This is a genomic window from Actinomadura sp. 21ATH (assembly GCF_041951345.1).
GTDB lineage: Bacteria > Actinomycetota > Actinomycetes > Streptosporangiales > Streptosporangiaceae > Spirillospora.
This window is the reverse complement of the sequence record NZ_JBGNUR010000005.1, coordinates 1-57,116: the sequence shown is the minus strand read 5'-3', so window position 1 is coordinate 57,116 and position 57,116 is coordinate 1. Positions and strand designations below refer to the sequence as shown.

Here is a 57,116-nt window from a genome sequence, read left to right as displayed (position 1 = left end):
ACTCGCTGGGCGCGGACCTGGCCGTGCACTTCGCCTCCGAGCATCCGGGCGCCGTGGCCGGGCTCGTCCTCATCGACGGGGCGAACCCGGTGCCCGAACCGTTCATCACCGAGGCCCTCCTGCCGGAGTTCCGTGCCATGTGGGACGACATGGTGAAGCGGCAGGAGGCCCGGCGGGGCACCCCGCGTCAGGTGCTGCTCACCTCCCAGGAGATCCTCGATCTGAACGTCGAGATCGACGCGGTCCGGTCCGGGATCCTCGGCCGGTACGGGAAGGTCGACCGGCCCATCAGCATGATCATGTCGACCTCGATGGCCGGTGACGGCGGTGACGGGCACGCGCCGCGGCTCAACCGGAACTGGCGGGCGGGCGTCGAGCGGCTCCGCCGCGAGCGGCCGGACATCGCCGTGTCCTGGATCGACGCCGACCACGGGCTGGTCTTCACGCACGCGCGGGAGATCGCCGAGATCGTCCGGGGCGCGCGGCGCGCGTCCGCCCGGACCCAGGACACCCCGTAGGAGACTGGTGCGATGCTGACCATCGGGGAGTTGGCGTCGTACGCCGGCGTGACGGTGCGCGCGGTGCGGCACTACCACGCCAAGGGGCTGCTGCCGGAGCCGGAGCGGGACCGCTCCGGCTACCGCAGGTACGACGCCGGCGCCGTGATCGACCTGATCAGGATCCGGACCCTCGCCCGGGCCGGGGTCCCGCTGGCCCGGGTGCGGGAGCTGCTGCGGGCCGACGAGGAGGAGTTCGCCGCGGCGGTCGCGGACATCGACGGGCGGCTGCGGGAGGAGATCCGGCAGCGTCAGCGCCACCGGGAGCAGATCGCCAGGCTCGCCGGCGGGGACCGGCTGGCGCTGCCGCCGGAGGTGGTCGGGCATCTCGACCGGCTGCGGGCGCTCGGGATCGACGAGCGGATCGTCCAGGTCGAGCGCGACGGCTGGATCCTGCTGGCCGCGCACTCGCCCGGACGGGTCGCCGAGTGGATGGCGCGCAAGCGCGAGCAGATCGCCGACCGGCGGCTCATCGGCTTCTACCGCACCCTGAGCGAGGCCCTCGACCAGGCCGCCGACGACGCGCGGCTGGCCGAGCTGGCCGACGAACTGGCCGCCTGCTTCACCCGGATGGCCGACGAGCGGGGCGAGGGCTACGTGGACGACACCGACATCGCGGCACCGCTGGTCGAAGCGATGGACGCCCTGGCGTTCGACACCGTGCCGCCGGCCCGCCGGCTGATCGAGCTGCTGGAGGAGCGCGGCTGGACCGGCTGGACCAGGCTGGAGCGCGTGGCTGCCCAACGGCCGCGGAACGGTCAGCCGCGCTGCGGGGTGACCAGGCCGGACTCGTAGGCGAAGACCACCAGCTGGGCGCGGTCCCGCGCGTGCAGCTTGGTCATCGCCCTGCTGACGTGCGTCTTCGCCGTGGTCGGGCTGATCACCATGCGGGCCGCGATCTCGTCGTTCGACAGCCCCCGCGCCACCAGCGCCGTGACCTCGCGCTCGCGGTTGGTCAGCGCCGACAGCCGCTCGGGCGCGGGCTCGGCGCGGCGGCGGGCGACGTACTCGCCGATCAGCCGGCGGGTGATCGCGGGGGACAGCAGCGCATCGCCGCGGGCCGCGACCCGCACCCCCTGCAGCAGGTCGGCGGGCTCGGTGTCCTTCACCATGAAGCCGCAGGCGCCGGCGCGCAGCGCGTTGAAGACGTACTCGTCGAGGCCGTAGTTGGTCAGGATCACGACATGGATGCCGCTCAGCCGCTCGTCGCCGGCGATGAGCCGGGTCGCCTCGATGCCGTCCATCACCGGCATCTGGACGTCCACGAGGGCGACGTCGGGGCGGTGCTCGCGGGCCAGCGCGACGCCCTGCTCGCCGTTCGCGGCCTCGGCCACCACCTCGATGTCGGGCTCGTTGTCCAGCAGCGCACGGAACCCGCCGCGGATGAGGGCCTGGTCGTCCACGAGCAGTACCCGGATCATGCCGGCTCCTTCGCGGGAAGCTCGGCGCGCACGGTGAAGCCGCCTTCCGGGCGGGGCTCGGCCCGCAGCCGGCCGCCCAGCGCCGCGACGCGCTCGCGCATGCCGAGCAGGCCCGTTCCGGGTACGGGCGGCGCCGCCGGATCGGCCGCCCCGTCGTCGTCCACTTGCACGACCAGCTCCCCGTCCACGTAGTCGACGCGCACCGCGGCGGCCGCCCCGCCGGCGTGCCTGGAGACGTTGGTGAGCGCCTCCTGGACGATCCGGTACGCGGCCCGGTCCACCTCGGCGGGCAGCTCCCGCCGCGTGCCCGACACCGTCACCGTGGCCGGCAGCCCGGCCGCGCGGGCCCGTTCCACCAGGTCGTCCAGCCGGTCCAGGCCGCTGGCCGGGGGCTCGCCGCCGGGCGGGTCGGTGTCGCGCAGCACCTCCAGGGTGGCGCGCAGCTCCCGCATGGCGTCGCCGCCGGCCTCCTGGATGGCCAGCAGCGCCGGGGGGACGTCCTCGCCGCGCGAGCGCGCCAGGTGGACGGCCACTCCGGCCTGCACCTTGATGATCGAGATGCTGTGGGTGAGGGAGTCGTGCAGTTCCCGGGCGATGCGCAGCCGCTCCTCGCCCGCGCGGCGCAGCGCCGCCTCCTCGCGGGTGCGCTCGGCCTCGGCGGCGCGCCGCTCGGCCTCCGCCACGTACGCCTGCCGGTGCCGGGTCACCGTCCCCGCGACGCCGGCCGCGACGAACCAGCCGATCAGCAGCGTGCTGCCCTGGAGCCCCTGCACCGACTCGGTGATCTCCGGCAGGTTGACCGCCAGGTCCGCGCCCAGGAAGACCGCGCTCGCCGCCGCCGCGGCCACCGGGCGGCCGGCCCTGACCGCGGCGAACACCGCCACCATCACGGGATAGGCGGCCACCGGCCCCGGTTCGAGGTGCAGCGCCAGCGCCAGCATGAAGGCCGTGCCGGCGAGCAGCGCGACCAGGGGCGCCCGCCGCCAGGCGGCCAGGGCGAGCGACCCGGCCACGGCGGCGGCGACGTCCAGCGCGTCGGCGCCCGGCGTGATGACCACGATGGCCGTCACCAGGACGGCGAGTCCCGCGGCGAGCAGGCCGTCCTCGGCGTGCGGCCGCCACCGGCCCATGAATCCCATCTGCGTGACATTACGGTCTTCCGCGACCGAAAACCTCCACCGCGCGTCGTAATCGCCGGCTACTCCCCGCGTAGTAGCCGGCCGTTCCCTACTCCCCGGACCGCAGCCGGAGATGTCTTCCTGTGCACGATGCCCGCCGGCAGGCCCGGACATCACGATGTCGGGCATGCAGAAGACGCAAGTCAGGGAAGGCCCGCCTGCCGAGGGCCCGGCGGTTCCCCGGCCGGGGCTGACGCTCGCGGCGGTCGCCGTCGTGCAGTTCATGGTGTCGCTGGACCTGTCGGTGGTGAACGTCGGGCTCCCGGAGATCGCCGCCGGGCTCGGTTTCGGTCCGGCGGACCTGACCTGGGTGATCCACGCCTACGCCCTCACGTTCGGCGGGCTGCTCCTCGTCGGCGGCAAGGCCGCCGACCGGTACGGCCGCAAGCGCGTCCTGCTGGCCGGCCTGGGACTGTTCGGGCTGGCCTCGCTGGCGGGCGGGTTCGCCCAGGAACCCGGCCACCTCGTCGCGGCGCGGGCCGCGCAGGGGATCGGGGCCGCCGCGCTGGCGCCGGCCGCGCTGGCGCTGCTGACCTCGGCGTTCCCCGGCGGCCGGGCCCGGGTGCGGGCGTTCGGGATCTGGAGCGCGGTGAACGCCGCCGGAGGAGCCCTCGGGGTGCTGATCGGCGGCCTGCTCACCGAGTACGCCGGCTGGCGCTGGGTGATGTTCGTGAACGTGCCGATGGCCGCCGCCGCGCTGGCCCTGGCCTGGCGCGGTGTCGCCGGCGGCCCGCCGGCGGCGCGCGGCGGCCGGCCGGACGTGCTCGGCGGCGTGCTGGCCACGGCGGGCATGACGCTGCTGGTGTTCGGCGTCGTCCGTACCGATCGGTACGCGTGGACCTCGCCGGTCACGCTCGCCACCCTGGCGGCCGCCGCCGCGCTGCTCGCCGCGTTCGTCCTGGTCGAGCGCCGCAGGCAGCACGACGGCACCCGGGAGCCGCTGGTCCGGCTCGGCCTGCTCGCCAACCGCTCGGTCGCCGGCGCGAACGCCTTCAACCTGCTGACCGGCGCCGCCATGGCCTCGGCGTTCTACTTCATGTCCCTCTACGTCCAGCAGGTCCTCGGGAACGGCCCGGCCCGCACCGGGCTCATGTTCCTGCCGCTGGCCCTCGCGGTGATCGCCGGCTCGGTGCTCGCCGTCAAGCTCGGCTACCGGGCCGCCCCCCGCACCCTCCTGGCCTCCGGCGGGCTCGTGACCGCGGCCGGGTTCGCCTGGTTCGGGCTGATCAGCCCGGACGGCTCGTTCACCGCGGACGTCCTCGGGCCCTCGGCCGTCGTCGGGATCGGCTTCGGCCTCTGCCTCGGCCCGCTCGTCAACATCGCGACCCTCGGCGTCGCGCCCGGCGATTCCGGCACCGCCTCGGCGCTGCTCAACAGCTCGCGCCAGATCGGCGCCTCGCTCGGCCTCGCCGCCCTCGGCACCGCCGCCCAGCACCGCACCGGGGAGGGCACCGCGCCCGCCGCCCTCAACGACGGGTACGCGCTCGGCCTGGCACTCGGCGCCGCGCTCCTGCTCACCGCCGCCGCCGTGGCGCTGCTCGTCCTGCGGTCCGCGCCGGGCCGTCCGGCGGGGCTGCTGCGGCCGTACCTCGGCGGCTTCGCCGCGATCGTGGTCTTCCAGGCCATCGGTGCCGTCGCGGGGCTGGCGCCGCTGCTGGCGGTCGTCGAGCTGGGCCGCACGCTGCTGGCGCCCGGCCCCGTCGACCACGGCCACGTCCGGCTCGTCGTGATCGCGGGCGCGGCGGGGCTGCTCGCCCGGCTGCTGCTGGAGGGCGCGGCGTCCGCGACCGGGCACCTGCTCGACGGGCACGTGCAGCTGGCGTTCCGGCGGCGGCTGGCCGCGCGGCTGGGCAGCGTCCCGATCGGCTGGCTGTCCCGGCGCCGGACCGGCGAGCTGGCCAAGGTCGTGGGCGACGACGTGAGCGCCGTGCACCCGTTCATCGCCCACATCCCCGCCACGGCCGTCTCCGCGTTCGTGGTGCCGCTGACCGCGCTCGCCTACCTCTTCACCGTCGACTGGCGGCTCACCCTGATCACGCTGTCGCCGCTGGCGCTGGCGCTGGCGCTGGTCCCGCTGATGATGACGCCCGCCCGGCTGCGCGAGGAGAAGGAGTTCGACGCGGCCATGGGGCGGATCGCGGACGCGGCCGTCGAGTTCGTCCAGGGCATCGCGGTCGTCAAGACGTTCGGGGGCGGCGACCGCGCCCACCACAGGTTCCGTACGGCCGTGGACGAGTTCGTCGTCCGCTTCTACCGGATGGTGCGCGGCATCGCGGGGATCGCCGCCGGGATGCAGCTGGCGCTGTCGCCGCCGTTCATGCTGCTGACCGTGCTGGCCGGCGGCGCGGTGCTCATCGCCGGCGGCGGCCTGGCCCCGGCCGACCTGCTGCCCTTCCTGCTGCTGGGGCTCGGCCTGACCGCTCCGGTGGACGCGCTCATCGGCCACGGCTTCGACGACCTGCAGACCGCCCGGCGCGCGGTCGGCCGGATCCGGGAGGTGCTCGCCGTGCCGCCGCTGCCGGAGCCCGCCCGCCCGGTCGAGCCGCGCGGGCACCGGGTGGAACTGCGGGGCGTCCGGTTCGGGTACGAGCCCGGCCACGAGGTGCTCCGCGGGGTCGACCTGACGCTCGAACCCGGGACGGTCACCGCGATCGTCGGCCCGTCCGGGAGCGGGAAGTCCACGCTGGTGCGGCTGCTGCCGCGGTTCTTCGACCCGGACGCCGGCTCGATCACCCTCGGCGGCGCCGACCTGCGGGAGATCGCCGCCCGCGACCTCTACCGGACGGTCTCGTTCGTCTTCCAGGACGTCCGCCTGCTGCGCGCGTCGGTCGCCGACAACATCGCGCTGGCCGTCCCGGACGCCGGCCGCGACGCCGTGGTCCGCGCCGCCCGGCTGGCGAACGTCCACGACCGGATCCTGGAGCTGCCGCACGGCTACGACACCGTGGTCGGCGACGGCACCGGGCTGTCGGGCGGCGAGGCGCAGCGGATCTCGATCGCCCGCGCGCTGCTCGCCGAGGCGCCCGTCCTGGTGCTGGACGAGGCGACGGCGTTCGCCGATCCGCAGACCGAGCTGGCGGTCCGCCAGGCGCTGGCGGCCCCGGCGGGCGACCGGACCACCCTGGTCATCGCCCACCGCCTGGAGACGATCATCGACGCCGACACCGTCGTGATGCTGGAGGACGGGGTGGTCGCCGAGCACGGCACGCCCGCCGAACTGCTGGCGCGGGACGGGAGGTTCGCCGAGTTCTGGCGGACCCACCGCTCCGCGATCTCCGCCGAGCCCGAGCCCGAGCCCGAAGCCCACGGCCGCGTACCGCTAGGAGACGAGACCCGATGATCCGGATGCTGCTGCGCGTGCTCGGACCCGAGTACGCACAGCCGGTGCGCCGCACCGTTGCCCTGATGACGGCGGCCGCGGTGGCCGAGGGCCTGTCGTACGCGCTGCTGGTCCCCGTGCTGCGGGAACTGCTCGGCGGCGGCCCCGCCGGCGCGCGCCCCTGGCTGATCGCGTTCGGGGCGGCGGTCGCGGCCTTCGCCGTGCTGCGCTACGTCGCCGACCTGTCCGGGTTCCGGGCGGGCACCACGCTGCTGGACGGCATGTACCACCGGCTCGGCGACCACCTGGCCCGGCTGCCCGTCGGCTGGTACGGCCCGGGCCGCGTCGGGGAGGTGTCGGCCCTGGCCGGCCAGGGCGTGCTCCAGGCGATGAGCGTGATCGCGCACCTGCTGGCGCCGTACCTGTCCGCCTGCGCCACCCCGCTGACGATCATCGGCGTGATGCTCGCGTTCGACTGGCGGCTGGGGCTGGCCGCGCTGGCCGCCGTACCGGTCGTGGCGGCGATGCAGGTCTGGACGGGGCGCGCGCTGGACGCCACCGACGCCGAGCGCGCCGCACGGGACCACGAGGCCGCCGGCCGGGTCATCGAGTTCCTGCAGGCCCAGCCGGTGCTGCGCGCCGGCGGCCGGACCACCGAACGCTTCGGGCTGCTGGACGACTCGCTGCGCGACCTCCAGCGCGCGTCCCGCCGGACCGCGCTGGCGGTGGTGCCCGGCGCCCTCGGGCTGACGCTCACGGTGCAGGCGGCGTTCACCGCGCTGCTGGCGCTCGGCGCCTACCTCGCGCTCGGCGGGAACGCCGGCACCGCCGAGGTCATCGCCGTCCTGGTGCTGGCCGCGCGCTGCGCGGACCCGCTGCTGGCGCTGGCGGACATGGGCGGCCGGCTGCGCGCCGCGCGGTCGGAGCTGGAACGGCTCGACGGCGTGCTGCGCGCCGAGCCGCTGCCGGAGCCCGCCGAACCGGTCCGTCCGGTACGCCACGACCTGGAGTTCGAGTCCGTCACCTTCCGGCACGGCGACCGCACGGTGATCGACGGAGTGTCGCTGTCGGTGCCGGAGGGGTCGCGGCTGGCCGTGGTCGGGCCGTCGGGAGCGGGCAAGAGCACCCTGCTGCAGCTGGTCGCGCGGTTCTACGACGTGGACGCGGGCGCGGTCCGCGTGGGCGGCGTGGACGTGTGCGACATCGACACCGCGGGGCTGATGAGCAGGATCGCCGTCGTCTTCCAGGACGTCTACCTGTTCGACGGCACGATCGAGGAGAACGTGCGCCTCGGCCGTCCGGACGCCTCCGCGGCCGAGGTGCGGGCGGCGGCGGCCGCGGCCCGGCTGGACGAGGTGGTCGAGCGGCTGCCCGGCGGCTGGGAGACGCGCGTCGGCGAGGGCGGCGCGCTGCTGTCGGGCGGCGAGCGGCAGCGCGTCTCGATCGCGCGGGCGCTGCTGAAGGACGCGCCGATCGTGCTGCTGGACGAGGTGACCTCGGCGCTGGACCCGGTGAACGAGGCGGCCGTGCACGCGGGCGTCGAGCGCCTGATGGCGGGCCGGACGGTGGTGATGGTGGCGCACCGGATGCGGACGGTCCGCCGCGCCGACCGCGTCGCCTTCCTGGACGGCGGCCGGATCGTGGAGGCGGGCGACCATGACGCGCTGCTGCGCCACGGCGGCCGTTACGCCGATTTCTGGCAGATCGCCATGGCCCATCCAAGCTCTGATGATTGATCCGCCAATCATCGGAAATGGGTGCATACGTTCGGATGCGCGTGAGGCTCACGCGTGCCATGAACATCGACCGATGAGGACGTGATGGACCAAGACAGGCGGCCGGCCGAGGCACGGCGGACCGGCCAGGGCGACGGCATCGTCCGCCCCTCTTCCGTCGAGCGCTCGCGGACGGTGGCCACCCGGGACATGACCACCCGGGACCTGAGCGGGCGCCCGGTCGGCGGGCTGCGGCCGATGGAGCCGCAGCGCGGCGGCGACGGCGGGCTGGCCCACGTGGTGGAGGTCCTGCTGGACAAGGGCCTGGTCATCAACGCCGACATCATGGTCTCGGTCGCCGGCGTGGAACTGCTCGGCATCCGGCTGCGGGCGGCGCTCGCCTCGTTCGAGACCGCGGCGCGCTACGGCCTGGAGTTCCCCTCGGGGACGAACCTGGAGACGGCGGCCTGGAAGGAGACCGAGGACCCGAAGGAGAGCTGCCCGGAGTGCGGGAAGCGGACCCCCACGCAGCAGCTGCTGAACGAGTTCTGCCCGTGGTGCGGCTGGCGCAGCGCCAAGGCGCTCGCCGAGGCCGCGCGCGACGGCGGCCCGGACGACTCCGAACGGGACGCGGATGCGGGCTGACCCCGCCGCGCCCGGCACGCCCGCCGTGCCCGCCGTGCCCGGCGCGCTCGCCGGACCGGCCGGGCCGGCCGGCCCGCGCTCACCGCTGCGCCCCACCCGCGACCCGCTGGTCACCCTGGACGACCTGCTGGAGACCGTGCTGAACAAGGGCGCGGTGCTCCACCTCGACCTCATCATCGCGGTCGCCGACATCCCGCTCATCGGCGTCAACCTGCGGGCGGCCATCGCCGGGATGGAGACCATGCTGCAGTACGGCCTGCTCCAGCAGTGGGACGCCGACACCCGCGCCTGGGCCGAGCGCGCCACCGCCGCCGTCCCCGAACTGGAGCCGGACGAGCAGGTGGTGATCCGCTCGTTCGGCGGCCACTACGACGAGCGCGGCCTCGCCAAGACCTGGCGGCCCGGCACCCTCTTCCTCACCGACCGGCGCGTCCTGGTCCAGCGGCGCGAGCCGCGCGAGGTGCTGTGGGAGGCGCGGCTGGAGGACGTGACCGCCACCCGGCTGCAGAGCGAGATGACGGTCGGCGGGGAGGAGCGCCTGCGGGTGCGGCTGGAACTGGCCGGCGGTGGCGGTGCCCTGCTGTCGGCCGGCGACCCAGAGGGCTTCGACGAGAGCCTGCGCCGGCTCGCCCCGCACGTCCGCTCCGAGGAGCCCGTTCCGCTGCCCGGGGCCGAGCAGGAGCCCGAGTGCGAGGGCCATATGTGGTACCACGAGCCGCGCCGCGAGGGCGCCCTGTGGCGCGGCGGCCGGGCCCGCCTGGAGCGCGGCCGGCTGACCTGGAAGGCGCCGACCGACGCCCGCCCGGCCGTCGTCCTGGACGCCGCCTCGATCCGGGACGTGCGGGTCGAGCCGGGCTCCGCGCCGTCGTCCGCCCTGGACCGGCTGGTCGTGGACGCGCCGGGCGGGCGGATCGTACTGGCCACCGACGAGGCACCGCGCTGGATCCGGGCGCTGGCAGGCGCGGGCGAGGAGGATTCCCATGGCCATCACCGTTGACGAGAACAGCCTCAAGAACGGCGTGCTCACCCTCGTCGTCACCCTGGTCGAGGTGATCCAGGAGGCCCTGGAGCGGCAGGCCGTCCGCCGGATGGAGGGCGGCGACCTCAGCACCGAGGAGCTGAACCGGCTCGGCGACGCCCTCATGGAGCTGGACGAGGCGATGGAGGAGATCAAGGCCGAGCACGGCATCACCGCCTCCGTGGCCGACCTGCACCGCGGCCTGGACGAGGTCGTCGACGAGGTGGTGGACCGGCTGGCGAACCCGGCCCGCTGGGCCGACGAGATCGAGGGCGGAGGACCTTCACGTTGAGCCGTGACGCGCTGTACGTGTACGCGCTGCTCGCCGACCCCGGCCCCGGCATCGAACCGCCGGGCCGGGGGATCGGCGGCGCCCCGCTGCGGCTGGTGCGCGCGCCCGACTGCGGGCTGGCCGCCCTGGTGCACGAGGCGCCCGCGGAGCCGTACCAGGGGCCGGACGAGGAGGTCCGCGCCTGGATCCGCACCCACGACGAGGCGGTCGAGGGCATGCGGCGCGCGGCGGGCGGTGTCCTGCCGATGACGTTCAACGTGCTGGTCGCGCCCGGCGAGGACGCCGACGCCGAGACCCGGCTGCGGGCGTGGCTGCACGACGGCCGGGACGAGCTCCTCGGCCGCCTCGCCCGGCTGCGGGACCGCGCCGAGTACCGGGTGGAGATCACGCTCGACTCCACCGCCGTGACGGCCGACGACGAGGACGCCCGCGAGATCGAGGAGCGGATGCGCCAGAGCTCGCCCGGCCTGCGGCGGCTCCTCGGCAAGCAGCTGGAGGCCAGGCGCAAGGCCGCGGCCGACGCCCTGGCGGACCGGCTGCACGCCGACGCGCGCCGCCGCCTCGGCGCCGCCGCCGACGACCTGGCCGACCGCCGGCGCGCCGTGCGCGACCCGGACGAGACCGAGGTGCTCTCCCTCGCGCTGCTGGTCCACGACGACGGGGTCGAGGACCTGGGGCTCGTCCTCGCCGAGCTTCAGGAGAGCCACCCGGCCGTGCGCGTCCGCTTCCTGGGCCCGTGGCCGCCCTACTCCTTCACCGGCGACGAGGCCGCGAGCCCGGCCACCAGGTAAGCGCTCCGAACCCCGATGACTACTTAACGTAGCGACACGGACACGTTAAGTACGGGCCTGGCGGGGCCATATGTCATTGGGCCGACCGGCGGCCCGAGCAGCAAGCGTCCACGAACGGGACACCCGCAGTGCGCGCCTGCCATGCCTCGTCCAGCGGCGGAGAAGGAGGGCCCGGCATGAGCGCGGAACGGGTGGGCGGCGACGCGCGGGTCTGGGACGTCGTGGTCGTGGGAGCCGGCCCGGCCGGCACCAGCGCGGCCCGGGCCGCGGCGGAGGCGGGCTGCCGCGTGCTGCTCCTGGAACGCGCCAGGATGCCCCGCTACAAGACCTGCGGCGGCGGCCTCATCGGCCATTCCCAGGCCGCGCTGCCGGACGGCCTGAAGGTCGAGGTGCACGACACGATCGAGTCGTTCACCTTCACCCATGTCGGGCGGCGGCGGCGCACGCTCGCCACCTCCGGGCGGCGGCCCTGCCTCATGGTGTTCCGGGACGAGCTGGACGCCGCCCTGGCCGACGCCGCGGCCCGGATGGGCGCCGAGGTCCGCGACGGCGTCGCGCTGGCCGGCCTGGAGGAGGACGACCTCGTCACCGTGCGCACCTCGGCCGGGGAGGCCCTGCGGACGAGGGCGCTGATCGGAGCCGACGGCAGCGCGAGCCGGATCGCCCGCCATATCGGGGTGCGCTACGAGCAGACGGACCTGGCCCTGGAGGTGGAGGTGCCGGTCGGCGGCCGGGCCGCCGCCGGGTGGAGGGGCCGGGCGGAGTTCGAATGGGGGCCGCTGCCCGGCTCGTTCGGGTGGGTGTTCCCGAAGGCGGGCATCTGCACCGCCGGCGTGGTCGCCGCCCGCGGCCAGGGCGACGCCACCCGCGCCTACATGCGCGAGTTCCTGGCCAGGCAGGGGCTGGACGGCGCGACGCCGCTGCACGACACCGGTCATCTGACCCGGTGCCGCCATCCCGAGTCGCCGCTGGCCCGCGGCCGGATCATGGTGGCCGGGGACGCGGCCGGGCTGTGCGACCCATGGTCGCGGGAGGGCATCTCCTTCGCGCTGCGCTCGGGCGGCCGGGCGGGGACGGCGGCGGCGCGGATGGCGGGCGCCGACGCCGCCGGCGTCCGGCGGGCCGGCGCCGACTACACCCGCGCCGTCCGGGCCGACCTCGGCGCGGAGATGGCGGCCTCGCGCCAGGTGATGGACATCTTCCTGCGACGGCCCGGCGCGGTGCACGGAGCCCTGACCAGGGTGCCGCCGGTGTGGCGGATGTTCGACCGGTACATGCACGGCGAGACGACGATCCCGGCGCTGATGGCGCACCCGGCGGCCCGGCTGGCCGTACGGGCGGCCGGCCGGATCCTGTGACCACGCACCCGAGCACGCGCCGGGCGCCCGGCCGGCGGCCCGCCCTGACCTGAGCCAGCAGCGAGAAGGGGACCTTCTGGTGAGCCTGACCGAGACCGCCCACGCCCAGGTACCGGTGGCGATCGTGGGGGCGTCCTGCCGGGCGCCCGGCGGGGTGACCGACGCCGACGGGCTGTGGCGGCTGCTGCTGGACCGGCGCGACGCGGTCACCGGCTGCGACCCCGGCCTGCGCTGGCCGCGGCACGAGCGGGTGGTCCCCGCCGACCTGGCCGACCCCCGCGCGGTGCGGCACGGGGCGTTCCTGGACGGCATCGAGCTGTTCGACCCGGGCTTCTTCGGGATCCCGGTCAAGGAGGGGCCCAGCGTCGACCCCCAGCACCGGCTGCTGATGGAGACCACCTGGGAGGCGCTGGAGAACGCCGGCATCCCGCCCCGTTCCCTGGCGGGCTCGCAGACCGGCCTGTTCATCGGCATCTCGAACACCGACTACTCCCGGCGGTTCACCCTCGACGAGGTCGACATCTACCAGGGCATCTCCTCGATCCACTCGGGCGCGCCCGGCCGCATCTCCTACATCCTCGACGTCAACGGCCCGTCGATCGCGGTGGACGCGGCGTGCGCCTCGTCCCTGGTCGCCGTCCACCTGGCGTGCCGCTCGCTGCACTCCGGCGAGAGCGACCTGGCCGTGGCGGGCGGGGTGACCGTCCAGCTGGAATGGGCCGGCCTCATCGGCTTCGCGCGGGCCGGGGCGCTGTCGGCCGAGGGCCGCTGCGCGGCCTTCGACGCGGCCGCCGACGGTTTCGTCCGCGGCGAGGGCTGCGGCATGGTGGCCCTCAGGCGGCTCCCCGACGCCGTACGCGACGGGGACGCGATCCTCGGCGTGATCACGGGCACGGCCGTCAACCACGCCGGCCGCGTCCAGGGCATCACCCAGCCCTCGCGCGCAGCGCAGGAGGCGGCGATCGCCAAGGCGCTGCGCACCGCCGGCGCCGACCCGGGCGAGGTCGGGTACATCGAGGCGCACGGCACCGGCACGCCGGTCGGCGACCCGATCGAGTTCGCCGCGCTCAGCGGCGCCTACGGGGGCGCCGCCGGGCCGTGCGCGCTCGGCTCGATCAAGACCAACATCGGGCACGCGGAGAGCGCGGCGGGCGTGCTGGGGTTGATCAAGGCGGCCACGGCCGCGCGGACCGGCCACATCCCCGCGAACCTGCACTTCACCGAGTGGAACCCGGCCATCGACGCGGCCGGCACCCGCTTCTACGTCCCCACGGAGGGCGTCGACTGGGACGAGCCGTCCGGGCCGCGCCGCGCGGCCGTGTCCTCCTTCGGAGTGACCGGGACGAACGCGCACCTCATCGTGGAGGAGCCCCCGCCGCCCGCCCGCCCGGCCCCGGCACGCCCCTCCGTCACGGCCGGGACCCCGGGACGGCCGAGGCTGCGGCTGTTCGCGCTGTCGGCCGCCTCCGAGGGCGGCCTGGCGGCCACGAGCGCGCGGCTGGCCGACCACCTGGAGGCGGCCCGGCCCGCCGCACCGGACGTCGCCCACACGCTGGCCCTGCACCGGAGCCATCTGGCCCGCCGCGCCTGCGTGCTCGCCACCGGCACCGGCGAGCTGCTGGACGGCCTGCGCTCGCTGGCGGGCGGGCACCAGGACGGCACGGGCGACGACGCCCGGGTGATCAGCGGTGCGCCGCCGGCCCCGGGCATGCCGGTGTGGGTGTTCTCCGGGCACGGATCGCAGTGGGCCGGCATGGCGCGCGCCCTGCTGGACGACGACCCGGCGTTCACCGGCGTCATCGACCGGCTGGATCCGATCGTTTCCGCCGCGGCCGGGTTCTCGCTGCGGGCGGCGCTGGCGGCGGGCGAGTGCGGCGAGCGGATGGACGTCGTCCAGCCGCTGGTGTTCGCGGTGCAGACCGGCCTGGCGGCGATGTGGCGGCGGTGGGGCGTCCGGCCCGCCGCCGTGGTCGGCCACTCGATGGGGGAGGCAGCCGCCGCGGTCGCCGCGGGCATCCTGACGCCCGAGGACGGCATGCGCATCACCCTGGCCCGGTCCGCGATGCTGCAGCGGGTCGCCGGCGGCCGCATGGTGAGCGTCGCGCTGCCCGCCGAGCAGGTCGAAGCCGAGATCGAGCGGGTGCCGGGCGTCTCGGTGGCGGTCGTCACCGCGCCGTCGTCGACGGTCGTCGCGGGGCACGGCGACGCCGTGGCCGGGGTGGTGCGCGGCTGGCGGGAGCGCGGCGTCTTCTGCCGGCAGATCTCGGTCACGGTGGCGGCCCACTCGGCGCAGGTCGACCCCATCCTGGACGATCTCGCCCGGGAGGTGTCCTGGCTCGCCGGCGGGGAGCCGCGGGTGCCGTTCTACTCCACCAGCCAGGACCCGCGGCTGCCGGTCGTGTTCGACGCCGCGTACTGGGCGCGCAACCTGCGCGAACCCGTCCGATTCGACGTGGCGTGCCGGGCGCTGCTGGACGACGGGCACCGGTCGTTCGTGGAACTGTCCCCGCATCCGCTGCTGCTCGCGGCCGTGGAGGAGAGCGCCGCCGCGCTGGCCGCGCCCGTCGTCACCGCGCCGAGCCTGCTGCGCGACCAGGACGGCCGCGAGGCGATGTGCCGGGCCGCCGCCCGGCTGCACGTGGCCGGCACGCCGGTGGACCTGCGCGCCCTCAACGGCGACGGCGGGCGCGTCACCCTGCCGCCCACCGCGTTCGACCGGTCGCGGTTCTGGACCGAGGAGACCGGCGCGGGCCGCGGCGGCCGCGGCCACATGTGGCTGGGCGACCGGCTGGCCCTGCACGACCGGGACTCCGAGGACCGGACCCGGCACGTGTGGAGCGCCGATCTGGGCACCGGCCGCGTCCCCTGGCTCGCGCAGCACACCCTGCGCGGCAGCGCCGTGGTCCCGGGCGCCGCCTACGTCGAGCTGATGCTGGCCGCGACGGGCGAGCTGCTGGACGCCCCGACCGGCCGGCTGCGGATGACCGAGGTGGGCTTCGAACGGCTGCTCCCGCTGGCGGACTCGGTCCCGGTCCAGGTCACCGCCACCAGCGGCGGGCAGCGGGTCGCGGTGGAGATCTCCCATCGCGCCGGCGGGGCGTGGGAACGCGTCGCCCGGGCGGTGGTCGCCCAGGCCGCGGCGCCCCCGGCCGAGCGGCCGCCGCTCGTTCCGCCCGGCGGCGCCGAGCCGCCCGAGGGGCTGTACGAGGCGCTCGTGCGGATCGGCCTGGACACCGGCCCGGCGTTCCACTCCGTCACCGCCGTCGCCCCCGGCGGCGTACGGCGCGTGCGGGTGCCGGAGGAGGCCGTCGTGCGCGCGGGCGCCCCGCGCGTGCATCCCGTCCTGCTCGACGGGTGCATCCTGTCGGTGGCCATGGACCTCGCCACCGGCGACGCGGACCCCTCGGGCGAGGGACGTCCCTGGCTGCCGTCCCGGATCGGGTCGATCGTCCTGCCCGACGACCCCGGAACCATCGCGTGGACCCGCTGCGAGCTGCGCCGCGGCGAGGACGAGACCGCCACCGGACGCGCTGACCTGTACGCCGCCGACGGCCGGTGGGCGGGCGCGCTCGAAGGGCTGTACTTCGTCAGGAGCCCCCGGCCCCCCGCCGCCCAGGTCCTGAACGGCCGGCTCTTCGAGATCGCCTGGCGGGAGGCGCCGCCCCTCCCGGAACCGGCGGCGGACACCGGACGCTGGATCGTGGTCGGCGAGCCCGGGGACGACGACCGCACCGCCGAGCGCGTGGCCCAGGCCATGTCCGGCGACCCGTACCAGGTCATCCTCCACAAGCTGGACCCGTCCGGCGGCGCCGAGGACCTCGACACCGGCGCGGTGAACGTCGTGTGGTGCGCCACCGGCGCCCTCGACGGGCTGGAGAGGGTCGACCGGATCCTCGCGCTCCTGCGCGCCGGCGAGCAGGCGCCGCCGCGGCTGTGGCTGGCCAGCACCCGGGCGCGGCACGTGTTCGAGGACGATCCGGTGGACCCCGACGTGTGCGCGCTGCGCGGCCTGCTGCGGGTCGCCTCGTTCGAGCATCTCGGCACCGCCGTCGGCTGGGTGGACGCCGACACCGTCGCCGACCTGGCCGCGGAGGTGCTCGCCGGCGACGAGGAGACCGAGGTCGCCTGGCGGGACGGGCGGCGCCACGTGGCCCGGATCGTCCGCGCGCCCCTGGCGCCGCGGCCGCCCGACCCCGAACGGACCGTGGACCTCACCGCGGGGGAGGGGGAGTACACGCTCCCGCGCAGCGCGGACGGCGGCCTGGACGGGCTCCGCCCCGCCGCCACCGGCCAGGCGCCGCCCGTTCCGGGGCCGGGCCAGGTCCTGATCCGGACCGAGGCGTGCACCGTGCACTTCCGCGACGTCATGATCGCGCTGGGCGTCTACCCGGCCGAGGAGGGCGGGCCGCCCCCGCTCGGCTCGGACGCCACCGGCGTCGTGGCCGCCGTCGGCGACGGCGCCGGGCACCTGCGCGCCGGAGACCGCGTCACCGCGATCGTCCCCGGCGGCGGGACGATGGCCTCGCACTGCCTGGCCCGGGCGGAGCTGACCCTGCCGCTCCCGCCCGATGCCGACCCCGCCGCGTACGCTCCGCTCGCGCTGACGTACGGCAACGCCTGGCATTTCCTTCACGACGTCGGCCGGCTGGCCGCGGGCGAGACCGTCCTCGTCCACTCGGCCGCCGGCGGGACCGGGCTCGCCGCGGTCGCCGTGGCGCGCCTGCTCGGCGCGACCGTCCTGGCCACCGCGGGCACCGAGGCCAAGCGGCGGCACCTGAGCCGGCTGGGCGTGGAGCACGTCTTCGACTCGCGCGACCTCCGCTTCGCCGACCAGGTCCGCCAGGCCACCGGCGGCCGCGGCGTCGACGTCGTCCTGAACTCCCTGAGCGGCCCGGCCATGCACGCCTCCCTGGCGCTGCTGGCGCCGCGCGGCCGCTTCGTGGAGATCGGCAAGCGCGACCTCTACGACGGCACCCGGATGGACCTGAGCGACCTGCGCCGCGGCAACACCTACGCGGCCGTGGACATGGCGCTGACCGCCGCCGAACGTCCGGAGGTCCTTCGCGCGGCCGCCGAGCGGGCCCTCGCCGAGGTCGCCGCCGGGCGCCTGCCGCTGCTCCCCCTCGAAAGCCATCCGGTGGAAGACGCCGCCGCCGCGTTCAAGCGGCTGGCCTCCGGCGACCACATCGGGCGGGTCGTGCTGACCTTCCCCGAGCCGGGCCGGGACCTGCGCGTACGGGCGGCCCCGCGGGACGTGGTCCGCCCCGGCGGCGCGTACGTCATCACCGGCGCCACCAAGGGCGTGGGACTGGAGGCTGCGCGGTGGCTCGCGGGCGCCGGCGCCGGCCGGGTCGTCCTCGGCGGGCGCGGCCGGCCCGGCCCCCGCGAGAGCGAGGCCATCGCCGCCGTGCGCGCCGGCGGCTGCGAGGTGGAGCTGGTCCGCGGGGACATCGCCGACCCGGCCACCGCGGAACGCCTGGTCGCCGCCGCCGGCCCGGACCTGCGCGGCGTCCTGCACACCGCCGTGGTCCTCGACGACGCGCCCATGACCGACCTCACCCCGGACCGGGTCGCGTCCGTCTGGCATCCCAAGGTCACCGGCGCCAGGAACCTGCACCGGGCCACGGAGGGCATCGACCTGGACTGGTTCGTGATCTTCTCGTCCCTCTCCGCCATGATCGGCAATCTGGGGCAGGCCAACTACTCCGCCGCAGGGAACTGGGTGGACGCCTTCGCCCGGTGGCGCCACCGGCAGGGCCTGCCCACCCTGTCGGTGGACTGGGGCGCCTGGGGCGAGAGCGGCCGCGCCACCGACCTCGCCGAACGCGGCTTCGAGACCATCACCGACGCCGAGGGCTTCGCCGCGCTGGGCGAACTCATCAGGCACGGCCGGGTGAACACCGGGATGTTCCCGTACCAGCCCGACGTGATGGCCAGGTACTACCCCTACGGCGTCCAGGCTCCGCTGCTGTCCGAGGTCCAGACCCGGGCGGCCGGATCCGAGCAGGACATCGACACCGCCGCCGTCCACGGGCAGCCGTCCGGGCCGGCGCGCACCCAGCTGATCCAGACGATCGTCCTGCGCGGCCTCGCCACCCTGCTTGGCGCCGACCACGCGGCCATCCCCGCGCACGCCCACTTCACCGAGGTCGGCCTGGACTCGCTCATGGCCGTGGCCCTGACCCAGCGCCTCAACAACGCGCTGAACACGTCCCTCACCTCCGCCACGGCCTGGGCCAACCCCTCGGCGGCCGAACTGGCGGCCCACATCGACCGCTCCCTCACCCCGAACTGACCGGCGACCCCGTGTTCCGAGAGGGGGAACGGACGCCGGCGTACCGGGCCGGGCCGATCAGGCGAGCACGGGGGAGAGGGCCGTACTCGCCTTCCTGGAGATCGCGACCAGAACGCCGCGGGGGTGTCAGGTGCGGCGGGCGGCCCAGACGGTGCGCTCGGTGCGTACGGCGAGATCCTCGCGGCGCAGGAGGCTGTTCGGGCTGTCGGCGTCCAGGAGCTCGTCGAGTGCGGCGAGGTCCTCGGGGCTGAGAGCGGCCGCGACGGCGCCGCGGATGCGCTGCAGGCTGCCGTGGGCGTAGCGGCCGATCGCCTCGCTGCGCTTCCCCTCGATGTCGACGGTGACGGTGCGCTCGTCCTCGACGGTGAAGCCGGCGGCGGTCAGCATCGGGCCCCAGTCGGCGCCGCGGTGCGGAACGTGCTCGGCGTGGAGCTCGTCGGCCGCCGCGTGGGCGCGCTCTTCGAGGCCGGGCCGGCTCTCCGGGGCGTGGGCGGGGAGGAAACGGGGGAGGCCGGCGAGTTCCACGACGGCGAACAGGCCGCCGGGGGCGAGCAGTTCGCGGACGCTCCTGAGGGTGCGGTCGGGGTCGGCCATGTGGTGCATCGAGGCCGAGGCCCACACCAGGTCCGGCGTGCCGAGGTCGGGCCAGCGGCCGGCGTCGAGATCGGCCTGAACGGTCCGTACGTGCCCCTCGACACCGCGGGCGCATGCCTTCTCGCGTAGCAGCCGAAGGTGCTCGGCCGAGGTGTCGACGGCGGTGACATGCGCCTCGGGGAAGCGTTCGAGGAGGGCGAAGGTCCCCGCGCCGGTGCCGCAGCCGAGGTCCACGATCTGGCGCGGCTCGCGCTTCAGCGGCAGCCAGGCGGTGATGGACGCGATGTGCTCGGCGAGGACCTCGGCGTCCAGGTCGAGGATCTCCGCCTGGCCCTCGGCGCCGTGTTCCCGGTGGTGATCGTGCTGGGCGCCGTGGCGCGGGGCGTGCGGGTGTGCGTGGTTCATGCCTTCACGGTAGGACCGTCATGCGTCTAAAGCACAACCGCTTTCAGTTTAGGCAAGGCAATGGCCGGATGCGCTGCCCGGCGCGCAAGATGACGCCGCCGCGCACGGCTAGTCACAGGCGCCCTGAGCGTCGCGGTCGCCCTTCTCGCGCTGGTGGCCGCGGCGGGCGTCGCGGTCGAAGATGCCCAGGATCTCGCAGGGCCCGCCCTCGGAGCCGATGGCGTGGGGCATCATCGTCGGGAACTCGGCGGCCTGGTTGGTCTCGATGCGGAGGCGGCGGTGGCCGAGCATGAGGACCGCGGTGCCGGACAGGACGACGAGCCATTCGCGCCCGGCGTGGGCGCGCATGCGGGCCGGGTTGTCGGGCGGCGGCTCGGTCATGCGCTGGCGCACCACGCTCATCCCGGGATCGCCCTTGATGGGCCAGCGCATCAGGCCGTGGGCGCCGTCGATCATCGGGCTCGTGACGACGTCGTCGGCGGCGGTCTCCACGAGCTGGTCCAGCGTGGTGTCCAGGGCGCGGGCCAGGACGACCAGCTGGTCCAGCGCGAGGCGGCGCCGGCCGTTCTCGATGCGGCTCAGTGAGGACTGGCTGAGGTTGGCGCGGGACGCCAGTTCCTCCAGGGACCAGCCCTGCGCCACCCGCAGGGCGCGGATGCGCTTGCGCACGAGGCTGTCCAGCTCTCCATCGTCTTGCGCCATAGGCAACATCCTATGCCCTCGATGCAACGCCGGCCGCGCGTACCAGCAGTACCGCCTCTGCGGCCGTCCGCCCGGTTACGTCATCGGTCGAGGGAGTGGAGGTACTTCCCGAACTTCTCCAGGCCGTCGATGTTCCGCGGGCCGCTGATGCCCTCGTTGTAGTCGAGGATGAAGATGTTGTCCTTCTTGATGGCGGGCAGGTCGCGGGTGTGCGGTGACTTCCTGAGGAAGTCGATCTTCTTGGCGGCGGGCTGGTCGCCGTAGTCGAGGATCATGATGACCTCGGGCTGCGCCGAGGTGACGGCCTCCCAGCCGACCTGCGACCAGCGCTGCTGGAGGTGGTCGAAGACGTTGCGGCCGCCGGCGGTCCTGATGATGTCGGTGGGCGGCACCTGCGCCCCGGCGGTGAGCGGCTGGTCGGTGCCGGAGTCGTACAGGAACACCGGTACGGGGTCGCCCTTGGGGGCGGCGGCCCGGACGGCCTCGACCCGCTTCCTCAGGTCGGTGACGAGCCTGTCGGCCCGGTCCTCCACCCGGAAGATCCGGCCGAGCCGCTGGAGGTCGGTGAACAGGGCCTCGAACGGCGTGATCTTCTCGGGGTGGCCGGGGTAGTTGAAGCAGCTCTCGGCGTGCATGAAGCTCTGGACGCCGAGGCCGTCGAGGATCTGCGGCGTGATGCCGCGCTGCTGGCTGAACCCCGAGTTCCACCCGGCCACCACGAAGTCGGACTTGGCCTGGACGACGATCTCCTTGTTGAGCAGGTCGTCGCTGAGCATCCTGACCTTGGCGTACTCGGCCGCCCACGGGGATTCGGTGACCGGCGGATTGGCGGGCGGCATGACGTAGCCGTGGACGTGCTCGGTGAGGCCCAGGCTGAAGAGCTTGTCGGCGCTGCCGCCTTCGTAGGCGACCGCCCGCTTCGGCACCGAGTACTCGACGGTCTCCCCGCACCTCTTCACCTTGCGCTTGGCCGCGGCCGGATCGGATTCGACCTCCGCTCCGCAGGCGGTGAGGACCAGCATGGCGCCGGCGGCGGTCGCGAGGGCTCGCTTCATGGTGTGGGCCTTTCGGAGGGGAGGGAGTACAGCAGCTGGGGGGAGCCCGACAGCGGGTGCGGGACGACGGTGACCTCGACGCCGAAGACGCCGGCGACGGTCTCCGGGGTGAGAACGTTCCAAGGTGTCCCGGACTTGGCGAGCCGCCCCCGGGACAGGACGCCGATCCGGTCGCACACGGCCGCGGCGAGGTTGAGGTCGTGCAGGACGACCAGCACGGTGAGGCCGAGTTCCCGGAGCAGGGACAGCAGCTCGACCTGGTGCCGGACGTCGAGGTGGTTGGTCGGCTCGTCCAGCACCAGGATCCGCGGCTCCTGGACGAGTGCCCGCGCCAGGAGCACGCGCTGCCGTTCGCCGCCGGACAGGTGGAGGATGCCGCGCCCGGCCAGGTGGACGATGTCGAGGCGTTCCATGGCCCGCTCGCACAGTTCGCGCTCCCGGCCGGTGAGGGGCCGGTTGCCGCGCCCGTGGGGGATCCGGCCGAGCGCGACGACCTCCTCGACGGTGAAGTCGAGATCGACCGCGCCGTCCTGCGTCATCGCGGCGACGAGCCGGGCGCCGTGCCGCGGGGACAGCCCGGCGAGGTCTTCGCCGCCGAGGAGGACGGCGCCGGAGGTGGGGCGGAGGGCGCGGTAGACGCATCTGAGGGCGGTCGACTTGCCGCTCCCGTTCGGCCCGACCAGGCCGACGACCTGCCCGCTCGGCACCTCCAGCGACAGCTCGTGCACCAGGTTCCGGCCGTCGGTCGCCACCGTCAGCCCGTCCAGGACGAGATCCATCGTCAGCGCCCCCCGAACACGTAGGCGCGGCGGCGCATCAGCCCGATGAACACCGGCACACCGACCAGCGCCGTGATGGCGCCCAGCGGAAGCTCGCGCGGCGCGACCGCCGTCCGGGCCGCCAGGTCGACCCACACCATGAAGATCGCGCCGGTCAGCGGGGCCACCGCGAGGACGCGGGCGTGGACGGCGCCGACGACCATCCGGACCAGGTGCGGCATGACCAGCCCGACGAAGCCGATGGCCCCGCTCACCGCGACCATCACCCCGGTCATCAGGGAGACGATCAGCAGCAGCGTCCTGCGGTGCCGGTCCGGGCCGACGCCGAGGCTGGCGGCGGTCTCGTCGCCCAGCGCCAGCGCGTCCAGGACCCGCCCGTACCGGTGCAGGACGAGGACGCCCGCCAGCACGACCGCCGCCACGACGGGCAGCGAGCCCCAGGACGCGGCGCCGAAGCCGCCCATCGTCCAGTACAGGATCATGCTGCTGGCCTCGCCGTCCGGCGCGAAGTAGACGATCACGCTCATCAGCGCCTGGAAGCCGAGCCCCATCGCCACGCCCGTCAGCACCAGCCGCAGCGGCGACAGCGTCCCGCGGCCGGCCGCGGCGAGGTACACCAGCAGCGAGGCCGCCAGCGCGCCGGTGAACGCGCCGGCGGACATCGCGTACACGCCCAGTCCGGCCAGGCCGCCGGTGACGCTGACGCTCACCGCGCCGACGGACGCTCCGGACGAGACCCCCAGCACGAACGGGTCGGCGAGCGCGTTGCGGACCATCGCCTGGATCGCGACGCCCACCGCGCTGAGCCCGGCGCCGACGAGTGCCGCCAGCAGGACGCGCGGGGTCCGGATCGTCCACACGATCTGGTACGACGAGGCGTCGGCGGCGTCGACCGTCCCGCCGGTGAGGGCGGCCCAGAGGTAGCGCGCGGTCTCGCCGGGACCGATCACGGCCGCGCCGAGCCCGATGGCCACCACGATCGACACCGCCAGGAGGACCCCCAGCGCGCCGCACAGCAGCATCAGCCCGGAACGCCTCGCGACCCGTTCGCGCACGCCGGTACGGGCCGCGGGCGCGGAGAGCACGGTCGAGGACATGGCACCAATCCGAAAATGAAAACGATTATCGGTGCAGACCGTACCATGCCGTGATCACCGCGGTGAAGCGGGATCCGCGGCGCGCCTAATCGCTCGTGCGGGCGGCCGCAGCCGCGTTGGAGAAGCGGCGGGTGCCGGGCACCAGGGCGGCCAGGGCCGGGGCGAGGAAGCAGGCGGCGGCGCAGGCGCCGAGCACGGGTTCGGGGCCGAAGGCGTCCATGGCGGGCGCGATCAGGGCGAGCCCGAGCGGGGCCAGGCCGTACGACAGCAGGAAGTCCAGCGACGAGACGCGGGCGAGCTTGCCGGGGGCGACCTCGCGCTGGGTGGCGGTGAACCACGGGACGTTGAACAGCTCGATGCCGATGCCGGTCGCGACGTAGGCGGCGATGACCACCCACGGATCGACGGGCAGGAGCAGGCTGAGCGGGGCGACGCCGTACGCGCCGAGCGCGGCCAGCGCGCTCCAGCCCTGCGCGCGGGGCCGCCAGCGCGCGATGATCACGGCGCCGATCAGGGCGCCGGCGATGTAGGCGGTCGCGGCTCCGGCCAGGACCGCCTCGCTGCCGTAGCGGTCGCGGCTGACCACGGGGAGGGCGACCGCGGTGGCCGAGTAGCCGGTGGCGATGACGGCGGTCAGCGCGGCCAGCCCGGCCAAGAACCACGGGTGGCGGCGCGCCTCGGCCACGCCCTCGGTGAACTCGGCGAGGAAGCCCGGCCGCTCCCGTGCGATCGTGCCCGTCCTCCGCCCGGCCGGGGGAGCCAGCGCGGCCACCAGCCAGAGGGCGCCGATGACCAGGAGCAGCCCGCCCGCGTCGAGCACCGCCGCGAGCACGGCGGTCGCGGCGGGGCCCGCCAGCGTGGTCACCCGGACGGCCAGCGTCATCGCCGCGTTGGCCCGCTGCCGCCGCGCCGCGTCGACGACCTCGGCGGTCAGCGCCTGGAACGCCGGCCGGCACGCCCCCTGCCCGGCCCCCGCCACGGCGGCGGCCGCGGCCATGAGCGCCACCGACCGCCCGAGCCCGTACGCGATCACGGGAGTGGCGACGGCGGCGGTGAGCCCGGCCCACAGCACCATCTCGCGGCGCGACCGCCGGTCGGCGAGCACGCCGCCGACCGGGACCGCGGCCAGGAACCCGGCCGTCCGGGCGGCCAGCACGGCGCCCAGCGCGGACGCCGAGAGGGAGCGTTCCAGCACCGCCAGGCCGAGCACGAACGGCAGCGCCCACGTGGCCAGCCCGGAGGCCGTGTTGCCGGCCCACAACCGCAGGAACGCCGCGTCCCGCAGCATCGACCGGCCCTTACTGCTGTCTGCGGCGGACGGTGCTGTGGTCATGGCGTGCTGCTCCCGCGGTCGTGGGCTGTTCGCGCCGAAGGCGTCGGCCGGCGGGCGCGGCAATGATTATGGTTACAGTTATCACATTGCGGTGATCGCGCCCATAACGGCGATGAGAGCCGGTGTCCTGCGGCCTGAGCGCCGCGGGAGTGCGCGTCAGCGGCTGGGGTCGCGATCGAACAGCTTCATCGACCAGAGGAAGCCGACCAGGGTGATGCCCACCGACCAGGCGATGGCCTGGGAGGCGCTGGTGCCGATGGCCTCGCCCATCAGCAGGCCGCGCAGGGTCTCGATGGCGGGGGTGAACGGCTGGTACTCGGCGAACCAGCGCAGGGCGGTGGGCATGGAGTCGGTGGGAACGAAGCCGCTGCCGAAGAACGGCAGGAGCATCAGCAGCAGGGGCGCGTTGCTGGCGCCCTCGGGGTTCTTGGCGACCAGTCCGAGCGCGACCGCGAGCCAGGTCAGCGAGAAGACGAACAGCGCCAGGAAGGCCGCGGCGGCCAGCCACTCGGCGGGGGTGGCGTCGGGCCGGAAGCCGATCGCCAGGGCGACGAGGGTGACGACCACGATGCTGATCGCGATGGAGATCATGCTGCCGATGACGTGCCCGGTGAGGATCGACGAGCGGGAGATGGCCATGGTGCGGAAGCGGGCGACGATCCCCTCGGCCATGTCCATGGCCACCGAGATGGCGGTGCTGGTGGCGGCGCCGACGGTGGTCATCAGGATGATGCCGGGGGTGACGTAGTCGAGGTACTGGCCGCGGCCCCCGCCGCCGGCGAGTCCGTTGCCGAGCGTGCCGCCGAAGACGTACACGAACAGCAGCAGGAAGACGACCGGCATGCCGATGAGCTGCACCGTCATGGCCGGATAGCGGAGCATGTGCTTCAGGCGCCGGCGGATCATCGTCGCCGAGTCCGAAAGGAGGCGGGGGCGGACGGCGGTGGCGGTGCTCATCGGGCGGTGTCCTTGTCCTTGGGGTCGCCGGTGAGGGGTGAGGAAGACGTCGTCGAGGTCGGGGGTGTGGACGGCCAGGCCGGCGGGCTCGACGCCGGCGGCGTCCAGCCGGGCGAGCAGGTCGCGCAGCGAGGCGACACCGCCGTCGGAGGGGACCTGGAGGGTGAGCCGGTCGTCGTCGGAGGTGTCCAGGAACCCGGCGCCGAGCGCGTCGAGCGCGCCGGTGAGCGCGGTGCCGTCGGTGAAGCGCAGGGACACGTGGCCGCCGGGGATGAGCCGCTTGAGCTCGTCGGGGGCCCCTTCGGCGATCAGCGTCCCGCGGTCGAGCAGGGCGATGTGGTTGGCGAGGTGGTCGGCCTCCTCCAGGTACTGCGTCGTGAGGAAGATCGTGACTCCGCCGCCGGCGAGGTCGCGGACGATCTGCCACATGGTGCGGCGGCTGCGCGGGTCCAGGCCGGTGGTGGGCTCGTCCAGGAAGATGACGCGCGGGTCGCCGACCAGCGTCATCGCCAGATCCAGCCGGCGGGTCATCCCGCCCGAGTAGGTGGACGCCGGCTTCCCGGCGGCCTCGGTGAGGTCGAACCGCTCCAGCAGCCGCGCGGCGAGCCGGCGGCCCTCGCGCCGCCGCAGATGGTGCAGGTCGGCCATCAGCAGGAGGTTCTCCTCACCGCTGAGGAGCCGGTCCACGGCCGAGTACTGGCCGGTGACGCCGATGGACGCGCGGACGGCCTGGGGGTCGGTGGCCAGATCGTGGCCCGCCACCCGGACGTCGCCGCCGTCGGCGCCGATCAGCGTGGACAGGATCTGGACGGCGGTGGTCTTGCCGGCGCCGTTGGGGCCGAGCAGGGAGAAGATCGTTCCCTCGGCGACGGCCAGGTCGATGCCGTCGAGCACGACGTTGTCGCCGTAGGACTTGCGCAGTCCGGTGACCTCGATCGCCGGGGGTCTCGCGCTGGTCATGACGATGCTCCTTCGAAGCCGCGGACCAGCCGGCGAGGGCGGCGGTGCCGCCATGCCGAATGGGTCGCGCGGGTTTTGAGGCGCGGCGGTGCCGTCGCCGTCCGGGCAGGGGAATGAGGCCGCAACCGGCGGCGCTAGGGGAAGAGCGGCCGCCGGCGGCGGCGCTGAACGAGATGTCGATGCCGGCGTGATGGCCGGTCGCCGCGGTGACCGCGGTGGTGGCTTTCGGGGCGGACGGCCTGCGCGCTCGGCGGGCAGGGCCGACTGCGGTCAGCGGCCGATATTCTCCGGCTCGCCCGTGCAGGGATTCCGCCGGCGCCGGTGGGCGGGCGTCACTTCTCGGCCGTGCCGGATTTCCCGCTGACGGACTCCTGGTGGATCTCCGCGTAGGTGCGCGAGTCCTTGATCAGGTCGTCGCAGAAGGCGGCGACATCGTCGCCGATGAGTTCCAGGACTCCCCGGCCGGACGCGACGCCCTCTTCGAAGAAATCGAGCATGTCCGAGAGCAGAGTCCCTTCGAGCAGGTCGACCGGCCCGACCTTGAAGAGGTACTTCTGGATCTCCTTGTAGACGATCTGGTAGTCCGGCGGGAGCGCCTTGACGCGTGCCATGTGCGCCCGCCACTGCTTCTTGCCTTCGATGATGTCCCGGATGCCCATGTCAGCCTCCCAGCCGGCCCAGTTTCCTCGCGACGTTCCTGTTCAGCTGCTCGCGCCACCGGTCGCGATGGCTCCGGGCCCCTTCGCCGCCGGCCAGCGCCGCGCAGAAGCCCGCGACGTCGTCGCCCAGCACCTCGTCGACGCTCTGCCCTTCCGCCGCCGACTCTTCGAGCAGCCCCAGGGCACCGTCGAGGATGCGCATCAGGTTCCGGCCCGTGAAGTCCGAGTAGGGCATGAGATTCCCGACGATCTGCTCCCACGCCGCCCGGTGGTCGGCCGGCAGTGCTTCGGCCCGCGCCTGGAACGCCTTCCATTCCCTGGTGAGGTCGCTTCCCGTCACGGTCTCCCAGAACTTCATCCGCCGCCCTCCTTGAGCTTCTCGATGCGTGATGTGATGAACTCCCACTTCGCCCAGAACGTCGCGAGTTCTTCGCGTCCCGCGCTGTTGAGCACGTAGAACTTGCGCGGCGGTCCCTGCTCGGACGGTCGTTTCGTCACCTGGACGAGCCCGTTCTTCTCCAGCCGCTGCAGGATGGCGTAAACCGTCCCCTCGACGACATCGTGGAAGCCGAGTTCGTTCAGCCGGCGCGTGATGGCGTACCCGTAGGTCTCCTCGCTGCCGATGATCTCGAGCACGCAGCCTTCGAGCGTGCCCTTGAGCATCTCCGTCAACTGCTTGTCCATGAACCCCCTCCCAGCTACTCAGTGGCGCTGACTACCGGTACAAAGTAACACTGACTACCGGTACTTAGCAAGACTGACTAGTCGACCGGTGTGGCGACGCCGGCGGGCCGCGTAGGGGCTATAAATGCGAAAAAATTCGTGTTAGGTTGTGATCCAGGTCATAGAAACCGGGACGGTGCCGTATGGGCGAGATGCCGCAGGCGATCGGAGCGGTGCGTCCCGGTGGCCGGACGGCGCGTACCCGCGGCGCGGTGCTGGAGGCGACCCGCGCCGAGATGGAGGAGGCCGGTTACGCCGGGCTCACCCTGGAACGCGTGGCCGAGCGTTCAGGAGTGCACGTGGCCACGCTGTACCGGCGGTGGCGCAACGTCGAGGGCCTGGTCATCGACCTGCTGGGGGAGCTGGGCAAGACCGAGATCCCGATTCCCGACACCGGCTCCTTCGAGAACGACCTGCGCGCCCTCGCCCTGGAGATCGCCGCTCTCTACCGGCAGCCCGGGCATCGCGCCCTCGTCGAGGGTGTGATCGCCGCCGCCCTCCGCTCGCCGGAGGCGTCCGCCGCCTGGGCGGCGGTGATGGCAGAGCGCAACCGGCTCGCGTCGGAGATCGTGGAGCGGGCCGTACGGCGCGGCGAACTCCCCCCGGAGACCGACGGCATCGCGGTCATCAACGCCGTCGGCGCCCCCGTCTACTACCGAATGCTCGTCGTACGCGGGGAGGTCGACGACGCCCTCGCCGAGACCGCCGCCGCCACCGTCCACGCGGGCGCCCTGAACGGCGCCTTCACCCGCCCGCAAAGCCGACCACGGCTCCGTGACGCGCAGGGAGAACCTCCTCGCACCTAGAAAGGACCGGCGCATGCGACAGGACATCGAGTTCACCTCGGCCGGAACGACCCTCCGCGGATGGTTCCACACCCCCGACGGCACGCCCGGCCCGTACCCGGCCGTGGTGGTGACCCACGGCTTCGGGGCGGTCAAGGAGCAGTACACCGACGACATCGCCGAAGCGCTCGCCGCGGCCGGGTTCGCGGTGGTCCTCTACGACCACGCCTGCTTCGGCGCCAGCGACGGCGAACCCCGCCAGGAGGCCGATCCGTGGACGCAGATCCAGGGGTACCGGGACGCCATCACCTTCCTGTGCACGCGTCCAGAAGTGGACTCCGGCCGCATCGGGGTGTTCGGCTCGAGCTACTCGGGCGGTCACGTGCTCGTCGTGGCCGCCGTGGACCGGCGGGTCAAGGCCGTCTACTCCCAGGTGCCCGTCATCAGCGGCGGGACGACCCTGTCCCGGTTCATCCCCAGCGAAGGGCTAGCCGAAGTGCGCAGGTCCTTCGACGCCGACCGGCTCGCCCGCTTCGCCGGCGAACCTCCCGCGATGATCCCGCTGATCACCGCCACGCCCGGGGAGCCCGCCGCGCTGGCGGACCGGCAGACCTACGAGTGGTACCGGTCGATCCCGCCCGAGCGGCTGGAGACCTGGCGCAACGAGGTGACCCTGCGCTCGGTGGAGGCGATCTCCGGCTACGAACCCGGTGACTACATCTCCCGCATCTCGCCGACGCCGCTGCTGCTGGTCGTCGCCCAGAACGACATCCTCACCCACAGCGACCTGGCCTTCGCCGCGTACGAACGAGCCCTGCACCCCAAGCGGCTCGTCACCCTCCCGGGCGGCCACTTCGTCGTCTACGGCGAGCAGTTCAAGAGGTGCCTCGACCTCATGACCGAGTTCTTCCTCCAGCACCTGGGCCCGGCGGCCGGCTGACTCCCGAAGGCCGGCCCGGCACCGGGGCGGCGGCCGCGGCAGCGCCGCCGCCCCGGTGCCGGCCGTCTCCACGCCCTCAAACGCGGGGGACGAGGCGGACGAACGGGATGCGGAGCCCCACGGCCCGGAAGTCCTCCTCCGATCCGTCGACCGAGTACCCCATCAGCCGCGGGAGCAGACGTTTCGCCAGGAAGCGATGCCGGGACGCGTACCGGCCGAAGACCTCCGCGCCCGCCTCCGCGCCGAGCGGCTCGGCCGTCACGGGCACGACCCGCCCGCCGACCTGCACGACCACGTCCGGCTTCTGCTCGATGTTGCGGTACCACGCCGACTTCCGCCCGAACCCCGACGCGACCACGTAGCCGCCCGCGTCCCGCGACACGACCTCCAGCACCACCTGCCGCCGCTTCCCGGTGACCCTGCCGACATGGTGCAGCACCAGGATCCGGTGGCCGAACACCCAGCCGAACCCCCACCGGTAGGCGTGCAGCGGCAGCCGGAAGAGCCACCGGCCGATCCCCTTCGGCGGATCCACCCGCCTGACGATCTCCATGGTCCTCCTCACCCGACCAGCCTGCGCAGGACCTCCGCGGTGCCGTCCGGTGCCGGGGCCAGCGCCCGGTGCAGCACCAGACCGTCGATCACCGCCATCACGGCCGCCGCGGTCCGCTCCGGGGACGGGACGCCCTGCTCGTCGAAGCGCCGAGCCAGCTCGTTCCGGAACTCCAGGAAGGCCCCGGCGATCGCCTCGCGCAGCGGCTCGTCGCGCGCGGCGGCCAGGAACGCCTCCATGAACAGCAGCAGCCCCGGCTCCTCCCCGGCGGAACGCTCGACCGAGGCGAGCAGCGCCTCCACGACCTCGGCGGGGGAGCCGGCGGCATCGAGCAGCGGCCGCAGGCCGGCGGTGAAGTCGCGCATAGCCGCGGTCACGGCCTCGTTCAGCAACGCGTTCACGGAGGGGTAGTGGTAGTGCACCACGCTGGGCGTCACCCCCGCCCGCTCGGCGAGGATCCGCGTGCTCACCGCGGTCCAGCCGCGCTCGGGGATCAGCTCGGCCGCGGCCTGGAGCAGCCGCCGCCGTACCTCGCGTCCGCGCTCGGCCGCCGGAGAGACCACCCTGCCGCCTCCATCCTGAACAGTCGCCCTGTACGACTGCCCTATCAAGGTAGGCCCAGAGCCCCGGCGATCGCAAGCCGCCCGCACGCCTCCCCGGAAAGGACCCGTCCGATCGCCGTGCGGGGCGGCTCGGCCGGATCCGGCTGGAAGTGCCGATCCTGGGACTGTGCGCAGCCGGCTGATTACCGTTTCCGGGTAGCAGTCGTGTTCAGAGGGCGGTCCGAAGGTGCACATCCTGGTCAGGCGAGTCGGCGTTCCCGAAGCGGCGGCGACGGCCGTGGCGCTGGTCATCGCCGGGCTGGACGCCATCGTGGGCACGGACCGTTCGGTACTGCCGCTCTATGTCCTGGTGCCGGTGCTGGCGGTCTCGGGGCGGGCGGACGCGCGCCGGCCGTTGTGGGTGGCCGGAGCGACCGTCATGCTGGCCGCGACACTCGGATTCCCGAACTGGCAGATCAGGCCGCTGTCGATGGGCTCGATGCTGGTCGGCGTCGTGGCCATGGGGGCCGTCGCCTCGGCCGGTGTGCGCCTGTTCCAGAGGCAGAGCCGGGTGCTGGACGACGTCCAGGAGAACTCCAGGTCCGCCCGGCAGATGATGAAGCGGATCATCCAGCGGCCCGTACCGGAGCGGGTCCGCTCGCTGCGCACGGAGGTCAGGTATCTGGGGCCGGCGGACGCCCGGATGCCGGCCGACATGTGCTCGGTCGAGGACACGCCCTTCGGAGTGCGGATGCTCGTGGGAGACGTGGCCGGCCGGGGCGGTGCGGCCTTCGGCATCAGCACCGAGGTCAGTTGCGCGTTCCGGGGCGGAGCCTGGACGGAGGAGCGGCTGCCGCTGCTGGCGGCCCACCTGCAGGGCGTGCTGGCCCGGTCCTCTCCGGAGGAGGGAATCGTCACGGCCCTGTTCGTCCAGGTCTCGGGTCCGGTGGTCAGCCTGCTCAGCTGCGGGCATCCGCCGCCGGTGCTGCTGCGGCCGGCCGGGGCGGCCGAGGTGGAGATGCGGCCCTCACCGCCGCTGGGCCTGCTGCACCTCGGCGACGGCCGCCTTGACGTGCAGCAGATCAGGCTGGACGGTGCGGACCGGCTGCTGCTGTACACCGACGGGGTCACCGGCGCGCGGGACGAGGAGGGGAGACCGTTCCCGCTCGCGGCGCGGGCGGCGGCGCTGGCCGGCGAGCAGGACCCGGGAGCGTTCCTCGACGCGTTGCGCGACGACCTCCTCCGGCACACCGGCGGCCGGCCGACGGACGACGCCGTGCTCCTCCTCGTCCAGATGGATCAGGCCGCTACGGCGCCCGTGGCGTCGCGCGCGTTGTCGGCGACCGCTCCTGCCCGTCCGCGAGCCTAGAGACACGCGCCGCAAAGCCCGTCCGACCCCATGCACATCAAGAGTGAGGGTCCTGGACGAGAGGTGAAGGACGCCGGGCGGCGCGGTGACAGGGCACCGCGGCGGGCCCGGCGGCCCGCGTCGCCCCAGGAGCGCCGGATCGGCGGTTCAGGAAGGGATCAGGATCGGATGCCGATCAGGCGGCCGTACCCGGGACGCACGACGCCACAGGAGGACCGCGCCGCACCACGGCGTACCGCAGCACGGCGCGCGCCGGCGCGCGCTCATCGGCGCGCGTGCGCGAGAACGGGCGGGGCCCGGCGGCAGCCGTCCCGGCCGTGAGATAGAGCAGGAACAGCAGCGGACGCAGCACCCGGCCGGCCAGCTGCCGGCCCAGGGCGCACAGCCGAGCCTCACCCCACTCCAGCCAGGCCGAGGTCAGCAGCACGCTCACCGCGTGCATCAGCAGCATCCCCAGGCCCGGAGGGCCGTGATCCATCGCCTCCAGGCCACCACCTCGTGCCCGTCCCGCTCGTACACGTGTCGTCGTACGCAGCACGTGCCCGCGGAGTTCACCGTCCGCCGGCGACGGCCGGGACGGACATGCCCGGCGGAGCCGCTCACCCGGCGCGCGGCCGACGAGGACGCCGTGCGCGACCGCGCGGAACGGGGCGGGGGACCGCAGCCGGGCGGCGCACGCGTCGATCCGCTCCGGAAGGCCGGTGGCGTAGCGTCATCGGCCTTCCTCCCGCCGCTCGGCGTCGCGTTCGGGAAGGACGGTGATCTGCTGGAAGCCGGTACGCGGGTGTGCGGCCACCTCGGCGTCCACGCGGTAGACCCGGGCCAGCAATGCGGGCGTGAGCACCTCGGCGGGCGTCCCGTCGGCGACCAGGCGGCCGCCGTCCAGGACGCAGAGGCGGTCGCAGTGGGCGGCGGCGAGGTTGAGGTCGTGCAGCGCGACGATCGTGGTGGCCTCCAGGCGGCGGACCAGCCGGAGAGCGTCGATCTGGTGGCGCAGGTCGAGATGGTTGGTGGGTTCGTCCAGGACGAGGGTCCCGGTCCGTTGGGCGAGGGCGCGGGCGATCAGGACGCGCTGCTTCTCGCCGCCCGACAGCCGGTCGAACGGGGCGTCCACCAGGTGCGCGGCCTCCATCTCGGCGAGCGCGGCGGTGATGAGGCCGCGGTCGGCCGCGTCGTCGCCCTGGAAGGCGCGCTTGTGCGGGGTACGGCCCATCGCCACCACGTCGTAGACGGTCAGCTCGAAGTCGCCGGCGGAGTCCTGGAGGACGGCGGCCAGCCGCCGCGCGAGGCGTTTGCCCGGCATGCGCCAGATGTCGTCGCCGTCCAGGAGGACGCGTCCGGAGGTGGGACGCAGCGCGCGGTAGAAGGTGCGCAGCAGCGTCGACTTGCCCGCGCCGTTGGGACCCACCAGCCCCACGACCTCCCCGGGCGCCACCTCCAGCGAGACGTTCTCCACCAGGGGACGGCCTCCCGCCACGACCGTCACCTCCTCGGCCCGCAACGTCTCGGGCCCGCCGGTCACCGGGCCGCCTTCCGCCGCATCAGGAACAGGAAGAACGGTCCGCCGACCAGGGCGGTGAGGATGCCCACCGGGATCTCCTCGGGGCTGATCAGGGTGCGGGCGACCAGGTCGGCGGAGACCAGGAAGGCCGCGCCGAGCAGCGCGGCGGCGGGCAGCGCGCGGCGGTGGTCGGCGCCCACCAGCAGCCGCACCACATGCGGCATGATCAGGCCGACGAAGCCGATCGAGCCGCTGACCGCGACGACCGTCCCGACCATGAGGGCGACCAGCACGAACATGGCGGCGCGGAAGCGGTGCACGTCCAGGCCCAGCGCGGCGGCGGCCTCCTCTCCGGCCAGCAGCAGGTTGAGCGGCCGGGACAGGCCCAGCAGGACGGCCGTGCCGGCGAGTACGGCGGCCGCCGGGATCCACAGCACCGTCCAGGTGGTGCCGGCCAGCCCGCCGAGCGTCCAGCGCAGCGCCGCCTCGGCGCCGTGCGGATCATCGGAGGTGATGACCAGGTAGCTGGCCACCGCCGACAGGACCTCGGCGGTGGTGACGCCCGCCAGCACCAGCCGTACCGTGGTCATCCGCCCGCCGGCCCGGGCCAGGAAGTACACCAGGACCAGCGCCAGCAGCGCCCCGGTGAACGCGGCCAGCGGCAGCGAGAACGCCCCGAACCAGGACACGTGCAGCACCACGACCAGGACCGCCCCGACCGTCGCGCCGGACGAGACCCCCAGCAGCATGGGATCGGCGAGCGGGTTGCGCACCAGCGCCTGGAGCGCCATGCCGCACACCGACAGGCCCGCGCCGACGACCGCGCACAGCAGGACGCGGGGGAGCCGGACGTCCAGCACGATCGTCGCGCGGACGGGCGTCCAGTCGGGGGCGGCCAGTGCGGGATGGATCCGATGCAGGAGGATGCCCCAGACCTGGTCGGGCGGGACCCGTACCGACCCGGCGGCGATCCCGGCCGTCGCCGCCGCCAGCACCAGCGCGACCAGCGCCGCCAGCACCAGCGCGTAGGGGACGCGCCGCCGGGACCGGGGCGCGCCCGCGCCGTCCGTGGCCGGGGCGCCGGCGGCGCGCGGTTCGGCCAGGTCGGTCACCTGAAGCGGTCCGGGTGCAGCTGCCGGGCCAGCGAGTCGACCGCGGCCGCCACCCGCACGCCGGTGACCGTGGACGACAGCGGCAGTGTCGCGAACCGCTCGTTCTCGATGGCGGGGACGTCCTTGAGCGCCGGGTTGCCCAGCAGGAACCTCTTCTTGTCCTCGGCGGACCGGTCGCCGTAGTCGTAGATGAGGATCACGTCGGGTGCGCGCTCGGCGAACTGCTCGAACGAGACGTCCCCGTAGGGCTTGTCCACGTCGGCGAACAGGTTGGTGCCGCCGGCCAGGCGGATCATCTCGTTGCCGATCCCGGCGCCGCCCGCCGTGAACACCGTCTTCTCGCCGCTGTCGTAGACGGCCACCTTGACCGGGGAGACGCCCGACAGCCTGCCCCTGACGCCGTCCAGGACGGCGCGCAGCGAGGCGATCCGCCGGTCGGCCCGGTCCGGGACGCCGAAGATCTTGGCGAGGGTCCGGAGCTCTTCCTCGACGGTGGCCATGGTGACCGGCCCCTCGGGGCACTCCTCGCCGTTGAGGTGGGTGTCGATCCCGGCCTTCTTCAGCGCGGCCCGGGAGCGCCCTTCCTTCTCCTCGAAGGCGCTCTTCCAGCCGCCGTAGACGAAGTCGGGCTCGGCCGCCAGCAGGGTCTCGAACGAGGGGTACTCCTTGGAGATCACCTTCACCCGGCCGTAGGCGGCCTGGAACTCCGGCAGCACCCTGTCGTCGAGGTATCCGGTGCCCACCATCGACTTCTCCAGCCCGAGCGCCAGCATCACCTCGGTCGCGTGCTGGTTCAGCGACACCGCGCGCTGCGGCGGCCGCTGGTACGTCGTGGTCACCCCGCAGCTGGCCACCGTCACCGGAAACCCGGACGGCGGCGCGCCCCCCGGCCCGGCGGTGGCGCGCTCCGTACCGCCACCGCATCCCGCCACCAGCAGCACCGCCGCCAGCACCACGCCGGGGCGCATGCGGATCATGACATCACCTCTCACGGTACGAACCGGCCGCCGGACGTCGCGGCGGCGTGAAGGAGTACAGGTCCAGAACGGCGGGAGGCTCGGCGAGCCCGGGACCGCCGGCGCGCACCCAGGCGACGATGTCCTCTGTGGCCGCGGAGTCGTTCACCAGCCCCAGCCACACCGGCCGCGCGCCCCGCGCGCGGCCGGCGGACGAGGGCTGCACGACGATGACGTTGGCCCGCTCGCACACGTCCAGGCAGTGCGAGACACGGACCGGGACGGCCTCGGTCAGCCGCGCCAGCTGGTCGTCGTGATCGATGCCGGTCACCTTGGGACGGCCGCAGCAGCAATCCCGGCACACCGTCACCCGGCACGGTGCCGGGCCCGGAGAACCCACGGGCATACAGCCCCTCCTCTCTGGGGAGATCCGCCCCAGTTCCATCGAGGAGGCGACCGCGTGAGTCTCCTGGCTCTCGGGTCAACGCTCGTCCCGGCCTTCCCGCCCGCGTACGCGGGCAGTGGCATGGTTCGGGATCCGCTCGCCGATCACAGTGGCGGGACCGCGCCGGATTCGCACCGGCTTCCTCGTCCGCCGTCGCCTACACCGCACATGGTGTCACATGCGGCACTTGCACAATAATCGCAACAAGGTGGAACCCCGTCGCGCGGAGCGCACCGCCCGGTCAGGAGGCGCGACCGCCGCTCGTAGACGCTGACATGGCGCCGGCCGGAGGCGGTGTACGGCTCGCCCCACCGTTCGCGCAGGCCGAGGCCCGCGACGCGCGCCATGAGGTCGAACTCGGGCGGATGCGCCAGGCGCAGCCGCCTCGGCGATCAGCTCACGACCCCAGCCGGCACGACCCACAGGTCGGATGCCCAGGACCTCCCCGAATGACGGCCGCCCAGCAGCCTGACCGCCACGGCGAAGCCCATGCAATAGGAAAAGCGCAGTGAGGTCGAGAAGTTGATCGCCCGAGGCGCCATGAGTCGCCGGGGAGAAGGAGGAGATCAACTCCTCGCCTCTCCCAGGGGCCTGTCGGACGGGGCTGTTTTTCTACGTCCGGGAGAATGGCCGGTCGGACGGCATTGGGGCCCTTCGGCCCTAGGAGCGGTACCCGAATCCGCCTACTTTCATGTTACGAAATCAAGAGCCACGTCATCGATGGGATCAATGCTGCCCGATTCTCCTTAAAAGGAGGTACTCATGACCGAGCACATTCTGCTGTTCGAGGGCACGTGCGGCCGCTGCGGGCGCCTTGCCGCCGAGGTCGTGGAGGTCTCCGCGGGCAGACTGGACGCCGTGCGGCTCACCGATCCGCGCGCTGCGCGGTGGGCGGCCGACGCCGGCGTCGAACTCCCGAACCGGCCCGCCCTGGTGGTGCTGTCCGGCCCCCGTCCCCGGCTGCTGACGGGGAGGAGAATGGTGTCGGCGCTCGTACGGCTCCTGGGCCCGCGGCGCAGCATGGCAGTCCTCAGGGCGCTCGGCGAGGATCACGCCGAGGACGACGGAGGACGACGGAACTTCCTGCGTACCGGCCTGATCGGCCTGGGCGTGGTCGCCGGCTCGGTCATCGTCCCCGGGACCGCGCACGCTCGATCGGCGCGGAAGTTCACCCCCGACGAACAGGCGGCCATCCGGCGCCGGATGGCGGGCTACGACCGCATGGACGCCGTCCGCGCCCGCCTGCGGGAGCACGGGTTCCAGCTGAGACCGGAAGGCGACACCGTCGGCGGAACGCGTTCGGAACCGCTCGTGGTATCGGTCTACGCCCCCCGCGACAACGACCCGGCGCGCGCCGCGGTGCTCATTCGGCGGGTGGCCGGCGGCAAGGTGACCGGGACGCTGGAGATCGTCAGCGGGGATCCCTCGGCGGTGATCGCGGACGGGAGGGTCAACGTCGACGCCTGGCAATTCACATCCGTCCCTCTGACGCGGCCGGGCGAGGTCGAACCGCTCTCTCCAGCGCAGTATTTCGCCTGCATGGTCCGGTGCCTGGCGAGCAATTGCAGTACGGAAGTCGCCGCCTGCAGGCTGATCCCCAACAACTGGGCCATGCTTCTCTGCATCTTCACCTTCTGCAATGGCCCGGTGGCCGCGTGCCATGACGAATGCGTCGACCTTTGGTAGGCCCGGGCTCGCCGACCTTCGCCCGCTTCCTCATGGGTGAATACGACGCGGACCATCCGGACGCGACGGTGGACGTCCACGCCGCCGTGATCGCGTTCCTGAACGAGCCCGAGGGACGCGAACTGGAGCGGCTATTGGAATCACTCCAGGAGGCCATGGGCGCCCCGGTAGGGGTCTATGACACCTCCTACCCATGACGAGCCGATATCTGCTGGCCCGCGACGCACCCAAGCAGGGCAATGCACCGCACCCAGGGATCGTCCATCCGTCACCAGAAGCCCGACCATCATGATCCGAGGCGCGGGCCAGGGCGCTCAAGGCTGCATGGTCGGCCTCGGCGCCAAAGCGGCCCACCTCACCCCGGCACCAGCACGTTCGGCCAGCTCATAGCCTGCATGGCGTGAGTAGGAGGTGGGTCGCCCCAGGAGGCTGGGACATCGAACTGATCGATCTTGATGGCGTGGCCCTGCTGCGCGTGCGGTACCTGAGGTATCTGCGCGGGTACTGCCGGACCGTCCATGAGGTCGCCGCGCTCCTGGAGCCGGCCGGGCTGACGATGGCGGACCTGGTCGAGATGCTGCCCACCGCCCGCCGCGTCCATGGCCGCCGGCGATGGTCGGCGTGAGTCAGCCGACCTGCGGTCTCGGCGCATGCGCGCTCGCCCAGTGCTGGGTGGAGCTGATCCCCAAAGGGAAATGGCGCCCGGCGGAAGCCCGGCATGATCGTCACGATTGCACAACGCCATGGTGTCGCGGACACGTGATCAGTATTGTCTCGGCGCATGACGACGCCTCCGCCTGGACCCACGGGCGTTGCATCGAAGACCTCCCGGCTGGCGATCGCCTCACTGGTCACCGGGATCTCCGGCTGCCTGTCGGTCATCGGGCCGGTTCTCGGCGTCGTGGCGCTGGTCCGGATCCGGCGTACCGGAGAACGCGGGCAAGGTCTGGCCATCGGCGGCATCGCCACAGGCGCCGTCTCGTCGGCCGTCGCGGTGGCGATGATCGCTTCGGGAACGCTGTCGGTCTGGACCACCCCCGCCGAGCTGGGCGGCGACGGGGTCCCTCGCCCCGTGTCGACGAACGAGGGTGTCGGTGGCTGTTTCGACTTCGACGGAGAGGTCGGCGACTTCTCCGGAGGGACCACGGACGTCTCCTGCGAAATGCCGCACGACGCGCAAGCCGTGTACCTCTACAAGGCACCCGACGGTCCCTATCCGGACCGCCAGACCCTCAAGAAGATCGCCGAAACCGAGTGTGTCAAGGCCATCCCGAACTTCCGCGAACCACCATCACCGGACATGATCCAGGGTGTCCAAGCGATCAACGAGCAGGCATGGGTCTCCGGCACCCGGAACGTGCTCTGCTACGTCCGTGCCAAGGAGGGCAAGCTCACCGGGACCCTGCTCAAGGACTGAACCGCAGCCGCACGCCGAACGCCGCACCAGAGCGCACGAGCCTGGGCGCTGGCCGCAGGGCCTAGTAGGGCGCCGGCGGTGTAGCCGATGTCACGCCACAGCCGGTAGGTGCCCAGGGCATTGGCGCGCCCAGGAGGGTGGGCATGGTCGGACACCGAGGCGATCAGCACGTCCCCCGTGACCGCCGCTGGCCGGGAGCCGGGCCGCGGTGCGCGGCCGTCCGGGCCGCCGGTCGGTGACCGGCGCCCACCTCGCACGCGCCGAGCAGCGGAGCCGGGCGGCCGGGGCGGCGACGCGAGCGCCGCCGCCCCTTGACCGGACAGCGGTCACAGCCGCCCAACCGGTCTGTCTTCACCCTCAACGATCACCGGCCCGAGCCACGTCCTCATCGCGAGTGGCGGGAACACACCGACGCGGCCGGACGCACCGCTGCAGAACCGGGCCGCACGGGCCATGTTCTCTCGTCACCTCCGGGGCTGGACCGCAGTGTGCCTGACGGGTGGGCTACCGCTTCGGTGTGACGACGGGGGCGTTGAACGGGAGGACCAACAAGGGACCCGTCACCACCACTCGATCGGTGTTGGGCACCCCCCAGCCGAGGTCGGCCCTCTGGTGACAGGTGCCGCGGTCTTCGATCCAGTACCTGGCATCCGCGCCGCCCGGTCCGGAACGGAAACGGCCCAGCAGCGAGATGCGGTCCCGGATCGTGCCCTTCTGATCCACCACGAAGCCGTGAATGGGGTACGTGCCGCGGAAACCGCCCTCCACCGTCCGCGCCTCGTAACCGAGGTCCGAGATCATCACGCGGAGTGCCGTGCCCGCCTCGTCGGTCACGGTGGCGTCGAACTCACCCATGAACGGCGTCACGAAGCCAGGGAACGACGTGTGGAACCTTTCCGGGTAGATCGAGGGCCGCCGTTCCAGCGAGGAGAACCGGTAGGCCCGCTGGAACGTGCCCGCCGTGATCGTGTACGTGCCGTTCTCGCACACGAACGGACGGAGCGCGCGCCCGGCCAGATCGGTGGACAGCCGTACGATCTGGTTGCCCGTGGCGGGATCCCCGAATTCCTCCTCCACCATGGACGAAGAGATCCCGTGCCTGGTCAGCTTGAGCTTGAATCCTGGGCCGACCGCGGCGATGCGGCTCTCGCTCTCCTTGACGTAGACGTCCTGGATTTCCTTGGCGGAGGCGTTCGGCGCCATCAATATGGCGGCGACCAGCGTCATTCCGGCCACGGCGAATCGGGCCACGATCCCTCCCTGCATCCGTACATCGTTGTACCAAGAGCCATGATCACAGGATCGTCGGCCTTCGCCTAGATGTACTGCCCACAAAGGTCGGGGACGCGGGTGGCGGGGGAGTTGCGGCCTCGCTGCGATGCGTGATCAGCCAGGCGTTCGCCACGGACCCGGTCGTCGGCATGCCGACCGCGGTGGGGATCTAGGCGTTGATTTCCGCGCCGGTCCGCCCGCCGGACCGCAGCCGCCGCACCAGCTGCGCGGGATCATCGCCACCCCGGCACGCCACAGCGTGCTCTTCCCGATTCCCGCGTCCGTCCCCTTCGATCAGGAACGCGACCCGTGGCGAATCCAGGAAGGACGACAGCGAACTCGAGTTCGGCGTCCCGCCCGACGATCTCGGTCTGTCCGTCGAAGCGTCCCACAGCCAGATTTACGCCGGGTGATCCCACCGTCACGATCTTCTGTGAGGCCGCAGCGGGACAGCGAGCGCCAGCGGCTCGCGGCACGATTCGAATATGCATGACGCAGGATCACGAACCGGCGCTCTTGGTGCGCTCGCTCAGGGAAAGTACACCTCCTTGCGTCCTTGCCGGTGCGGGGAAGTCGGCTGCCACTATCCCGCCCCGCAGTGGCACGCGAACACGCCGCCATCAACCGTCATCAGGTTTTGGGTGCTGGACCGGCCGGTGGAGTGGTCAGGGGATGCGGCCGGGTGTCGGGCCCGGGCACGGCACGCGGCCAGCCGGTCAGGTGCCTGCCGCTCGCCGCTGGATCAGGCGCAACGTGACCGCACCGGCGAAATAGGCCAGCAGCACCTCAGCGGGAAGCCCCGCCGGAGCACGATACTCCGGACCCGCCAGCGCAACACCGACAAGTCCCAACTGCGCCGCAGCCAGCCCGGTAATGGTCAGCGCGCTGGAGGCCCCTGGCCGGACGATCGGCCTCCGGTCCGTGCCCACACCGGCCGGGCCTCGACCGGAACGCGTTCTGCCACGCCACTCCGACCATCCGAACAGCGCCACCAGCAAGGCCAGCACGAACGCCAGGCAAGCCAGCCACGGAAGCCGCAGCAGCAGCCACTGGGAGGTGCCGACCCGCGGCTGCGGGAAGATCCCGGTTGGATAGAGCGCGACGGCGGCCACCGCCAGTGCCGTCATGTGCCACAGGAACGCGGTCAGAATCACCGCATTGAGCCCCACCACCGCCATCCACGGGCGGGGCCGCCGCAACCACCGGTTGGCCGGGCCTTGCAACAGCAGCACCAGGGCGGTCTGCACGATCGCCAGGGACAGCAGGGCGACCGTCGGCGGGGAGGTGTTCTGCACCTGTGCTCCCGGAACGGCGACCATGCTCACCGGATACGGTCCCGCGGCCGTGAGGAACACCAGGCACCCGGCTCCGAGCGCGGCCAGCGGCAGGGCCACCTCCCACCGCGCGGGCAGCCGCCCGTCCTGCCAGGCGAATCCGATCTGATGTACGGCCAACCATGCCAGCAGGAAGTTGGCCGCGCCGCCATGGTCCGTCCCGTAGCCCAAGCGCACAACGTCGCCCGCACCGACCAGAAGGGCCAGGACCACGGGGACCGCAAGACCCCACCGGCGGTGCATCGCATACATCGCAGGAGTGAGCACCACCACCGCGAAATATGCGGCGAGAAACCACAGCGGGATCGTGACCAGCCAGACCGCCCTCCCGATCAGGTCGGGCTCGGCGCCCAGGGCGCGGGCGAGAGCGGCCGACATTCCGATCACGAAAAGGAACGCCGTCGTCGGGCGCAGCAACCGGTCGGCGCGGCCGACCAGCCATTCCCGCCATTGGACGCCGCGTGCCATCGACGACCTCAGCGAGGCGGCATTGGAGAAACCGCCGACCAGGAAGAACACCGGCATGACCTGAAACAGCCACGACAGCCATCGCGTCCACGGCAGGACCTCCAGCACATGGCGGCCACCAAGGCCACCTTCGCCATAGGTCACCACGGTGGCAAGCCAATGGCCGGTCACCACCAGCACGATCGCGGCCGCACGGAGCAGATCTACCCAGCGATCTCGCTGCGGCGGCGTCCGCTCGGCCAGCAAGCGCAGCCCGCGGATCACCTCCCGGGCGCCATGCACGATGCGTTCTGACATGCTGCCGACACATCCTCCCCCCGGCCCTGACACCGCGAGATATGCCCGTGGTGAAGGAGCCCATCCCGCCCCCTCGCTCAAGGCGCCTGACCAAGCGCGGCGAACCTTGGTGGTCGCTGCACCAGGGAGGCGATCGATGGTTGGCGGTCATCCCGCGATCGGGCGGACGGCCCACCCGGTGCCGCGCCGGCCGTGGCCGGTAGGGGGAGGCCGCTGCGCGGGCGTACCTCGGGGGCGTGCAGCGCGCTGGCGGGTGGGGCTTCGGGCGCCGGTACGCCGACGGCGGCGAACTGTCCCTCGTCGGCATGGTCGAGGAGTTCGGCCGAGTGCAGCGGCCAGGGTTCGTGGGCGAACGGCAAATACAGCCGCCTGCTGCTCGGCGTGGCTTACCTCGAGGTCGCAGATGCTCAGCCGCCTCGCGTGGACCGCACGTCCGTCTGCGCTGTCGTCCCCCGGAAAGGCTCGCGCATCCCGCCCGACCCGAAGTATTGAGTTGCCCCGATTAAGCTCGGAATGAGATGCGTGCGGCTTCTGGCTCGCCGCCGATCTTTGAGATCGTCACGGCCGTCCAGGATTGGCTGCCGCTCGGATTTGTGACATAGAACGAGGTGTAACAGGATCCCAGCCTCGCGACCTCCTCGGCGAAGCAGTACTTCGTTCTTGTGGTGCCGCCGATGTTGACGGTCAAGGAGCCGCCAATTCCGCCGTTGCACTCGAAGTAGCCGCTGACCAGGAGCCTGGATCCCGTCGTGGTGGCGTCCACGTAGTTACGACACGAGATGCCGTAGCTCTGCAACTGCCATGCGCCCCAATCCTGCCATCCGGCCCGAGCTGCCGCCCCGTTCGCGGGAACGAGAGCGGCCGGGACCGCGATTGCGGCCAGGGTCGCGGCCTTGATCGAACTTCTTAGCAGTGATTTCATTGACTCTTCCCTGGAGAGGAGCTGTCGGCTTCATCGTTACCCTGGCACTGATGGGCGTCAATGTCCGAAAGTGAATTGGGGCCCCAGGGCCCTATAAAAACGCTCACGGGTACGGGATGCAGTGAACCTCACACGAGACCTCGAGGCTTCCCATCGTTTCGTCACGCCCAACGGCTGCGGCACCCGCCACGAGGTCCTGATCGCCGAGGCGGTGCAGGAGCCGGAGGCCAACGCGCGGTGCCGGAGTACCGACGGGACCGGCCGTCGGCTCCTCCGCGACGACACCCGGGTCAGCGGGCAACCGGGGCCTGGACAACGACCACATGGTGCCGCTGGCGGAGGCGTGGGGACTCGGGCGCCTGCGGCTGGGATGCCGACCGCTGCCGCGCCTACGCAACGACCTGGACAACGAGCGCGCCCTGGCCGCCGTCACTGCCCGCACCAACCCGGCATAAGGCCGACCAGGGCCCGCGCGAATGGCTGCCGCCGTATGAGCAGGCGCGGTGCCCCTACACCGGCGGTGTGGACCGCGATCAAGCAGCGCCGACGCTTGGCCGCCGCCGTCGCCGAGAAGGACACTGACCGAACTCGCCCAGGACTGCCCCAACCACCCGCCTGTTCGGGTACGCCTACCCGCACGCCGACACCGACCGGCTTCAGCTCGCCAAGGACCGGGCCTACCTGCAGTTCCTGCTCGACGACGAGCACGGCGACGGCGCTAGTCAGGGGATCGCCCATCAGCATGCTCATGATGGGTGGGGGACGTCCGGCGGTTCTTGGCGGCGACCAGGGCGGGGGCGCGTCGGGTCGCGCTGACTTCAGGCCATGTCCTAAACGGCCAGCCGTCTGGTGGCTGGTCTGAGCCTGTCGAGCTGATTAGAGCGGCGCTCTCTGCGTCAAACGGTGCCACCCTGTCTGCGTTCAGCGCTACCCGCGTGCCGCTTCGTGTCGGCGTCTGACGGGTCGTACCGGTGTCCCCGGGCAAGCAACGAGCGAACATGGGGGCAGGGACGCAGGGTGACATGGTCTTCGGCGCGGCGGGGCTTCGTCGAACGGCGCGGGACGTGGTTGCTCCTTCAATTTGAGCCGAGAGGTATCCCGTGGGCTTTCGCGGCTCTCAGCCATTCTGGGAATTCGGAGAGGATGCGGTGGTAGAGCTCTGCGTCGGTGATATCGGCGATGTCGTCCACGGCGAAGAAACCGGCGTTGTCGACCAGCCGGCCGTCGAGGTCGTCGAGCTTGTGCAGGAGCCCGTACCGGCCGTGGCCGAGGCCGATGAACTGCCAGAAGATCGGACGCTCCGACGCCTCGCGCAGCAGGCGGGCGATCTGGGCGTCCTTGGCCACCCCGCCGTCGGAGAAGAAAAGCACGAGCACCGGCTCGCCCGGCCGGTCGGCGTAGTAGGAGACGATGTCGGCGATCACCTGTGGCTCGTTGTTGCGGCCGCCCAGGCTGACGCGGGCGCCGTCGGCGGCGACGGCCTCGTGCATGCGCACGTTGTCGTGCGTCCACGCCTGGATTTCAGCGACCTTCAGCGGCGGTAGCCGCGCGAAGTCGGTGGCGAAGATCCACGCCTCCAGCGCCGCGTCGTCGTCCACCTGCAGGGCGATCGCCGCCATCCGCTCCACGATGTCGGCGACCACGCCGTCCTTGTACATTCGCCGCATCGAGCCCGAGGCGTCCAGCGCGACGGCCACCCGCGCCCGCACACCGCCGATCCCCTTCTTCTCCAGCGAGACGCGGACAGCCTCCTTGCGCAACGAGATGCGCTTGCGCAGGTCCACCTCGACCGGCGGTTCATCGGCGCGCTCGTCGTTCACCTCCACCCCGAAGTCGGTGGCCAGCCCGGCCAGGCCGCTCGCCCAACCCTGACCCACCGCCCGGATCTTCCAGGTCTGCGCGCGCCGGTAGATCTCGACGACGACCAGCACCGTCTCACCCGCCGTCATCACCGGGGTCTCGAACGCGGGCCCGCCATGCACGGCGGCGCGAACCGTGACACCGTCGAACGTGCCGGGCCCGTCGACGTTGGCGACCACCGCGATGGTCGAGACGTCACCGGGCACCACGTCCGGGTCGACGACGACCCCATCGCCGTCCAGCCTCACCCCGTCCTGTGCGGGGTGGTTGAAGAAGACCAGATCCTCGTCCGAGCGCACCCGCCGGTCCTCGTCTAGAAGCACTGCCGACACGTCGATCGCCCGACCCGCGGCACTCACGGCGACGTGGATCCGTCCGGCCTCCAGAGTGGCGTTTTCTCCCTTGCGCAACATCACTGTCCTTGGCCCCCAATCACCTCGGCCAGACAGTACGCCCCTGATCAGCGCATCACGGCATGTGTGCCGAAACAGGCCAGCTTGCTCGGGGTATGAACGGTGGCTTTTCGGCGCATTCTTCTTGGAGGAGATCGCGATGTGGGCCAGCGTCATCGCAGTCTCGGAACCTTGGCGGGCGATCTGACAACCGGGTTACTCGAAGCTCGTGTCAGCCGTACCGTCCGCCAGGACGATGGGGCGGCCGCACGCTGGGAGGCATAGGCCGCCAACTCCAGCGTGGTGGTCGCGGCCTAGGGCTGTTTCGGAGTGAGGTGAGCGGCGGCGTGTCATGCGCCGGACGCAGTGAGGTTTCGGTAGAGCGTTCATCGACCAAGAAGAACAACACCGGAGACCTCGTGGCCACCCTGGCGGTGGCGAGGCGGTTCGACCTGGCCGATGGGCAGTGGGCGCGGCTGGAACCCCTGCTGCCCGCCCCCAGACGTCCAGCCGGCCCTCGAAATGGACGAAACGGCGGCTCATCGACGGCATCCGCTGGCGGGTCCGGGTCGGCGCGCCGTGGCGGGACGTGCCCGCCTGCTACGGCTCCTGGCGGGCGGTGTAGTCGCTGTTTCGCCGCTGGCAGCGCGACGGGGCCTGGGCGAACTTCCTGGCCAGACTCCAGGCCGAGGCCGACTCCACCGTCATGCGCGCCCACCAGCACGCCGCCGTAGCCCGCCGCCACGGGAACGAACAGTCCGAACCGCCCCGGCACGACGACGTCCGGGCCCGGCGACCGCACCCTGGGACAGTCGCGGAGTGGGCTGCCGACCAAGCTGCACCTGGCCTGTGAGCAGGGCCAAAGGCCGTTGTCGCTGGTGGTCACCGCCGGGCAGCGGGGCGACGCGCCGCAGTTCAGGGCGGTGATGGCCCGAGACGCGCGATGAACGCGGGCAGGGTGAGCAGCTCGCAGCTCAGCAGCGTTGGACGAAACCACCTGGAAGTCCTTCCTAGAAGGTGGACAGCCCGGCCGGGCACCGCGGGGAGGACTCGGCCAAGTATGACTGCGTGGCCGAAGGTCTCGTCCACCGGTCGGTGACCGGTCCCGCCGCCGGAGAACGCGAGGTTCCCGGCCGATCCTGCGCTTCGACCTCGGCGACGGCGTCCTGCTGCGGCCCGAACCGTGCCCGTCCGCCAACCGCCCCCACCCTGTTGCTGAAACGTGTTCACTCTTGGCCCGTAGCGACTGCTGCCGGGCTACCAGGCGATCTCTCGTCCCCTGGCGGTCAGTACGAGCGTCAGGCAGCCGATCCACTCACCGTCGTCGGGATGCTCCCAGTTCCCATCGTCGGCCAGGAGCACGGGCAGCTCGCTTCGCGCGATGGGCCTGCCGGGCTGGAACCCGCCGCTTCCGTCGGGCGCTGTCCAGGGAATGACGCGGCAGACGACGATCCACCCTCTGTCGACGAGCGGAAGCAGGACATCAGCGAGCTCCGCACCGGAAGCGTTCTCGTACGACTTCTCCAGGTCGCCGCGTACGCCCGGGAGAATGTCTATCTCGAACGCGTTGAGCATGAACGCACGCTGAGCGGGAGACAGAGTCTCCGATGTATGCACGCTGAGATCGTCGCATCCCCTCGACATCACGCAGCACGGTGGGCTTTCTCGGCATGATCCGGTCTCGCGTGGCTGAAGGGTGTGGACGGCCTTGGCGATGCGTCCCGTACGCCAGAGGCAGCAACGCAGCCTGTGGAGTATTCGCCGTGCCTTGAGGCTGGGCGTTAGCCCGTTCGCCGGGCCCGCGCAGCCGTGCGTGTGTACGGTGGGCCTCCTTCTGCGAGTCTGGCTTGCCGCGCCCTCGGTACGGTGTGTTTTCTGAGAAGGGTCCCTGTGATCCCTGAATGCAAGATCGGAGTCTGGAGTTCGTCGACTCGCGCTCCTTGCGGCGAGGGGCCCTCGACGACCGGTTGGACGTCATGTCCGCCACATGGGGGCTCACCGTGCAGTAGGGGCGTGCAGGCTGCACGGCATGACTACCTGGATGGGCCATGACGCTCCGGTCGGCGACGACGTCCAGGGCCGAACCGGTCACATCCCGATCGACTGATCCGGACATCGGGAAGCCCAGATCGCCGATAGAACGATCTGGGCTTCCCGGGCGGCCGGAGGTCAGGGAGCGAGGCAGCCCGCCGCAGGCACCTCGGATGGAACCCCGGGGTTTGCGAGATCGGCAAGGCCGGTGACCTCTTGGACCGCGCAGTCGACCGTTGCGACCGGGTCGGGTGCGGCGGAGGAGGGAGCAGCGGTCACCGCGAGGAGGGCGGCGGGGACCAGGACAAGGGCGGCGGAACGTGCGAGTACCCGCATTGGGGGTCCTTTCAGGCGGGAGCGGCGCTGTATGTCCGACTACAGCGACAGTGTGCATCCGATACGTTACTAAATGAAGTCAGTGGAGGTGGGAGCTTTTGCCCTTGCTGCTTGAACTCTGCTCTTTGCCTATCCGGCAAATGGTGCAAACGGGTGGCCGGTGGAATGCGATCCTCAAGTTCGGCGGGTTCGGTGCCATTCTTGCCGGAGGTGGGGACGGTAACGGGCATTCGCGTCCAGACTTCTTGACATGTCATTTATCCCCAGAGTCTGACGTTCTCCGCCAAGTGCAACTTCATCTGCCGCGGACCCGGTGACGCCGCCTTGAGTGGCTTCGGAGTCGTCCCACCATGGAACGCCACTGCCGGTCGCGCTCACGTCACCCACATGGGCCACCGCACCTTGCCGTTGATCACTCGGTTCAACGCCTGTGCGGCAAGCAACCGAATCACAGCGGCTACACCGCTATCCGCTCTTCGGGACCACACGCCGGATCGGGCGGTTCGCCTCCCGAACACTGCGAAGCGACGAGAGCCACCGCACCGCACCATGCACCGCGGGCGATGCCGTGCTGCTGCCGCTGCACGACCTGTGCCCGGCCGAGATCGCCGAGCTGCTCGAAAGCCGCCCGGCCACGGTCCGGCCGGTGCTGGAGCGGCCGGGGCGATACCGGCGGCGGCGCCAGCCTGGCTGATCACCCTAGGCCGGAGCGGCTCCGGCTGGACGGCGCGCGGCTGAGTGAGTGGATCGTGGCGCTGGGGCGCATGTGCGGTCGGGCTCGTCGCCGCGCAGTGCCGTCCCGAGATTGGCACACCTGGCAAGAGCCGTCAGGTGACGGTGTTTGGTGCGCTAGAGGTGGGCCACTGGGCGGTGTGGGCACGGGCTCGGGGTCGCTGCGCGGTCGACTTCACCACACTGCTGATGCGCGCGGTGCGGGCCGCGTACCCCGCACCCGGCACCCCGTGGTGATCTGTGACCACGACAGCGTCCACCATGCCAGGGCCGTCCGGACGTTCCTGGCCGAGGACTCACGGCTCGACCCGACCGTACGGATCTGCGCCGTGCTGATGAACCGCCTGGCCGATACCGCCTCCGACTGGTCCGGCCGCCGCCGACGTCCACGCCTTCTTCCGCGCCCGCTCACCGACCGGCAGCTCACCACCGCAGCACCCTGGACCAGCCCTGGCTACTGATCGGTTACGAGCACAACCTCTGACATACCGCTCAGCCCTCCTCGTCCACGGTGTCGAGAGAGTCAAGGAGATCCTCGACGGTGGAGGTGATGTCCGTGGTCGGCCCCGCCCGCAGGTGCTCCCGGAGTTCATGCCGCCATGCGACTCGCTCGCGGCCAGCAGCGGGTCAGGGTCGTTCTTTGGGCAACGGAGTCTCGCTTGCATCGGCGATGGTGAGGCCGGTGGCCAGCAGCCGGCCGGGCTGGAGCCCGAACATGCGGTGGAAGGCGGCGCTGAAGTGCGAAGGGGTGGCGAAGCCCGCCTCGGCCGCGGCGCGGGTGAGATCGCCGCCCGCGCTGATCGTCCGCCCGGCGGCGATCATCCGCGCCCAGAGCCGGTAGCGCCGGAAGCTCGTGCCGGTATGCGTCTTGAACAGGTGCAGGAAGCGCGAGAGCGACAGCCCGCAGATGGCTGCGCCCTCTGCGGCCATCACGGTCCGGTGGGTCTCGTCGAGCAGCAGTGCGGTGACGGCGCGGATGCGCTGGTCTGGCCCTGCGGGCGCGTCGGGGGCCGCGCGGTCCAGCCAGCGGCGCGCCCCGCTCGCCAGGTGCAGGTCCGCAGCCAGTGTCAGCAGGGCGTGCTCGTCGCGGTGACCGGTCAGGACGGGCGCTCGGCCGCCGGTCATCCGCTGTTCGCAGGCCGATCGCCGCGCCGAAGCGGGATCGAGATAGCAGAAGAGCATCCGGTCGCCCTCGGCGGTCAGCAGGTGCCGTACCCGGGGCGCGATCAGCGCCGTGCGGGCTCGGACACAGACCGCGCCGTCCCCGGCCCGTACCCGAAACGGCGCGTCGAGCCCGACGGCCAGGCAGGCGACCGAGCCCGCGTGCGGGCCCAGGCCGAGTGCCGGTCCGGCGTAGATGGCCTGGCCGGGCCACAGCCACAACACCGGGCTCGGATGGCACGTTGGTGACAGCGCACTCGGGGACACGGGCACCATCCTGGCGGCATGACGACACCGATCGCGATCTGCGCCGCCGTGTTCTTCCTCGGGATGGGGCTGTACGGCCTGCTGGCGCCGGCCGCGCTGATCAGGCCGTTCGGTATCACGCTCGACTCGGCCGAGGCGCGGACCGAGGTTCGCGCCGTGTACGGCGGGTTCGGCGTCGCCGTCGGCGGCCTGCTGGTCTGGGCGGCGGCCGCCACCGGCGCGTCCCGCCAAGGGGTCTTGGCGGCCGTCGGCGTCGCGCTGCTCGGCATGGCCGCGGGACGCCTGTTCGCGCGGGCCTTCGACCGTCCGGCGGCGTTCTACCCGTCCTGGTTCTACTTCTGGGTCGAGGTCATCGGCGGCGGCCTTCTGCTGGCGTGCGCGGCGGCATGAAACCTCAGCAGGCGCACTCGGACCCGCAGCCGTTCCCTGGCGGCCGACGCAAGGAACGCGCAGCGACAGCAGCGCCATCACCGCTCACAGCGCCTGCCGCCGCCGTCCCCGCGACTGCGCTCGCAGGTCCTCGCCTTCGGAACAAAAGGCGTTGTCCAACACGATGACCGGCCCCATATTGACCACGAGACCCGACGGGCGTTCCAGGTGTTGACCGCCGCACCCCACAGCGATTTCCGCCGCCACGCGCACGTTGAACGCCGTCCAGCCGGTCGGCGGCGCTACGAAGTCAGCCGAGCCGATCGGCCACACCGGTGAGCCGGGCGCGACGGGATGGAGGCGTGTGCGTCCGGGGGTTCGGCCGTGCGCGTAGCGGTTCCGGGTGTGGCTCCTGGGTGGGAGAATGTCGAGGCTAGGGGACTCTTTGTTCAGTGGCGAGAGCCAGGTGGGCGATGTTGAACCGAGCCGAGGCCGCGCTGGTAGCGGTGCTGTTGGAGGAACTGGTCGGCCATCCCGCCGCCGATGTGCGGGCGGCGGCCGAGCAGATGGCGTTGATGCTGAACTGGCGGCTGGCCTCCAGTGAGGGCACCGGACCTGATCGGTGGCCCGATGGCGACAGCGGGCCGGTGGAACGCCGGGATGCCGGTGTGGCCCGGGACGAGGCCGCGCTCAAACGCGACCTGGCCGCGCAGCGGCGTGACACGCGGGCCCAGGACCGCGACCTGCGGGCACGGGCCCGCGATGCCGCGGCCGCGGACGCCGACCAGGACGCCGCCGACGAGGAGCGGTTGCTGGCTGAGCTGCTGCGGGCGGCGGAGTTGCGTGATCGGGTCGCCGCCGAGCACGCGGCCCACACGCGCGGCCGGCGCCTTGAGGCGGGCAGGCCCGAGTCGGCGGCCGAGGCGGAGCTGCGACAGCAGGCCGAAGTGGACCGGGAGATGGCGGCGGCCGACCGCGAACACAACCTGCAGGACCGCAAGCTGCTGCGTACCCTGCTGGCGGCGGCGGCCCAGCGCCGCCAGGAGGCCGTGGAAGATCGGTGCGACAGCGACCAGGACCGCCGGCAGGCCGCCCAGGACCGCGTGACCGCCGCCGCCGATCGCCGCGAGGCCCTCCACGATCGCTGGCAGGCGTACCAGGACCGCGAGCGCGCCGATGCCGACAGCCGGCACAGCAGCACCGGCAGCGAGTTGACCGAGCCCTGGTGACCCACGCCATGCCGGCGGCTCAACCCGGGATTCAGCTTGTGATCCAACGACCATTCACGGGAGGTTGAGCCGCCAGGAGACTCCGAATCGGCCGGTCACCCAGCCGAACCTGGCGTTGAACCCATAGCTTCGCGGCATCGGTGTGGTGCCCTGGTCGCGGAGGCCGGTGCACCCGCGCCGGCCCATGGACTCCGCCGCGCCGAGGGCGTCGGCTACGGCGGCGTCCGGTGGGCGGGCTGGTCAGGCTCCGCAGCGGACCGGGCTGGCGGCCGCAGGCACCAGGTCCGGTACCGCATGCAGGCGAGGCCCTTGAAGCAGGGTGGCGTCCTGGGTGAGCGCCGCGGTTTCGGTGTCGGCGGTCGCCGGGTCGGTCATGGCCTGCAAGTGGCGGATCATGACGCCTTCACGGATCGCCCACGGGCAGATCTCCAGCCGCGGCACCCGCAACCTGGTCATCAGGGTTTCGGCGACGATCGCGCCGGCCAGGATCTGCGGCGCCCGCGGCCGTGACACTCCGGGCAGCCGGGCCCGCTCGGCGTGGGTCTTGGCGGCCAGAACGAGGATCTGGGCGCGCAGCCGGTCCAGTTCCAGCACGCGGGGCACGTGCGCGCCGGCCTTGCGTTTGGGGGCCCCGGTCAGGCGCGCGAGCTGGAAGAAGGTCCTGGAGGTGGCCACCGGCCGCACCGGCACCCCGCCCTCCCGCATCCTCTGGCGCCGCGCGGACTCCAGCGCGTGGGTGACCTCGGTCAGGTGCGCGGCCAGGTGCTCCTCGATGTGGAGGCGCAGCCGCCGCACATGTCGGCGCGGGGGCGGGTCGCCGGGCAGGAACCGGCGGGTGAGCCGACCGGCGCCCAGCGGCAGCGAGGACGCCAGTGACGGCTCCTGCCCGTGCCCGTAGGCGACCTCCAGCGAGCCGCCACCGATATCGGCCAGCAGCATCGACCCCGCCGACCAGCCGTACCAGGCGCGGGAGGCCAGGAACGTCAGCCGCGCCTCATCGGTGCCGGACAGGAACCCCAGCCGCAGTCCCGTGGCGCGGGTGACGCGGTCGACGACGTGGTCGCGGTTGGTCGCGTCCCGCACCGCCGAGGTCGCGAACGCCAGCAGCTCATCGACCCGATGCGACCTCGCCGCCCGCACCGCCCGCCCGACGGCGGTCACCAGCCGTTCCACGGCCGGGCCCGCGATCGTGCCGTCGGCGTCGATCGACTCGGCCAGCCGGGTGGGATGCTTGACCGTCGCCACCGGCCGCGGCGGCTGCCCCACCTGCACGTCCACCACCTTCAAATGCGCGGAGTTCGACCCCACATCCAGCACACCGATTCGCATGACCCCCGCATTACCCCCACCACCGGTCTTCATTCGCACCGGTCACGACCGTACGGCGGCGGCCCGCCGACCGCCGGCGGAGTCGGTGAGCAGATCGGTACGCAGCCGGGCGGTCCGGCGCCCCGCCCGGCGTCACCGGCCTGGCCGCGGCGCTGGTGGTCCTGCAGGCGGCATGGCTGAACCTGGACGAGCTGGAAGCCGAACTCGTCGGCGCGGTGCATGAGGCCGGGTTGAGCTGCGAGGCGATCGCCGCGGTGTTGAAGCTGCCGGACGCCGCTGCCGTCCAGCACCGCTACGACCAACTGCGGCCGCGGCCGGACGCTCCCGTCGCCGAGATCCATACCCCCCACGGCCCCGGCCGCGACGGCACCGCCCATGTCGGCGCTCCCTCCGACCGACGGACCGGCCGACCAGCCGTAGCCGCCCGGCGTGCCCGCACCGGCACGCCATCCGGGTGGGGAACTTCCGGGGTCAGCCAGCCGGGCCCGGGCCCGGGGCCGTGGCGGCAGCTGCCAGGGACACCCGGCCACGTACTCGCCTGGATCGTCCTATTGCCCGTTCCTCCGGCCCGGCCTCCCTGGTCAGACCGGCTCCGGAGTCGGCCCCTCCTCGATCTCCGGCAGCGCATCGCAGATCTTCAAGAAGCGGTCCAGCCCCGTGGTGACCAGCACGTTGACCACCCGCGGAGTCGGCCGCACCAGCACCAGCTGCCCGCCCGCCGCAGCGGCCCGCTTCCACAAACGGATCAGCGCGTTGAGCCCTGAGGAATCGCAGAAGGCCAGCTGCGACAGCTCCAGCGCGATCCGCGGACCGGGCTGCCGCGCGATCAGCTGACCGACCTGCTCGCTGAACTCCGGCTCGGTGGTCAGGTCCAAGTCCCCGCGCAACTCCACCGTCAACCACGGCCCCACCGGCACCACGCTCACGCTCAGCCTCGGCTCGGCCGCTTCCCCCCGCCTCACGATCATCGCGCCCACCCTTGTCCGCAATGCACCGATTATGCCCGCTCTCCACTGCCACCGCACCAGGCATGCGTCCACCGCCAACGCCAGCACGCGGCGTGGTCGGTCAGGAAGGCCCTGAGCCGGGTGTCACGGCGGTCCAATGAGCCTCGCCCTCGACGATCGTCTGACCAATACGAACAGCGGCGAATGGATCGGAGTTCGCTAGATGTGCTCCAAGCTTGCATGAACGCCGGTTACGGTGCGTCGAGGTCGGCAGCGGGATGCCGGTCACCCCCGCGCATCCGCGCCCTCTGGGCGATGCCGGTTTCGAAGCCGCCCGCCCCGCCTTGCTAAAGATCACGCCCAGCAGCACGCGGACGGCCAGGAGGGGGTGGGTGCGGCCACAGCAGGTAGGGCGCCGATGCCCTTGTGCTGGAGAAGAGTCGCCGGGGTGGCCGGATCGTTCAGCCGGCGAGGGCCGGACTCGTGCGCTGCGGCTCCGATCCCGCTGATCGGCGCTGTCACCGCTTCACCCTGACGGACGAGGACGAGTCTGCAGTTGCTCATCGTTGCCGCCTTCGTCAGCATCCCGATTGTCCGCCACTGCTTCGGTCCTGTCCCCAAGGTCGCCACGGTCGCCAAACGCCAACGCCAGAACGTCCGCCCGCAAGTCCTGGAGGAGAACAAGCTTCGCTTCGTCGCGAGCGGCCACGAGACCCGCCGCCCCGGTCGCCGCCATGATGATCGGCACCGCCGCGTTCAACCTCGCCGGTGCCGACCCGGCCACTGACCTGAGTCTCCTCCTCGCTGGTCCTGCTGCTGAACGCCGGGATCGTCTACAGCGACCTCACCGCTGTCCCCTCGGTCCAGGCCGCCTTACAACCGCAAGAACGACCCGAACCGGCCCGCGTCCAGGTCGCGCCCCGTTCCTCAAGGCCGCCGAGAACGCCTTCCCCTCCTAGGTCCGCACTCAGACCCACATCCCGCAACACCATCGTCTTCGCCGGTTCCGCCATCGCCCTGGCCGCCGTCACCGTCGCCTGAACGCCCCCGCCGAGACCAGCGGCCCAGGGCGCCGTGCCCTGGGCCGCTCACCGCTATCCGGCATTCCGGCCACGTCCCGTTCGTGACGACCACGCACACCGCGCATCGCCCTTCGCTGCTTCTACGGCTCAACGCCCTGGTCAATGGCCACCGGGCAACCGCGGGGACAGTTGGCCTAGCTCGCAACATTGGTGTTCTGGAGTGCGCTGATCCACCAGGCGCCGTCGCGGCGGACCGCGACGGCGGTGCCGTGGTTGGCGAAGGCGAGGTCCGGCCCGGTGGTCTCCTGCCGCAGGTGCAGGACGGCAGTGCCGGGATTGGGCGAAGCGGCGTCCAGCAGCGTCACGCGGGTCCGCCAGTCGGCCACGGCACCCGCAAGCCGAGCGGTGTGGTACGCGAACAGGTCGTCCCAGCCCCGGATCAACGTTCCGTCCGGCACGACCACGACGGCGTCCGCGGCGAACGGCCGGTCCAGCACGGCGGCCCGCTTCCGGTTGAAGCCGTCCTCCAGATCCGCGACCAGCCGCCGCAGCCGCGCGAGGTCCGCTTCGTCCACTCCGCTGTTGACCGCGGGACGTCCTGTCGCGCCGGCCCTCAGCGCGGCCAGGAACTCCTCCTCCGTCAAGGCTCCAGAGACCTGCGGCCGGTCACCGAACCGCAGCACCGGCACCCCGCGGACCCCCGAGCGCCGCACCCTGTCGAGTTCCCGCCGCGTCTCCTCGGCACCCTCGTCGCTCCACCCGACACCGGCCTCGGCCGCCAGGCCCTTCAGAACGTCCACATCGGCGATGTTGAGCTCGTCGGTGTGGTGCGCGCGGAAGAGCCGTTCGACCATCTCCTCGCCCCGCCCCTGAGCCGCGGCCACCCTGACCAGGCGGTGCGCCTCGAAGGTGTTGGAGAAGACCGCCCTGTCATGCCGGAACTCCAGGCCCTCCCCGGCGGCCTTGGCGGTGATCGCGGCGATCGCCTCCGCGGGGTCCCCGCCGAACGCACGGCGCAGCACCTCGGTCTTGGGCTCGCCCGCCACGGTTGCGTCCGGGCTCAGCTGGTACGGCCGGAAGACGACCTCGGCCCGGCCGCCCTCGGCCCTGAACCGGGCCAGTGCCCGGCGCAGCCGAGCGAACGCGAAGTACGACCAGACGCATGGGATGTCGAGCACGAATTCCACTGTGGTGTTCATGCCGTGAACGCTACGAACGCCCCTCGTAGCAGGGCATCTGTCACATGACCGGTCGGATGTGCGTGGTTCCCAGCGCGGCGGCGACCAGCGCGGCCTTCGAGCTCACCGAGGAAGGCCGGCGCGGCACCCGCGAGCCGACTGAACAGGGCAGCGCGCCGCCTCTTATCCGCTTAAGGCGGGTGGTCAGTCCTCGCGAACTGTCCGCCCGGCCTGGATCTCGCCTCGGTGCCGGATGTACTCGTCAGGGTGCGCATGGGAGATGCGCGTCGCCTCGGTGACCAGCTCGCGTAGCTCGGCCGGCCAGCGCTCGGCCTTCAGGTTGAGGAGGGGCAGTATGCAGCGCCGCACGTCAAGGTCGGGGTTGGCGACGAACTCGCGCAGTGCGGCCTCGTCCCATCGGTCCCGCAGAACCCTCACGGCGTCGTACTCGGCCTGGGCTTCCGGTGTGAAGATGTTGGTACCGCGCGGCGCGAAGGCCCATGCGTGATAAATGGCGCGTGCGGCCCCGGCACGCTCGGGGTCGGTGCCGCCACGGAGGCGGTCGAGCAGGGCTGCCATCACCTGGCGCGCGCCGAAGGCGGCCACGGCCGGTTCGATGAAAAAGCTGTTGTGGCTGGGGTCAGGGCAGTAGACACCTGCGCTGATCAGCGCATCGAAGAACTCGGGGGTTCCCCCTGAGATGTGGACACCGGTTTCAGGCGGCAGCGGTGAGGCTACCTGTGGTTTTCTCGTAGTTGATCGGTGAGAGGTGGCCCAAGGCCGAGTGGCGGCGGCGGGTGTTGTAGCGGGT

Annotated in this window: 51 protein-coding genes, 3 pseudogenes and 1 riboswitch (1 of these 55 running past the window's edge); of the genes and pseudogenes, 22 read left to right on the top strand and 32 right to left on the bottom strand. The window is 72.6% G+C overall.

The features are described from left to right. Positions 1-518: the 3' portion of an alpha/beta fold hydrolase gene (locus tag ACA361_RS17375; RefSeq protein ID WP_375013028.1), read on the top strand. Its footprint begins 292 nt before the window's first position; the window shows 518 of its 810 coding nt (coding positions 293-810); its start codon lies beyond the left edge, outside the window; it ends in the stop codon at positions 516-518. A gap of 12 nt (positions 519-530) precedes the next feature. After that, entirely contained in the window at positions 531-1,352 is an 822-nt protein-coding gene (locus tag ACA361_RS17370) for a MerR family transcriptional regulator (protein WP_375013027.1), read from the top strand. Here ACA361_RS17370 and ACA361_RS17365 read toward each other — a convergent pair. After that, positions 1,316-1,978, bottom strand: coding sequence for a response regulator (locus tag ACA361_RS17365; protein ID WP_375013026.1), 663 nt, complete (start codon positions 1,976-1,978; stop codon positions 1,316-1,318). The two genes, ACA361_RS17370 and ACA361_RS17365, sit on opposite strands and share 37 nt — an antisense overlap. Beyond that, positions 1,975-3,117, bottom strand: a complete 1,143-nt coding sequence (locus tag ACA361_RS17360) for a sensor histidine kinase (RefSeq protein ID WP_375013025.1) — start codon at positions 3,115-3,117, stop codon at positions 1,975-1,977. The genes ACA361_RS17365 and ACA361_RS17360 overlap by 4 nt, the downstream gene beginning before the upstream one ends. Before the next feature lie 166 nt (positions 3,118-3,283). Here ACA361_RS17360 and ACA361_RS17355 point away from each other — a divergent pair, with 166 nt between their 5' ends. The 8 genes from ACA361_RS17355 to ACA361_RS17320 all read left to right on the top strand — a co-directional run bounded on the left by ACA361_RS17355 (position 3,284) and on the right by ACA361_RS17320 (position 18,589). Then, entirely contained in the window at positions 3,284-6,496 is a 3,213-nt protein-coding gene (locus ACA361_RS17355) for an MFS transporter (RefSeq protein WP_375013024.1), read from the top strand. Next, positions 6,493-8,211: an ABC transporter ATP-binding protein gene (locus ACA361_RS17350; RefSeq protein WP_375013023.1), complete on the top strand. Its 1,719-nt coding sequence runs from the start codon at positions 6,493-6,495 to the stop codon at positions 8,209-8,211. Before ACA361_RS17355 ends, ACA361_RS17350 begins: the two co-directional genes overlap by 4 nt. Before the next feature lie 84 nt (positions 8,212-8,295). Continuing rightward, the gene (locus ACA361_RS17345) at positions 8,296-8,835 is read left to right on the top strand and encodes a gas vesicle protein (RefSeq protein ID WP_375013022.1); all 540 of its coding nucleotides are present in this window, start codon (positions 8,296-8,298) and stop codon (positions 8,833-8,835) included. Beyond that, positions 8,825-9,832: a gas vesicle protein gene (locus tag ACA361_RS17340; protein ID WP_375013021.1), complete on the top strand. Its 1,008-nt coding sequence runs from the start codon at positions 8,825-8,827 to the stop codon at positions 9,830-9,832. Before ACA361_RS17345 ends, ACA361_RS17340 begins: the two co-directional genes overlap by 11 nt. After that, positions 9,816-10,145: a gas vesicle protein K gene (locus ACA361_RS17335; protein WP_375013020.1), complete on the top strand. Its 330-nt coding sequence runs from the start codon at positions 9,816-9,818 to the stop codon at positions 10,143-10,145. The genes ACA361_RS17340 and ACA361_RS17335 overlap by 17 nt, the downstream gene beginning before the upstream one ends. After that, positions 10,142-10,936, top strand: a complete 795-nt coding sequence (locus tag ACA361_RS17330; RefSeq protein ID WP_375013019.1) for a GvpL/GvpF family gas vesicle protein — start codon at positions 10,142-10,144, stop codon at positions 10,934-10,936. The genes ACA361_RS17335 and ACA361_RS17330 overlap by 4 nt, the downstream gene beginning before the upstream one ends. A 176-nt stretch (positions 10,937-11,112) precedes the next feature. Then, positions 11,113-12,294 (top strand): geranylgeranyl reductase family protein, encoded by a 1,182-nt coding sequence (locus tag ACA361_RS17325; RefSeq protein ID WP_375013018.1) that lies wholly within the window; start codon positions 11,113-11,115, stop codon positions 12,292-12,294. Between the two features lie 79 nt (positions 12,295-12,373). Beyond that, positions 12,374-18,589 (top strand): SDR family NAD(P)-dependent oxidoreductase, encoded by a 6,216-nt coding sequence (locus ACA361_RS17320; protein ID WP_375013017.1) that lies wholly within the window; start codon positions 12,374-12,376, stop codon positions 18,587-18,589. Positions 18,590-18,715: 126 nt separating this feature from the next. Here the strand turns inward: ACA361_RS17320 and ACA361_RS17315 are convergent, their stop codons facing one another. The 11 genes and pseudogenes from ACA361_RS17315 to ACA361_RS17265 all read right to left on the bottom strand — a co-directional run bounded on the left by ACA361_RS17315 (position 18,716) and on the right by ACA361_RS17265 (position 27,814). After that, positions 18,716-19,588, bottom strand: coding sequence for a class I SAM-dependent methyltransferase (locus ACA361_RS17315; RefSeq protein WP_375013016.1), 873 nt, complete (start codon positions 19,586-19,588; stop codon positions 18,716-18,718). Between the two features lie 108 nt (positions 19,589-19,696). Then, positions 19,697-20,290 (bottom strand): helix-turn-helix domain-containing protein, encoded by a 594-nt coding sequence (locus tag ACA361_RS17310; protein ID WP_375013015.1) that lies wholly within the window; start codon positions 20,288-20,290, stop codon positions 19,697-19,699. 80 nt (positions 20,291-20,370) lie between these two features. After that, positions 20,371-21,345 (bottom strand): ABC transporter substrate-binding protein, encoded by a 975-nt coding sequence (locus ACA361_RS17305; RefSeq protein WP_375013014.1) that lies wholly within the window; start codon positions 21,343-21,345, stop codon positions 20,371-20,373. Then, positions 21,342-22,124 (bottom strand): ABC transporter ATP-binding protein, encoded by a 783-nt coding sequence (locus ACA361_RS17300; RefSeq protein WP_375013013.1) that lies wholly within the window; start codon positions 22,122-22,124, stop codon positions 21,342-21,344. The genes ACA361_RS17305 and ACA361_RS17300 overlap by 4 nt, the downstream gene beginning before the upstream one ends. 2 nt (positions 22,125-22,126) lie before the next feature. Further along, the gene (locus ACA361_RS17295) at positions 22,127-23,221 is read right to left on the bottom strand and encodes a FecCD family ABC transporter permease (RefSeq protein WP_375013012.1); all 1,095 of its coding nucleotides are present in this window, start codon (positions 23,219-23,221) and stop codon (positions 22,127-22,129) included. An 85-nt stretch (positions 23,222-23,306) separates the two neighbouring features. Further along, the gene (locus ACA361_RS17290) at positions 23,307-24,554 is read right to left on the bottom strand and encodes an MFS transporter (protein WP_375013011.1); all 1,248 of its coding nucleotides are present in this window, start codon (positions 24,552-24,554) and stop codon (positions 23,307-23,309) included. Between the two features lie 156 nt (positions 24,555-24,710). Then, positions 24,711-25,451, bottom strand: a pseudogene (locus ACA361_RS17285) (ABC transporter permease); the annotation flags it as partial. Positions 25,452-25,547: 96 nt separating this feature from the next. Next, a pseudogene (locus ACA361_RS17280) lies at positions 25,548-26,471 on the bottom strand (ATP-binding cassette domain-containing protein); the annotation flags it as partial. 332 nt (positions 26,472-26,803) lie between these two features. Continuing rightward, positions 26,804-27,130, bottom strand: coding sequence for a DUF1048 domain-containing protein (locus ACA361_RS17275; RefSeq protein ID WP_375013010.1), 327 nt, complete (start codon positions 27,128-27,130; stop codon positions 26,804-26,806). Position 27,131: 1 nt separating this feature from the next. Further along, complete coding sequence (locus ACA361_RS17270; RefSeq protein ID WP_375013009.1) at positions 27,132-27,488, bottom strand: DUF1048 domain-containing protein; 357 nt, start codon at positions 27,486-27,488, stop codon at positions 27,132-27,134. Next, entirely contained in the window at positions 27,485-27,814 is a 330-nt protein-coding gene (locus tag ACA361_RS17265; protein ID WP_375013008.1) for a PadR family transcriptional regulator, read from the bottom strand. The genes ACA361_RS17270 and ACA361_RS17265 overlap by 4 nt, the downstream gene beginning before the upstream one ends. 182 nt (positions 27,815-27,996) lie before the next feature. On the opposite strand from ACA361_RS17265, the gene ACA361_RS17260 reads away from it, so the two are divergent. Next, on the top strand, positions 27,997-28,659 hold the full coding sequence (locus ACA361_RS17260) for a TetR/AcrR family transcriptional regulator (protein WP_375013007.1): 663 nt from the start codon (positions 27,997-27,999) through the stop codon (positions 28,657-28,659). A 13-nt stretch (positions 28,660-28,672) separates the two neighbouring features. Further along, positions 28,673-29,578, top strand: a complete 906-nt coding sequence (locus ACA361_RS17255; RefSeq protein WP_375013006.1) for an alpha/beta hydrolase — start codon at positions 28,673-28,675, stop codon at positions 29,576-29,578. Positions 29,579-29,654: 76 nt separating this feature from the next. Here the strand turns inward: ACA361_RS17255 and ACA361_RS17250 are convergent, their stop codons facing one another. Together ACA361_RS17250 and ACA361_RS17245 are read right to left on the bottom strand one after the other, a co-directional pair. Further along, positions 29,655-30,131, bottom strand: coding sequence for a nitroreductase family deazaflavin-dependent oxidoreductase (locus ACA361_RS17250; RefSeq protein ID WP_375013005.1), 477 nt, complete (start codon positions 30,129-30,131; stop codon positions 29,655-29,657). 8 nt (positions 30,132-30,139) lie between these two features. Next, complete coding sequence (locus ACA361_RS17245) at positions 30,140-30,694, bottom strand: TetR/AcrR family transcriptional regulator (RefSeq protein WP_375013004.1); 555 nt, start codon at positions 30,692-30,694, stop codon at positions 30,140-30,142. A gap of 226 nt (positions 30,695-30,920) precedes the next feature. Between ACA361_RS17245 and ACA361_RS17240 the strand changes: the two genes are divergently transcribed. After that, positions 30,921-32,042 carry a PP2C family protein-serine/threonine phosphatase gene (locus ACA361_RS17240; protein WP_375013003.1) on the top strand — a complete coding sequence of 374 codons (1,122 nt, stop codon included), beginning with the start codon at positions 30,921-30,923 and terminating at the stop codon, positions 32,040-32,042. Between the two features lie 175 nt (positions 32,043-32,217). Here ACA361_RS17240 and ACA361_RS17235 read toward each other — a convergent pair whose 3' ends face one another. From ACA361_RS17235 to ACA361_RS17215, 5 genes are all read right to left on the bottom strand, one after another. Beyond that, positions 32,218-32,520 carry a hypothetical protein gene (locus ACA361_RS17235; protein WP_375013002.1) on the bottom strand — a complete coding sequence of 101 codons (303 nt, stop codon included), beginning with the start codon at positions 32,518-32,520 and terminating at the stop codon, positions 32,218-32,220. A gap of 234 nt (positions 32,521-32,754) precedes the next feature. Next, positions 32,755-33,564, bottom strand: a complete 810-nt coding sequence (locus ACA361_RS17230) for an ABC transporter ATP-binding protein (protein WP_375013001.1) — start codon at positions 33,562-33,564, stop codon at positions 32,755-32,757. Next, positions 33,561-34,646 (bottom strand): FecCD family ABC transporter permease, encoded by a 1,086-nt coding sequence (locus ACA361_RS17225; RefSeq protein ID WP_375013551.1) that lies wholly within the window; start codon positions 34,644-34,646, stop codon positions 33,561-33,563. Before ACA361_RS17225 ends, ACA361_RS17230 begins: the two co-directional genes overlap by 4 nt. A 5-nt stretch (positions 34,647-34,651) precedes the next feature. Next, entirely contained in the window at positions 34,652-35,632 is a 981-nt protein-coding gene (locus tag ACA361_RS17220; protein WP_375013000.1) for an ABC transporter substrate-binding protein, read from the bottom strand. Positions 35,633-35,636: 4 nt separating this feature from the next. Continuing rightward, positions 35,637-35,942 carry a (2Fe-2S) ferredoxin domain-containing protein gene (locus ACA361_RS17215; RefSeq protein ID WP_375012999.1) on the bottom strand — a complete coding sequence of 102 codons (306 nt, stop codon included), beginning with the start codon at positions 35,940-35,942 and terminating at the stop codon, positions 35,637-35,639. 112 nt (positions 35,943-36,054) lie between these two features. Continuing rightward, positions 36,055-36,262, bottom strand: a riboswitch (cobalamin riboswitch). Between the two features lie 556 nt (positions 36,263-36,818). On the opposite strand from ACA361_RS17215, the gene ACA361_RS17210 reads away from it, so the two are divergent. From ACA361_RS17210 to ACA361_RS17195, 4 genes are all read left to right on the top strand, one after another. Continuing rightward, positions 36,819-37,742, top strand: a complete 924-nt coding sequence (locus ACA361_RS17210; RefSeq protein WP_375012998.1) for a hypothetical protein — start codon at positions 36,819-36,821, stop codon at positions 37,740-37,742. A gap of 32 nt (positions 37,743-37,774) precedes the next feature. Next, on the top strand, positions 37,775-37,939 hold the full coding sequence (locus tag ACA361_RS17205) for a hypothetical protein (protein WP_375012997.1): 165 nt from the start codon (positions 37,775-37,777) through the stop codon (positions 37,937-37,939). Between the two features lie 203 nt (positions 37,940-38,142). Then, a complete protein-coding gene (locus ACA361_RS17200) occupies positions 38,143-38,367 on the top strand; it encodes a hypothetical protein (protein ID WP_375012996.1) in 225 nt (74 codons plus the stop codon). 156 nt (positions 38,368-38,523) lie between these two features. Beyond that, positions 38,524-39,159, top strand: a complete 636-nt coding sequence (locus ACA361_RS17195; RefSeq protein ID WP_375012995.1) for a DUF4190 domain-containing protein — start codon at positions 38,524-38,526, stop codon at positions 39,157-39,159. Between the two features lie 504 nt (positions 39,160-39,663). On the opposite strand, the gene ACA361_RS17190 is transcribed toward ACA361_RS17195, so the two are convergent. From ACA361_RS17190 to ACA361_RS17175, 4 genes are all read right to left on the bottom strand, one after another. Further along, positions 39,664-40,410 carry a hypothetical protein gene (locus ACA361_RS17190; protein ID WP_375012994.1) on the bottom strand — a complete coding sequence of 249 codons (747 nt, stop codon included), beginning with the start codon at positions 40,408-40,410 and terminating at the stop codon, positions 39,664-39,666. Positions 40,411-41,147: 737 nt separating this feature from the next. Further along, positions 41,148-42,530: an acyltransferase family protein gene (locus ACA361_RS17185; protein ID WP_375012993.1), complete on the bottom strand. Its 1,383-nt coding sequence runs from the start codon at positions 42,528-42,530 to the stop codon at positions 41,148-41,150. Positions 42,531-43,032: 502 nt separating this feature from the next. Next, positions 43,033-43,452 (bottom strand): hypothetical protein, encoded by a 420-nt coding sequence (locus tag ACA361_RS17180; protein ID WP_375012992.1) that lies wholly within the window; start codon positions 43,450-43,452, stop codon positions 43,033-43,035. Between the two features lie 1,076 nt (positions 43,453-44,528). Then, positions 44,529-45,725 (bottom strand): VWA domain-containing protein, encoded by a 1,197-nt coding sequence (locus ACA361_RS17175; RefSeq protein WP_375012991.1) that lies wholly within the window; start codon positions 45,723-45,725, stop codon positions 44,529-44,531. Between the two features lie 445 nt (positions 45,726-46,170). On the opposite strand from ACA361_RS17175, the gene ACA361_RS17170 reads away from it, so the two are divergent. Then, positions 46,171-46,329 carry a transposase gene (locus tag ACA361_RS17170; protein ID WP_375012990.1) on the top strand — a complete coding sequence of 53 codons (159 nt, stop codon included), beginning with the start codon at positions 46,171-46,173 and terminating at the stop codon, positions 46,327-46,329. Positions 46,330-46,961: 632 nt separating this feature from the next. Here the strand turns inward: ACA361_RS17170 and ACA361_RS17165 are convergent. Together ACA361_RS17165 and ACA361_RS17160 are read right to left on the bottom strand one after the other, a co-directional pair. Next, on the bottom strand, positions 46,962-47,279 hold the full coding sequence (locus ACA361_RS17165; protein WP_375013582.1) for a hypothetical protein: 318 nt from the start codon (positions 47,277-47,279) through the stop codon (positions 46,962-46,964). A gap of 105 nt (positions 47,280-47,384) precedes the next feature. Beyond that, positions 47,385-47,574, bottom strand: a pseudogene (locus tag ACA361_RS17160) (IS5/IS1182 family transposase); the annotation flags it as partial. A 1,065-nt stretch (positions 47,575-48,639) separates the two neighbouring features. Between ACA361_RS17160 and ACA361_RS17155 the strand changes: the two are divergent. Further along, positions 48,640-48,765 (top strand): hypothetical protein, encoded by a 126-nt coding sequence (locus tag ACA361_RS17155; protein ID WP_375012989.1) that lies wholly within the window; start codon positions 48,640-48,642, stop codon positions 48,763-48,765. Between the two features lie 268 nt (positions 48,766-49,033). Next, positions 49,034-49,264: a hypothetical protein gene (locus ACA361_RS17150; protein WP_375012988.1), complete on the top strand. Its 231-nt coding sequence runs from the start codon at positions 49,034-49,036 to the stop codon at positions 49,262-49,264. A gap of 166 nt (positions 49,265-49,430) precedes the next feature. On the opposite strand, the gene ACA361_RS17145 is transcribed toward ACA361_RS17150, so the two are convergent. Further along, entirely contained in the window at positions 49,431-50,240 is an 810-nt protein-coding gene (locus tag ACA361_RS17145; RefSeq protein WP_375012987.1) for a helix-turn-helix domain-containing protein, read from the bottom strand. Between the two features lie 9 nt (positions 50,241-50,249). Here ACA361_RS17145 and ACA361_RS17140 point away from each other — a divergent pair, with 9 nt between their 5' ends. Then, positions 50,250-50,621, top strand: a complete 372-nt coding sequence (locus tag ACA361_RS17140; RefSeq protein ID WP_375012986.1) for a DUF4345 domain-containing protein — start codon at positions 50,250-50,252, stop codon at positions 50,619-50,621. A 452-nt stretch (positions 50,622-51,073) separates the two neighbouring features. Then, a complete protein-coding gene (locus tag ACA361_RS17135) occupies positions 51,074-51,829 on the top strand; it encodes a hypothetical protein (protein ID WP_375012985.1) in 756 nt (251 codons plus the stop codon). Between the two features lie 240 nt (positions 51,830-52,069). Here ACA361_RS17135 and ACA361_RS17130 read toward each other — a convergent pair whose 3' ends face one another. From ACA361_RS17130 to ACA361_RS17110, 5 genes are all read right to left on the bottom strand, one after another. Next, positions 52,070-53,101, bottom strand: coding sequence for a Ppx/GppA phosphatase family protein (locus ACA361_RS17130; protein WP_375012984.1), 1,032 nt, complete (start codon positions 53,099-53,101; stop codon positions 52,070-52,072). 638 nt (positions 53,102-53,739) lie between these two features. Then, entirely contained in the window at positions 53,740-54,126 is a 387-nt protein-coding gene (locus ACA361_RS17125) for an STAS domain-containing protein (protein WP_375012983.1), read from the bottom strand. A gap of 505 nt (positions 54,127-54,631) precedes the next feature. After that, complete coding sequence (locus ACA361_RS17120) at positions 54,632-54,853, bottom strand: hypothetical protein (protein ID WP_375012982.1); 222 nt, start codon at positions 54,851-54,853, stop codon at positions 54,632-54,634. Between the two features lie 468 nt (positions 54,854-55,321). Next, a complete protein-coding gene (locus tag ACA361_RS17115; RefSeq protein WP_375012981.1) occupies positions 55,322-56,326 on the bottom strand; it encodes an SgcJ/EcaC family oxidoreductase in 1,005 nt (334 codons plus the stop codon). Positions 56,327-56,509: 183 nt separating this feature from the next. Continuing rightward, positions 56,510-56,911, bottom strand: a complete 402-nt coding sequence (locus ACA361_RS17110; protein ID WP_375012980.1) for a hypothetical protein — start codon at positions 56,909-56,911, stop codon at positions 56,510-56,512. Between the last annotated feature and the right edge of the window lie 205 nt (positions 56,912-57,116).

Coding starts and splice junctions, on each gene's coding strand:
- ACA361_RS17370 (WP_375013027.1), top strand. CDS start 531: ATGCTGACCATCGGGGAGTTGGCGTCGTACGCCGGCGTGACGGTGCGC.
- ACA361_RS17365 (WP_375013026.1), bottom strand. CDS start 1,978: ATGATCCGGGTACTGCTCGTGGACGACCAGGCCCTCATCCGCGGCGGG.
- ACA361_RS17360 (WP_375013025.1), bottom strand. CDS start 3,117: ATGGGATTCATGGGCCGGTGGCGGCCGCACGCCGAGGACGGCCTGCTC.
- ACA361_RS17355 (WP_375013024.1), top strand. CDS start 3,284: ATGCAGAAGACGCAAGTCAGGGAAGGCCCGCCTGCCGAGGGCCCGGCG.
- ACA361_RS17350 (WP_375013023.1), top strand. CDS start 6,493: ATGATCCGGATGCTGCTGCGCGTGCTCGGACCCGAGTACGCACAGCCG.
- ACA361_RS17345 (WP_375013022.1), top strand. CDS start 8,296: ATGGACCAAGACAGGCGGCCGGCCGAGGCACGGCGGACCGGCCAGGGC.
- ACA361_RS17340 (WP_375013021.1), top strand. CDS start 8,825: ATGCGGGCTGACCCCGCCGCGCCCGGCACGCCCGCCGTGCCCGCCGTG.
- ACA361_RS17335 (WP_375013020.1), top strand. CDS start 9,816: ATGGCCATCACCGTTGACGAGAACAGCCTCAAGAACGGCGTGCTCACC.
- ACA361_RS17325 (WP_375013018.1), top strand. CDS start 11,113: ATGAGCGCGGAACGGGTGGGCGGCGACGCGCGGGTCTGGGACGTCGTG.
- ACA361_RS17315 (WP_375013016.1), bottom strand. CDS start 19,588: ATGAACCACGCACACCCGCACGCCCCGCGCCACGGCGCCCAGCACGAT.
- ACA361_RS17310 (WP_375013015.1), bottom strand. CDS start 20,290: ATGGCGCAAGACGATGGAGAGCTGGACAGCCTCGTGCGCAAGCGCATC.
- ACA361_RS17305 (WP_375013014.1), bottom strand. CDS start 21,345: ATGAAGCGAGCCCTCGCGACCGCCGCCGGCGCCATGCTGGTCCTCACC.
- ACA361_RS17300 (WP_375013013.1), bottom strand. CDS start 22,124: ATGGATCTCGTCCTGGACGGGCTGACGGTGGCGACCGACGGCCGGAAC.
- ACA361_RS17295 (WP_375013012.1), bottom strand. CDS start 23,221: ATGTCCTCGACCGTGCTCTCCGCGCCCGCGGCCCGTACCGGCGTGCGC.
- ACA361_RS17290 (WP_375013011.1), bottom strand. CDS start 24,554: ATGACCACAGCACCGTCCGCCGCAGACAGCAGTAAGGGCCGGTCGATG.
- ACA361_RS17275 (WP_375013010.1), bottom strand. CDS start 27,130: ATGGGCATCCGGGACATCATCGAAGGCAAGAAGCAGTGGCGGGCGCAC.
- ACA361_RS17270 (WP_375013009.1), bottom strand. CDS start 27,488: ATGAAGTTCTGGGAGACCGTGACGGGAAGCGACCTCACCAGGGAATGG.
- ACA361_RS17265 (WP_375013008.1), bottom strand. CDS start 27,814: ATGGACAAGCAGTTGACGGAGATGCTCAAGGGCACGCTCGAAGGCTGC.
- ACA361_RS17260 (WP_375013007.1), top strand. CDS start 27,997: ATGGGCGAGATGCCGCAGGCGATCGGAGCGGTGCGTCCCGGTGGCCGG.
- ACA361_RS17255 (WP_375013006.1), top strand. CDS start 28,673: ATGCGACAGGACATCGAGTTCACCTCGGCCGGAACGACCCTCCGCGGA.
- ACA361_RS17250 (WP_375013005.1), bottom strand. CDS start 30,131: ATGGAGATCGTCAGGCGGGTGGATCCGCCGAAGGGGATCGGCCGGTGG.
- ACA361_RS17235 (WP_375013002.1), bottom strand. CDS start 32,520: ATGGATCACGGCCCTCCGGGCCTGGGGATGCTGCTGATGCACGCGGTG.
- ACA361_RS17220 (WP_375013000.1), bottom strand. CDS start 35,632: ATGATCCGCATGCGCCCCGGCGTGGTGCTGGCGGCGGTGCTGCTGGTG.
- ACA361_RS17210 (WP_375012998.1), top strand. CDS start 36,819: ATGACCGAGCACATTCTGCTGTTCGAGGGCACGTGCGGCCGCTGCGGG.
- ACA361_RS17205 (WP_375012997.1), top strand. CDS start 37,775: ATGGGTGAATACGACGCGGACCATCCGGACGCGACGGTGGACGTCCAC.
- ACA361_RS17195 (WP_375012995.1), top strand. CDS start 38,524: ATGACGACGCCTCCGCCTGGACCCACGGGCGTTGCATCGAAGACCTCC.
- ACA361_RS17185 (WP_375012993.1), bottom strand. CDS start 42,530: ATGTCAGAACGCATCGTGCATGGCGCCCGGGAGGTGATCCGCGGGCTG.
- ACA361_RS17180 (WP_375012992.1), bottom strand. CDS start 43,452: ATGAAATCACTGCTAAGAAGTTCGATCAAGGCCGCGACCCTGGCCGCA.
- ACA361_RS17175 (WP_375012991.1), bottom strand. CDS start 45,725: ATGTTGCGCAAGGGAGAAAACGCCACTCTGGAGGCCGGACGGATCCAC.
- ACA361_RS17165 (WP_375013582.1), bottom strand. CDS start 47,279: ATGCTCAACGCGTTCGAGATAGACATTCTCCCGGGCGTACGCGGCGAC.
- ACA361_RS17145 (WP_375012987.1), bottom strand. CDS start 50,240: ATGGTGCCCGTGTCCCCGAGTGCGCTGTCACCAACGTGCCATCCGAGC.
- ACA361_RS17140 (WP_375012986.1), top strand. CDS start 50,250: ATGACGACACCGATCGCGATCTGCGCCGCCGTGTTCTTCCTCGGGATG.
- ACA361_RS17135 (WP_375012985.1), top strand. CDS start 51,074: ATGTTGAACCGAGCCGAGGCCGCGCTGGTAGCGGTGCTGTTGGAGGAA.
- ACA361_RS17125 (WP_375012983.1), bottom strand. CDS start 54,126: ATGATCGTGAGGCGGGGGGAAGCGGCCGAGCCGAGGCTGAGCGTGAGC.
- ACA361_RS17115 (WP_375012981.1), bottom strand. CDS start 56,326: ATGAACACCACAGTGGAATTCGTGCTCGACATCCCATGCGTCTGGTCG.